46 protein-coding genes (1 of these 46 running past the window's edge) are annotated in these 57,671 nt (G+C 44.1%); 21 read left to right on the forward strand and 25 right to left on the reverse strand.

Annotated elements, in window-relative coordinates:
• Positions 1–88 precede the first annotated feature (88 nt).
• A complete protein-coding gene (gene rtcR / locus JMX95_RS09595; RefSeq protein ID WP_201560686.1) occupies positions 89–1,798 on the forward strand; it encodes an RNA repair transcriptional activator RtcR in 1,710 nt (569 codons plus the stop codon).
• A gap of 73 nt (positions 1,799–1,871) precedes the next feature.
• Here the strand turns inward: rtcR and JMX95_RS09600 are convergent, their stop codons facing one another.
• Positions 1,872–2,699: an IclR family transcriptional regulator gene (locus tag JMX95_RS09600; protein ID WP_201560687.1), complete on the reverse strand. Its 828-nt coding sequence runs from the start codon at positions 2,697–2,699 to the stop codon at positions 1,872–1,874.
• Positions 2,700–2,874: 175 nt separating this feature from the next.
• On the opposite strand from JMX95_RS09600, the gene JMX95_RS09605 reads away from it, so the two are divergent.
• From JMX95_RS09605 to JMX95_RS09615, 3 genes are all read left to right on the forward strand, one after another.
• Complete coding sequence (locus tag JMX95_RS09605) at positions 2,875–4,059, forward strand: acyl-CoA dehydrogenase (RefSeq protein WP_201560688.1); 1,185 nt, start codon at positions 2,875–2,877, stop codon at positions 4,057–4,059.
• A gap of 178 nt (positions 4,060–4,237) precedes the next feature.
• The gene (locus JMX95_RS09610) at positions 4,238–5,446 is read left to right on the forward strand and encodes a CaiB/BaiF CoA transferase family protein (RefSeq protein ID WP_201560689.1); all 1,209 of its coding nucleotides are present in this window, start codon (positions 4,238–4,240) and stop codon (positions 5,444–5,446) included.
• A gap of 55 nt (positions 5,447–5,501) precedes the next feature.
• Entirely contained in the window at positions 5,502–6,551 is a 1,050-nt protein-coding gene (locus tag JMX95_RS09615; protein WP_201560690.1) for a histone deacetylase family protein, read from the forward strand.
• A gap of 56 nt (positions 6,552–6,607) precedes the next feature.
• Here the strand turns inward: JMX95_RS09615 and JMX95_RS09620 are convergent, their stop codons facing one another.
• Positions 6,608–7,378, reverse strand: coding sequence for an IclR family transcriptional regulator (locus JMX95_RS09620; protein ID WP_201560691.1), 771 nt, complete (start codon positions 7,376–7,378; stop codon positions 6,608–6,610).
• A gap of 262 nt (positions 7,379–7,640) precedes the next feature.
• Between JMX95_RS09620 and JMX95_RS09625 the strand changes: the two genes are divergently transcribed.
• The 3 genes from JMX95_RS09625 to JMX95_RS09635 all read left to right on the forward strand — a co-directional run bounded on the left by JMX95_RS09625 (position 7,641) and on the right by JMX95_RS09635 (position 12,315).
• On the forward strand, positions 7,641–9,116 hold the full coding sequence (locus JMX95_RS09625; RefSeq protein ID WP_201560692.1) for an NAD-dependent succinate-semialdehyde dehydrogenase: 1,476 nt from the start codon (positions 7,641–7,643) through the stop codon (positions 9,114–9,116).
• Between the two features lie 183 nt (positions 9,117–9,299).
• Positions 9,300–10,562: a 4-aminobutyrate--2-oxoglutarate transaminase gene (gene gabT / locus JMX95_RS09630; RefSeq protein ID WP_201560693.1), complete on the forward strand. Its 1,263-nt coding sequence runs from the start codon at positions 9,300–9,302 to the stop codon at positions 10,560–10,562.
• 310 nt (positions 10,563–10,872) lie between these two features.
• On the forward strand, positions 10,873–12,315 hold the full coding sequence (locus JMX95_RS09635) for an APC family permease (RefSeq protein WP_045445480.1): 1,443 nt from the start codon (positions 10,873–10,875) through the stop codon (positions 12,313–12,315).
• A 97-nt stretch (positions 12,316–12,412) separates the two neighbouring features.
• Here JMX95_RS09635 and JMX95_RS09640 read toward each other — a convergent pair whose 3' ends face one another.
• The 6 genes from JMX95_RS09640 to JMX95_RS09665 all read right to left on the reverse strand — a co-directional run bounded on the left by JMX95_RS09640 (position 12,413) and on the right by JMX95_RS09665 (position 20,427).
• Positions 12,413–13,786 carry an NAD-dependent succinate-semialdehyde dehydrogenase gene (locus JMX95_RS09640; RefSeq protein WP_201560694.1) on the reverse strand — a complete coding sequence of 458 codons (1,374 nt, stop codon included), beginning with the start codon at positions 13,784–13,786 and terminating at the stop codon, positions 12,413–12,415.
• Positions 13,787–13,834: 48 nt separating this feature from the next.
• On the reverse strand, positions 13,835–14,971 hold the full coding sequence (aguA, locus tag JMX95_RS09645) for an agmatine deiminase (RefSeq protein WP_201560695.1): 1,137 nt from the start codon (positions 14,969–14,971) through the stop codon (positions 13,835–13,837).
• Positions 14,972–15,023: 52 nt separating this feature from the next.
• Positions 15,024–15,896, reverse strand: a complete 873-nt coding sequence (gene aguB / locus JMX95_RS09650) for an N-carbamoylputrescine amidase (protein ID WP_201560745.1) — start codon at positions 15,894–15,896, stop codon at positions 15,024–15,026.
• Between the two features lie 116 nt (positions 15,897–16,012).
• Complete coding sequence (locus JMX95_RS09655; protein ID WP_020443104.1) at positions 16,013–17,506, reverse strand: Na+/H+ antiporter NhaC family protein; 1,494 nt, start codon at positions 17,504–17,506, stop codon at positions 16,013–16,015.
• 202 nt (positions 17,507–17,708) lie between these two features.
• Complete coding sequence (locus JMX95_RS09660) at positions 17,709–19,082, reverse strand: NAD(P)/FAD-dependent oxidoreductase (protein WP_173936693.1); 1,374 nt, start codon at positions 19,080–19,082, stop codon at positions 17,709–17,711.
• Between the two features lies 1 nt (position 19,083).
• A complete protein-coding gene (locus JMX95_RS09665) occupies positions 19,084–20,427 on the reverse strand; it encodes a glutamine synthetase family protein (protein ID WP_193216872.1) in 1,344 nt (447 codons plus the stop codon).
• A 467-nt stretch (positions 20,428–20,894) separates the two neighbouring features.
• On the opposite strand from JMX95_RS09665, the gene JMX95_RS09670 reads away from it, so the two are divergent.
• On the forward strand, positions 20,895–21,635 hold the full coding sequence (locus JMX95_RS09670; protein WP_193216873.1) for a gamma-glutamyl-gamma-aminobutyrate hydrolase family protein: 741 nt from the start codon (positions 20,895–20,897) through the stop codon (positions 21,633–21,635).
• Entirely contained in the window at positions 21,610–22,368 is a 759-nt protein-coding gene (locus tag JMX95_RS09675) for a cupin domain-containing protein (protein WP_201560696.1), read from the forward strand. The genes JMX95_RS09670 and JMX95_RS09675 overlap by 26 nt, the downstream gene beginning before the upstream one ends.
• A 163-nt stretch (positions 22,369–22,531) precedes the next feature.
• Here the strand turns inward: JMX95_RS09675 and JMX95_RS09680 are convergent, their stop codons facing one another.
• From JMX95_RS09680 to carA, 8 genes are all read right to left on the reverse strand, one after another.
• Positions 22,532–23,881: a glycosyltransferase gene (locus tag JMX95_RS09680; RefSeq protein ID WP_193216875.1), complete on the reverse strand. Its 1,350-nt coding sequence runs from the start codon at positions 23,879–23,881 to the stop codon at positions 22,532–22,534.
• A gap of 149 nt (positions 23,882–24,030) precedes the next feature.
• Positions 24,031–24,903, reverse strand: a complete 873-nt coding sequence (locus tag JMX95_RS09685; protein WP_201560697.1) for a TIGR03915 family putative DNA repair protein — start codon at positions 24,901–24,903, stop codon at positions 24,031–24,033.
• A 57-nt stretch (positions 24,904–24,960) separates the two neighbouring features.
• Complete coding sequence (locus JMX95_RS09690; protein ID WP_201560698.1) at positions 24,961–26,229, reverse strand: putative DNA modification/repair radical SAM protein; 1,269 nt, start codon at positions 26,227–26,229, stop codon at positions 24,961–24,963.
• A gap of 124 nt (positions 26,230–26,353) precedes the next feature.
• Positions 26,354–26,968 (reverse strand): hypothetical protein, encoded by a 615-nt coding sequence (locus JMX95_RS09695; RefSeq protein WP_201560699.1) that lies wholly within the window; start codon positions 26,966–26,968, stop codon positions 26,354–26,356.
• A 184-nt stretch (positions 26,969–27,152) separates the two neighbouring features.
• A complete protein-coding gene (locus JMX95_RS09700) occupies positions 27,153–28,121 on the reverse strand; it encodes a hypothetical protein (RefSeq protein ID WP_227676036.1) in 969 nt (322 codons plus the stop codon).
• A 484-nt stretch (positions 28,122–28,605) separates the two neighbouring features.
• Entirely contained in the window at positions 28,606–29,082 is a 477-nt protein-coding gene (greA, locus tag JMX95_RS09705; RefSeq protein WP_045445504.1) for a transcription elongation factor GreA, read from the reverse strand.
• Positions 29,083–29,477: 395 nt separating this feature from the next.
• Complete coding sequence (gene carB / locus JMX95_RS09710; protein ID WP_060491405.1) at positions 29,478–32,747, reverse strand: carbamoyl-phosphate synthase large subunit; 3,270 nt, start codon at positions 32,745–32,747, stop codon at positions 29,478–29,480.
• Between the two features lie 206 nt (positions 32,748–32,953).
• Complete coding sequence (gene carA / locus JMX95_RS09715; protein ID WP_201560700.1) at positions 32,954–34,186, reverse strand: glutamine-hydrolyzing carbamoyl-phosphate synthase small subunit; 1,233 nt, start codon at positions 34,184–34,186, stop codon at positions 32,954–32,956.
• A gap of 437 nt (positions 34,187–34,623) precedes the next feature.
• Between carA and JMX95_RS09720 the strand changes: the two genes are divergently transcribed.
• Positions 34,624–35,160, forward strand: coding sequence for a gamma carbonic anhydrase family protein (locus JMX95_RS09720; protein ID WP_201560701.1), 537 nt, complete (start codon positions 34,624–34,626; stop codon positions 35,158–35,160).
• Positions 35,161–35,249: 89 nt separating this feature from the next.
• Here the strand turns inward: JMX95_RS09720 and JMX95_RS09725 are convergent, their stop codons facing one another.
• Entirely contained in the window at positions 35,250–35,756 is a 507-nt protein-coding gene (locus JMX95_RS09725) for a hypothetical protein (protein ID WP_201560702.1), read from the reverse strand.
• 210 nt (positions 35,757–35,966) lie between these two features.
• Here JMX95_RS09725 and JMX95_RS09730 point away from each other — a divergent pair, with 210 nt between their 5' ends.
• The 3 genes from JMX95_RS09730 to JMX95_RS09740 all read left to right on the forward strand — a co-directional run bounded on the left by JMX95_RS09730 (position 35,967) and on the right by JMX95_RS09740 (position 38,201).
• A complete protein-coding gene (locus JMX95_RS09730) occupies positions 35,967–36,668 on the forward strand; it encodes an HAD family hydrolase (protein WP_201560703.1) in 702 nt (233 codons plus the stop codon).
• Between the two features lie 116 nt (positions 36,669–36,784).
• Positions 36,785–37,880, forward strand: a protein-coding gene (prfB, locus tag JMX95_RS09735; RefSeq protein ID WP_157292386.1) for a peptide chain release factor 2 whose coding sequence is annotated in 2 segments (ribosomal slippage) — positions 36,785–36,856 and positions 36,858–37,880 — 1,095 coding nt in all. Because the reading frame shifts where the segments join, the coding sequence is not laid out codon by codon here.
• Between the two features lie 36 nt (positions 37,881–37,916).
• On the forward strand, positions 37,917–38,201 hold the full coding sequence (locus tag JMX95_RS09740) for a pyrimidine/purine nucleoside phosphorylase (protein ID WP_201560704.1): 285 nt from the start codon (positions 37,917–37,919) through the stop codon (positions 38,199–38,201).
• Between the two features lie 109 nt (positions 38,202–38,310).
• Here the strand turns inward: JMX95_RS09740 and JMX95_RS09745 are convergent, their stop codons facing one another.
• Entirely contained in the window at positions 38,311–38,763 is a 453-nt protein-coding gene (locus tag JMX95_RS09745; protein WP_201539875.1) for a GNAT family N-acetyltransferase, read from the reverse strand.
• 181 nt (positions 38,764–38,944) lie between these two features.
• Here JMX95_RS09745 and JMX95_RS09750 point away from each other — a divergent pair, with 181 nt between their 5' ends.
• The 8 genes from JMX95_RS09750 to JMX95_RS09785 all read left to right on the forward strand — a co-directional run bounded on the left by JMX95_RS09750 (position 38,945) and on the right by JMX95_RS09785 (position 51,822).
• A complete protein-coding gene (locus tag JMX95_RS09750; RefSeq protein WP_201560705.1) occupies positions 38,945–40,075 on the forward strand; it encodes a DNA topoisomerase IB in 1,131 nt (376 codons plus the stop codon).
• A 214-nt stretch (positions 40,076–40,289) separates the two neighbouring features.
• Positions 40,290–42,014, forward strand: a complete 1,725-nt coding sequence (locus JMX95_RS09755; RefSeq protein WP_201560706.1) for an AMP-binding protein — start codon at positions 40,290–40,292, stop codon at positions 42,012–42,014.
• Positions 42,015–42,101: 87 nt separating this feature from the next.
• Entirely contained in the window at positions 42,102–42,893 is a 792-nt protein-coding gene (locus tag JMX95_RS09760) for an SDR family NAD(P)-dependent oxidoreductase (RefSeq protein WP_201560707.1), read from the forward strand.
• Positions 42,894–43,036: 143 nt separating this feature from the next.
• Positions 43,037–43,627 carry a L,D-transpeptidase family protein gene (locus tag JMX95_RS09765; protein WP_201560708.1) on the forward strand — a complete coding sequence of 197 codons (591 nt, stop codon included), beginning with the start codon at positions 43,037–43,039 and terminating at the stop codon, positions 43,625–43,627.
• A gap of 433 nt (positions 43,628–44,060) precedes the next feature.
• Positions 44,061–46,658: an ATP-dependent chaperone ClpB gene (clpB, locus tag JMX95_RS09770; RefSeq protein WP_045445524.1), complete on the forward strand. Its 2,598-nt coding sequence runs from the start codon at positions 44,061–44,063 to the stop codon at positions 46,656–46,658.
• Between the two features lie 189 nt (positions 46,659–46,847).
• Complete coding sequence (locus tag JMX95_RS09775; RefSeq protein ID WP_201560709.1) at positions 46,848–48,101, forward strand: PQQ-dependent sugar dehydrogenase; 1,254 nt, start codon at positions 46,848–46,850, stop codon at positions 48,099–48,101.
• Positions 48,102–48,277: 176 nt separating this feature from the next.
• On the forward strand, positions 48,278–49,930 hold the full coding sequence (locus JMX95_RS09780) for a BCCT family transporter (RefSeq protein WP_201560710.1): 1,653 nt from the start codon (positions 48,278–48,280) through the stop codon (positions 49,928–49,930).
• Between the two features lie 236 nt (positions 49,931–50,166).
• Positions 50,167–51,822, forward strand: a complete 1,656-nt coding sequence (locus JMX95_RS09785) for a BCCT family transporter (RefSeq protein WP_201560711.1) — start codon at positions 50,167–50,169, stop codon at positions 51,820–51,822.
• Between the two features lie 123 nt (positions 51,823–51,945).
• Here the strand turns inward: JMX95_RS09785 and JMX95_RS09790 are convergent, their stop codons facing one another.
• From JMX95_RS09790 to nudC, 7 genes are all read right to left on the reverse strand, one after another.
• The gene (locus tag JMX95_RS09790) at positions 51,946–52,278 is read right to left on the reverse strand and encodes a hypothetical protein (protein WP_201560712.1); all 333 of its coding nucleotides are present in this window, start codon (positions 52,276–52,278) and stop codon (positions 51,946–51,948) included.
• 319 nt (positions 52,279–52,597) lie between these two features.
• Positions 52,598–52,969, reverse strand: coding sequence for a DUF3144 domain-containing protein (locus JMX95_RS09795; RefSeq protein WP_372815298.1), 372 nt, complete (start codon positions 52,967–52,969; stop codon positions 52,598–52,600).
• 72 nt (positions 52,970–53,041) lie between these two features.
• A complete protein-coding gene (gene metK / locus JMX95_RS09800) occupies positions 53,042–54,208 on the reverse strand; it encodes a methionine adenosyltransferase (protein WP_045451444.1) in 1,167 nt (388 codons plus the stop codon).
• A gap of 162 nt (positions 54,209–54,370) precedes the next feature.
• On the reverse strand, positions 54,371–54,967 hold the full coding sequence (locus JMX95_RS09805) for a DJ-1/PfpI family protein (protein WP_201560713.1): 597 nt from the start codon (positions 54,965–54,967) through the stop codon (positions 54,371–54,373).
• A gap of 325 nt (positions 54,968–55,292) precedes the next feature.
• Positions 55,293–55,988, reverse strand: a complete 696-nt coding sequence (gene nth / locus JMX95_RS09810; RefSeq protein ID WP_201560714.1) for an endonuclease III — start codon at positions 55,986–55,988, stop codon at positions 55,293–55,295.
• A gap of 111 nt (positions 55,989–56,099) precedes the next feature.
• A complete protein-coding gene (locus JMX95_RS09815) occupies positions 56,100–56,948 on the reverse strand; it encodes an RnfABCDGE type electron transport complex subunit B (RefSeq protein ID WP_201560715.1) in 849 nt (282 codons plus the stop codon).
• Between the two features lie 109 nt (positions 56,949–57,057).
• A protein-coding gene (nudC, locus tag JMX95_RS09820; protein WP_201560716.1) for an NAD(+) diphosphatase crosses the window boundary here: on the reverse strand, positions 57,058–57,671 show its 3' portion. 430 nt of this gene lie beyond the right edge of the window; 614 of the gene's 1,044 nt are visible here — the last part of the coding sequence; the start codon falls outside the window, past its right edge; the stop codon is at positions 57,058–57,060.

Below are 57,671 nucleotides of genomic sequence, written 5' to 3' on the forward strand. Positions count from 1 at the left end.
GTATTTATTCTATATATTAATATTTTTATCCTATAACGCTCATACTAAATTTTCGTACATGCACCAATATTTTGGATGATTGAACCTTATGTCTAACAAAACCGCCGTCATCGGCTTCCTCGGCACTACCTTAGACAATGGCTTTAATGATAAGCGTTGGCAACGTTGGCGACCAACCGTCAGTTTGGGGCTGCATGACGAGCTACTGGTCGATGAGCTGCATATCTTATATAGCAAGCGCGATAAGCGCCTGTTTAAAATAATTGTCGATGACGTGGCACAAATTAGTCCGAACACTACCGTTATTGGTCATCATGTGGCGCTGACTAGTCCGTGGGATTTTGCAGACGTTTATGCTGAGTTGTATGATTTTGCCGCAGGGTTCGATTTTCAGGATAGTACCGACTACTTACTGCATCTGACCACAGGTACGCATGTGGCGCAGATTTGCTGGTTCTTGTTGGTAGAGGCGGGCTTTATTCCCGCTGATTTGATTCAGACTTCCCCTTGCTCAAGACCTGACCAAGCTGATCCGCAAGGTCGCTATCAAGTGATTGATTTGGACGTCTCGCGCTATGATGGTTTGCGTGAACGTTTTGAGGCAGAAAAACAGCAACATTGGCAAACCTTGCAAGCCAACTTAGTCACCCAAAATGCCGCTTATCAAAAGCTCATCTCCGATATCGAAAAGGTCGCCACCCGCTCAACTGCACCCATATTATTGATGGGCGCAACAGGGGCGGGCAAGTCGCAACTGGCAGGCCAAATTTACGCGCTCAAAAAAGCCAAAGCCAGCAGTACGCAAGGCAAAAATACGCTTGATATATTCGTGGAAGTAAACTGCGCCACCCTGCGTGGTGACACCGCCATGAGTGTGTTATTTGGTCATGTCAAAGGTGCCTTTACGGGCGCTGCGACGAGTCGAGATGGGCTGCTAAAATCAGCTGATGGTGGATTGTTGTTCTTAGATGAAATCGGTGAGTTGGGGCTTGATGAGCAAGCGATGCTACTAACCGCACTGGAGGAACAGTGTTTTTATCCGCTTGGCAGTGATACGCCGATTAGTGTGTCGTTTCAGCTAATGGCAGGCACTAATAAAGATTTGCGACAAGCAGTCGCTAATGGTGAGTTTCGGGCAGATTTATTTGCGCGTCTCAATACATGGACGTTTTTTTTGCCATCACTCAAAGATAGGTTGGAGGATTTACCTGCCAATATCGATTATGAATTGGCGCGCTTGGGCAGCGAGCAGCAGCAGCACTATCGATTTACCCCAGAAGCAAGACAGCGTTATGAAGCTTTTGCAATGAGTGCGGATGCGACATGGCAAGGGAACTTTCGTGATTTGACCGCCAGTATGATTCGTTTGACTACACTTGCTGAGAGTAAAGTCATTCGCAATGATGACGTACAAGCGGAGATTGAACGCTTAACGCATCTTTGGGAATTGCCCGACATTTTAAATGGCTCTAATAGCTTAAATAACGGTAATGTTAGGACTAAAAATAGCCTAAGCAATAACAGCCCCGATACTAGTTTAAATAGTGACACCATTGAGCAGGGTAGCCATCATATTTTACTCCAATATCTCGATGAAGAGATTCTGACAACTATCGATCCGTTTGATGCGGTGCAATTGGCATATGTGATTGAAGTGTGTATCAGCCATAAAAACCAAGCGGCGGCTGGCCGCTATCTGTACGCCAACTCACGCGATAAGCTAAAAAGCCCAAACGATAGCGATAGATTGCGGAAGTATCTGCTGAAGTTTGGTTTGAAGTTTGATGAGCTAAAATAAAGCATCTTTCATAAGACAAAACCCATCACCTAAGCCATGATGCTTGTACTATAGATTTATCATTTGTTCTCTTTTAAACACCACTGCCAATCCGCTCCGCCAACGCCTGCAATTTTGGCACAATCATCGCTGCATATTCTTCTGATTCCCAGTTGGCACTTGGTACACTGGCATTGAGCGAATATGCATATTGTCCAGTCGCAACATCAAAAACTCCAACCGCTACTGCCAATATATCAGTAGAAAACTCCCCATCTGATATCGTATAGCCATGCACTGCATAATGCCCTGCAGCGCTGGCTAGGGCGGTTTGCGCATGGGTGTAATCTTCTGTAGATAAATGCTCTTGTAAATTATTATGAATCACCGCCTGTCTCGCTGGCGAGCTAGCCGCATAAAAAGCGCGTCCAATAGCAGTGCGAGCGACGGGCACAGCTGAGCCAACTTGCAAATTGACTGATAAGCGAGCAGGGCTACGACAACAAGCGTGATAGCGCATTTCTCCTTCAACCTCGGTTGCCAAGTTTACTGATACTTCATTCTTACTAGCGAACTGCCGTAGCAACGGCTCAGCTACCGCTACCATGTCGTGGCGACTCCATGCGGTAGCACTTAGACGTACAGCACTACTGCCTAGTTGATACTGTCCGTGCTCGGTCATGCGTAAAAATCCAAGCGTTATTAATGTGTGAATCAGGCGAGTGATGGTCGCTTTTGGTAGGGTAGTCATCTGACATAACTGTTGATGACTAAGCTGCTCATGATGCTCAAAGGCTGATAACAAAGTCAGTCCACGCCCCAATGCAGTCACGAATTGTCGGTCATTATCTTCTTTACTCTGCTCAAGGATGCTATTCATTCGAGTCAGTAATGGTAGAGCTGCTGATATATTTTTTGTCATTTTATGCTCATTTTTTTGGATAAAGGTTTACAGCAACCCGAAACTTTGTTTTAATGAATTTAAATTATGAAACTAAGTTTCGCACAGCGGAATTAGTAAGTCAATAAACTATTAAGTTAATTTATTCATTAATTACTAATCGTCGGTCAGGATGACTGATATCAAGGAGATCCACATGGCAACATCTAAGCGTCCAAGTTTCGATTGGGAAGATCCGTTTTTATTACGCGACCAGCTGACTGATGAAGAGCGCATGGTCACGGACAGCGCTCGTCAGTTTTTTCAAAAAGAGCTGATGCCTGGCATTATTGAGGCCAATCGTAACGAGAATTTTGACCGTAATCTCATGCGTCAAATGGGTGAAATGGGTCTGCTTGGTGTGACGATTGAAGGTTATGGTTGTGCCGGTTTATCTAGTGTTGCTTATGGTTTGATTGCTAAGGAAGTAGAAGCAGTCGATTCAGGTTATCGTTCGGCGATGAGTGTGCAATCAAGCTTGGTGATGCATCCTATCCATGCATACGGTACTGAAGAACAAAGAGAGAGATATCTGCCTAAGCTTGCGACTGGCGAATATGTCGGCTGTTTTGGTCTAACTGAGCCAGATTCGGGGTCAGATCCAGCCTCAATGTCGACTCGCGCACGAGCGGTTGACGGCGGTTATGAGCTGACGGGTAATAAGATGTGGATTACCAACAGTCCTATCGCTGATGTGTTTGTCGTTTGGGCAAAAGACGATGCTGGTGAAATTCGTGGTTTTATCTTAGATAAAGGTATGAAAGGCTTATCAGCGCCGAAGATTGAGGGTAAGTTTTCACTACGTGCTTCAGTTACCGGTGAGATTGTGATGGACAAGGTATTTGTCCCTGAAGCCAATGCTTTCCCAGATATCCGTGGTCTAAAAGGACCGTTTGGCTGCTTAAATAAAGCGCGTTACGGTATCGCTTGGGGTGCAATGGGCGCAGCTGAATTCTGCTGGAAAGCAGCACGCCAGTACACGCTAGATCGTAAGCAATTTGGTCGCCCACTTGCCGCAACGCAGCTGGTACAATTGAAGCTTGCCAATATGCAGACTGAGATTACCTTAGGTCTACAAGCGGCGCTACGTGTTGGTCGTCTGATGGATGAAGACAATGCTGCGCCTGAGATGATTTCACTCATTAAGCGTAATAATTGTGGTAAGGCGCTCGATATCGCGCGTATTGCTCGTGATATGCATGGCGGTAACGGTATTTCGGATGAGTTCCACATTATTCGTCATGTGATGAACTTAGAAGCGGTTAATACCTATGAAGGTACGCACGATATTCATGCGCTCATCTTAGGTCGTGCGCAGACAGGCATTCAAGCGTTTTATTAATTAATGCTGGTGAATAAGTGCTAGTCAGTTTTTAGGCTATCAACGTACGTTACTGTTTAGTTTTGTGATAAGCAATAGCGTACGTTCTTCAGTTGTTCTTCATGATTTAACTACTGAAAAATTACATCCTGAAGAACAATTTTATTGTCAAAAATACGCGATACAATAAGGGATTATTATGATGGATATGGCTAATACACCAGAGGGCGCATTGCATGGTATCAAGGTGCTTGATTTGTCGAGAGTGCTGGCTGGCCCTTCTTGTACTCAAGTACTTGCTGATCTTGGTGCCGAAGTCATCAAGGTTGAGCGTCCTCATATCGGTGATGAAACGCGTCATTGGGCACCGCCAGTATTCAGTGATGATACCTCCGCTTATTACGCCACCATCAACCGCAATAAAAAATCCCTCACTGTTGATATCACCACGCCAGCAGGGCAGACCATCATCAAGCAACTCATTGCTGATAGCGATATTGTCGTTGAAAACTTTAAAGTAGGCGGTTTAAAAAAATACGGCTTAGATTATGACAGTCTAAAACAAGACAATCCCCGCCTGATTTATGCGTCATTGACAGGGTTTGGTCAGACGGGGCCAGATGCCGCGCGCCCTGGTTACGACTATATTATTCAAGGGTTGTCAGGACTGATGAGTATCACTGGGCCAAGTGATGGCGAACCGCATAAGGTTGGCGTGGCAGTGGTTGATTTGTTTGCAGGCTTACAGCTGACCATTGGTATCCAAGCCGCTCTATTGGCGCGTCAACATACTGGACTTGGACAGCATGTCGATGTGGCATTACTTGATAGTGCGCTTGCCATGCTGGCTAATGTTGGTATGAATCATTTGGCATCAGGTGAAATCCCACCAAGACTGGGCAATCAGCATCCTAATATTGTGCCTTATCAAGTGTTTGCAGGTCAGGGGGAGGCGCACTTTATCTTAGCTTGCGGCAATGACAGTCAGTTTGCCAAACTTTGTGATGTGCTTGCAGTTGATTGGCATACCGATGAGCGCTTTAGGACCAATCCACAACGCGTTGCCAACCGCGAGCTGCTGTGTGATGAGCTGAGTAATAAATTTGCCGAGCAACCACGCACTTATTGGTTAGAGGTGTTGGATCAAGCAGGTATTCCATGCGGAGCGATTCATAATGTCGCTGAAGCATTGGCCATGCCGCAAGCACTGGCACGCGAGATGGTAATTGATTTTGCCAAACAAGGCAGCCCTGTTCGAGCACTTGGTAGTCCAATCAAACTATCTGCATCACCCGTCACTTATCGGTCACCGCCACCGAAGTTGAGCGAGCATACTAATAGTACGCTTGCTGATTTGGGCTATGACAGCGAGATGATAGCCAAGCTTAAAGCCGATGGGATTGTTTAGTTAGGCATCAAGAAAAGCGCCATTGGAAAAAATGTTGAACAAAGGAATGTTAAGCATGAAGATATATAGCCATGAAAATCTAAGTCTACATAGACCATTACCTTATTTCTCTTATGGAAAGATGCATGAGCCGTTAGAGATACCAGAGCGTATGGTTGAGTTCTTAAAAGCACCAGCAGCGTTAGGGTTAGAGGTGACGACAGCTACTGATGTCGGCATTGGGCCTATATTAGCGGTTCACGATTTTGGTTATGTGGCTTTTCTCAAGCATGGCTATGATGACTGGATGGCAATTGAAGAAGATCTAGGCGCGCAGGTACAGACGGGGATTTTTGTGCCGTATGACAATCCCGGTATCGGTATCATGGCAAAAGCAGCAAAGTATCAAGCGGATGATAGCGCGCCTATCAGCGAGCATTCTTGGACATCTATTTATTGGTCTGCGCAGACTGCACTCAATGCGGCTGAAGCATTGCTGAACGATGATTTGTCAGATACCGAGCGTGCCGAAAGTCATATACAGCTTTGCTTCTCACGGCCGCCTGGTCATCATGCTCGCAAAAGCGCCGCTGGCGGATTTTGCTATCTAAATAATGCAGCCATCATCGCTGAACATCTGCGGCAAAAATATGCAAAAATCGCCATCATAGACACCGACATGCACCACGGACAAGGTATTCAAGAGATATTTTATGATCGCAGCGATGTTCTTTATACCTCGGTTCACGGTGATCCGGTTAACTTCTATCCCGCAGTGACAGGGCATGCGTTTGAAAGGGGCACAGGCGTGGGTGAAGGCTATAACATTAACTTCCCGATGCCGCACGGCACCGATGAAGCTGGGTTTTTTGAGTATGTTGATAAATCTATCGAAGCGATGACGCTATTTGACCCTGATGTCATTGTGCATGTCTTAGGTTTTGATGTTTATGAGAACGACCCAGAAGCGAGATGTGCGGTGAGTACGAAAGGATTTAAAATATTGGCACAAAAGATGAAAGCGCTAAACAAACCACTGATTGTTTTAGTCGAGGGCGGTTATTACTTGCAAAAGCTCAATGACAATTTGCAAGCATTTTTATCAGGGCTTATTTCAGAAGATTAACAGTTATCACCAAAATAACTGAAAGAGTTTGAAGTAAGCAAGAAACTAGCAGCGTTTTAACTTGATTTATTATCGATAAAACCCAAACGCTGCTCAATTTGCTGCGCCAATTCAATCAATACTGCGCTGACCTCAGCACGCTTGGACTCATATTCGCCTTGCAAAAAGCTAACCGCCATACCCGCAACGGCATTGCCTGACGCATTGCGAATATAAGTACCCAAACAATACATCCCTTCGCGAAGTTGTCCATCATCGAGTGAGATGCGACTGTTTTGAATGGCGGTCAACTCGGTGGACAAATCGCTAAAGTTATCGACACCGTGTTGGGTAATAGGTGCGGGGAAACCAGTAGCGTAGATAGATTTTATACTGTCCATAGAGAATGTTGAGAGCATGGCCTTGCCCGTGGCAGAGAATACCGCTGGTACGCGAACACCAGCGCGAAAGGTAAAGCCAAGCGGGGCAGGCGCTTCATGACAGGCCAAAAATACCACTTCACCTAAATCAAGCTTAGATAAAGTAACTGTATGTTGAAGAAGAATTGGATACTGGACAATGAGGTCTTTAAATAACTGGATGACGCCTTGCTGCTGTTCATACTTACCTGCCCAATACATCAAATAAGAGCCTAAATGAAAGCGGCTATCGCTGTCTTTATAGATGACATGCTTAGCCAAAAGACTTTGCAAAATATTGTGGGTTGAGCTACGTGGTAGATTGAGCTCTTTAGCAATATGAGCTGCGGTTAAAGGCTGCGCACTATCAGTAATTAAATCTAAAATCTGAAAGGTTTTGTCCAAGGCAGGAACGGCAGTTGAGCTCATAAGGAACCTATAAAAGTCAGTAAAATTGGGAAAATATAAAAATAACGCGATAAATCATCATTAAAATGAGAATAGGGGTTGCAAATGGCTGGCTATCATTCTTATAATGATGTCTCATATATAGAATAGATGTTCAGTATATTGAACGCTTAACAAGTTATCAATAATTATTTAAATCATAACCTTCTATTGATTGTTATTCACTTATCGCTATAAATCTGCGAATCCTATTTGCAAACCTCAATTGACAAGGAGCGTCACAATGTCACAACTGTCACAGTCTACGCTACAGCTATCGAACCCAGATCTACTTAAACAGCAGTGTTTCATCAAAGATGGCTGGTATGCCGCTAGTGATGACTCGACTATTGATGTGAGCAATCCTTTCAACGGCGATATCATCGGTACGGTACCAAGCCTAACGACCGACGATGTGAACGACACGGTTACCGCCTCTCATGAAGCCCAGATCCTTTGGGCAGCCAAAACCCCGAAAGAGCGTGCTGAGCTACTACAAAAGTGGGCAGACCTCATCGATGCCAATAAAGAAGACTTGGCTATCATTATGACCGCTGAGCAAGGCAAACCTCTAAACGAGTCGCGCGGTGAAGTGGGCTATGCCAATAGCTTTATCCGCTGGTTTGCTGAAGAAGGCAAGCGTGTTTATGGCGATGTTATCCCTGCCAATCAGTCACAACTGCGCCATGTGGTACTCAAACAGCCCGTTGGCGTTTGCTCGGCGATCACGCCTTGGAATTTCCCAGCAGCGATGATTACCCGTAAAGCCGCGCCAGCATTGGCAGCAGGCTGCACGATGATTATTAAGCCTGCGACTGAAACGCCATTTTCTGCATTAGCACTGGCTGCCTTGGCTGAACAAGCAGGTATTCCAGCAGGCGTTATCCAAGTAGTGACGGGCAAATCATCAACCATCGGCGATATCCTAACGGGCGATGTACGCATTCATAAGCTTTCATTCACAGGCTCTACCGAAGTCGGTCGTACCTTGATGGCTCAATGTGCGACAACCATCAAAAAACTATCGTTAGAGCTGGGCGGTAATGCGCCATTTATCGTCTTTGATGACGCTGATCTGGAAAAAGCAGCTGAAGGCTTAATCGCCTCTAAATATCGTAACGCTGGTCAAACTTGTGTTTGTGCCAACCGTGTCTATGTGCAAGACAGCATTAAAGATGAATTCCTAGATGTGTTTGTGAAAAAAGTCGCTGAATTAAATGTCGGTAACGGCATGGATGAAGGCGTGGATATTGGTCCTTTGATTAATCAAAAGGCGCTAGAAAAAGTGCAAGCGCTACTTAAAGATGCTTTAGACAAAGGCGCGACGCTTATCGCTGGCGGCAGCACCAATGACGCCTCAGAGCTTACTTACAATCCAACGGTCATTACCGATATCAGTGCTGAGATGGATATCGCGCACGAAGAAATCTTTGGCCCTATTGCGACTATCTTTACCTTTAAAGATGAAGCAGACGTCATTCGTCAAGCCAACGACACGATTTATGGCTTAGCTGCCTATTTCTACAGTGGCAATTATGCACGTTCATGGCGCGTCACTGAAGGTCTTGAATACGGCATTATTGGTCATAATACTGGTCTGATTTCTACCGAGGTCGCCCCATTTGGCGGTGTCAAGCAGTCTGGCTTTGGCCGCGAAGGCTCAAAATACGGCATCGAAGAATATGTCGTGACTAAATACTGGTGCTCTGACGTCAGCTAATCGTTTAGCGACATGCGCTCTCTTTTAAGGTTTTAATTGTCACACCGTATCGAACGGGATTCAGCACCATGAATCCCCTCTATAGCTAGCAACTAGCAACTGTTAACTATTAGATAAACCATTCCTCAAAACCGCCATTCAATCACTGGCACTTATGTTAAAAATAAAGAAAAGGACATTCCCATGACGACTACCAATAAATCACTACTTGAGCGCCGTAAAGCTGTGTTACCAACAGGACTTGGCGTTGCCTATCCCATCTTTGCAGAAAAAGCCAAAAACTCAGAAGTTTGGGATGTTGAAGGCAATCGTTATATTGACTTCGTTGGTGGTATCTCAGTACTGAATACTGGTCACAGCCATCCAAAAATTACCCAGCGCGTGCATGAGCAACTCGACAAGTTTACCCATACTGCGGCGCAAATGATCAACTACGAATGCTATGTGGATCTTGCCGAAAAACTTTGTGAAAAAGCGCCTATCAGCGGTGAGAAAAAAGCCTTCTTTTTAACGACTGGTGCAGAAGCCGTCGAAAACTGTATCAAGATTGCTCGTGCGAAAACTGGTCGTCCAGGTATCATCTCTTTCGTTGGTGGTTGGCATGGTCGTACTTTAATGTGCATGAGTTTGACAGGTAAAGTGCTGCCGTACAAAAAGAACTTTGGTCCAATGCCAGGCCCTGTATTCCATGCGCTATTCCCAGCTGAAGAGTTGAATGTCACAGAAGCACAAGCGCTGCATAGCCTTGACATGATTTTCCAAGCGGATATCGATCCTAGCGAAGTGGCGGCGATGATTATCGAGCCAGTACAAGGCGAGGGTGGTTTCCATCAAGTAACCCCATCATTTGCCAAATCTCTACGCGATATCTGTGACGAGCATGGCATTGTCTTGATTTTTGATGAAGTGCAATGTGGTTTTGCCCGTACGGGTACGTTGTTTGCCACCGAGCAGTTGGGCGTTGAGCCAGATCTAATGACCAGTGCTAAGAGCTTGGCAGGTGGTTATCCTATCTCTGCCGTTATCGGTCGCGCTGATATCATGGATGCGCCGCAAGTCGGCGGTTTGGGCGGTACATACTCTGGTAATCCACTGGCTTGTGTGGCTGCACTCGCTGTCATGGAAGTCATCGAAGAAGAGAACCTACTTGAGCGCAGTATTGAGATTGGCGACAAAATCGAAGCCTTCTTAAAGGGTTTAAACTTAAGCAGTATCGGTCATATTCGCCATAAAGGCGCGATGCTAGCGTTTGAACTAATCGATAGTGATGGCAAGCCTGATGTGGAAGCGACTACTAATTTGAAAGCCAAAGCGTTTGAGCAAGGTTTATTATTAGCGTCTTGCGGTATGTATGGCAATGCCATTCGCGTGATGGTGCCATTGACGGTGGAAGATGAAGTGCTCCAAGAAGGTCTAGATATTATCAAAGGTATCCTAACCGCTTAATAAGTATTCAGTATTTATTTATAGTGAAATACATCACTTTTAATCAAGCCTCGATCTTGGTTAGAAGGTTATCTTTAATAGCACAGCAAGATTGCCCATATGGCACTCGCTTTGAGTACATTTTTTACAACGGCGCCTTGCAAGTCAAGACGCCGTTGCTGTTTGTACTATTTGAATAGTAAACAAGTAGTGCCGAACAGCTTGGATCAAAAGGTATATATGATAATTATGATGGGTACTATCCCACTAAACAAAAAATAGTGTGACCGTCAAGGGTTAACACGGATGACACACAGACAAGGAGCAGGTTATGTCTGAATTAAAGAAATCGTTAGGGACGCTAGATATTATCGCCTTAGCATTCGGTGCTATGGTTGGTTGGGGCTGGGTAGTCTTGGCTGGTGGTTGGATTTTATCTGCCGGGACGTGGGGCGCAATGCTAGCGTTCTTGATAGGCGGTTTGGCAGTGATACTGATTGGTGTGACTTATGCCGAGCTTGCCGCATCGATGCCGATTACGGGCGGCGAGCATACCTATACGCATAGAGCACTGGGGGTAAATGTCTCCTTTATCTGCTCATGGAGTATTCTATTTGGGTATTTTTCGGTGGTCGCGTTTGAGGCGGTTGCCTTGCCAACAGTCGTAGAGTATTTCATCCCCAATTACAATCAGGGATATCTCTGGACCATCGCTGGTTGGGATGTTTATGCCACTTGGGTTGGTGTCGGGATGCTGGGTTCAGTTATCGTCACTTGGCTAAATATTCGCGGTATGGAAGTCAGTGCGTGGTTCCAAAAGACGGCCGTATTGGGCATCTTATTTGTGGGTACGTTGCTGTTCATTGGCGCAGTCATGTTTAATCCTGAAGGCTCAAACTCAGTACAAGCGCCTGCATTCATCGGTGGTATTGGCGGTATGATGGCCGTTATTGTCATGGTGCCGTTTATGTTTGTCGGCTTTGACGTTATTCCGCAAGCGGCAGAAGAAATTGATTTGACTCGTCCTAATATTGGTAAATTTTTGATTTTATCGATTGTCGTTGCGGTAATGTGGTATGTGGGTATCGCTTGGAGTGTTGGCACGACCTTGCCACTCTTACAAGCCGAAAACTCAACGCTCGCCACTGCGGATGCGATGACCAATGCTTGGCATGGCAAGTGGGCAGGTATTTTATTAGTCATTGGCGGTGTGCTGGGTATTTTATCAAGCTGGAACGCCTTTTTGATTGGTGGTAGCCGCCTACTTTATGCCATGTCAAAAGCACGTATGTTGCCCGCATTTTTGAGCAAGCTGCATCCAAAGTATAAGACACCGTCGAATGCCATTTTATTGATCGGTGGTTTGGCGACTCTAGCACCCTTGTTTGGTCGTAAAATGCTGGTGTGGATCGTAGATGCTGGTGGCTTTGGTATCGTTATTGCTTATACCTGTGTCGCTATCTCATTCTTAGTACTTCGCTACCGCGAGCCTGATATGGTACGCCCATTTAGAATACCAGCAGGTAAGCTCGTTGGCATGGTCACGATTGCGCTAAGTTTTGGAATACTCATGCTGTATATGCCAGGTATGCCATCCGCACTAACCCCTATCGAGTGGTGGATTTTCTTTGGCTGGACAGTCTTAGGTATTGCGTTATATGGCTATGCAAGGGTGAAATATCCAGGTATTAGCGAGTCAATTATGGCAGAAGAGTTACGTGAATTAAAAATCGTCAATCAATTATGGTTAAAAGACAATCCACCTAAGCAATAGTTTTTTCGATGGGTTATTTTTTAATAACATCAACTTTCAAAAAAAAGCCTAACAGTCACTGTTAGGCTTTTTATTGTTCTAAAAATGACTCTATCGATTACGACTTATCACGAATCAGTTTATAATTTAAAAACTCAGTGATACCAAGAGTGCCAAGTTCGCGACCAAATCCTGAGCGTTTAACGCCGCCAAACGGGGTATTGGCTTCGCTACCAGAAGGCGCATTGATAGTGACCATACCGACTTCTAATTTGTCAGCAATCTCAGCGGCTAGCGCAGCATCTTGCGTTTGGATAGAAGCGCCAAGTCCGAAAGGCACATCATTAGCTATCTTGATGGCATGATCGATATCACAAGCTTTGTAGACGACCGCCACAGGACCAAATAGCTCCTCACGATAAACATCCATAGACTCAGTTACATCTGTCAATACCGCAGGCTTAAACCACGCACCCGGCTTGTCTTTGACCATGCCGCCTTCGACCAATACGGTCGCGCCTGCTTGAATGGCGCTATCGAGCTGTTCTTGCAAGTTAACTGCGGCTGCCTTTGAAGACATTGGACCAATGAAAGTATCTTCATTAAGTGGATCAGCGAGTGTCATGTTACTGACGGCATTAGTAAACCCTTCAACGAATTTATCATACACAGATTCGACAACGATAAGGCGTTTGGCAGCATTACAGGCTTGTCCTGTATTGCCAAAACGACCAGAAATAGCCCCTTTTATAGCTTGTCTGATATCCGCATCAGCTGCAACGATAAAGGCGTCTGAACCGCCAAGCTCTAGCACGACTTTTTTCAGCGCGCCGCCTGCTATTTTAGCAACTGCTTGCCCAGCTCGCTCAGAGCCTGTTAGCGAAACGCCTTGTACGCGGCTGTCTTCGATGATAGTCGCTGCTTGCTCATTGGTAGCAAACACATTGTTATAGACACCCTCTGGTAAGCCAGCATCTTTTAGGATATCAGCGATGGCTTCTGCAGTCTTAGGACATTGCGGTGCATGCTTTAGAATAACGGTATTGCCCGCCATAAAGTTTGGCGCGACAAAACGTGCCACTTGATAGTGCGGGTAGTTCCACGGCATGATACCTAACAGAGCGCCCACAGGACGTTTTTCTACTGAAGCTGACCCTGAGTCAACATCAATGGTACTAGGTGCTAGTAGCTGCTCAGCGTTGTCTGCATAATAGCGATAGATATCGGTAACTAGACCGATTTCACCTTTTGCTTGTGCAACGGGCTTGCCCATCTCATTGGCAACGATGCGAGCCAGCTCATCTTGACGTTCAAGATAGATATCGGCAATTTTATGAAGTATGGCACTGCGCTCATCCAATGAAACCTGACGCCAATCTTGATAAGCGGTATCGGCTTGTGCAATAGCGTTCTGGATGTCCTGCTCAGTTGCCGTAGGGTAGGTGGCTTCTACTTCGCCAGTGGCTGGGTTATTAACTTGATAATCGCTCATAGCTATGTCCTTTTTTAAAATATTATTGGGTTCAAAATCCATTTGGGTCTATATTTTTATGCGCGTGCTTTTAATTGATGATTTTGGCTGCTGCTGAGTAATACAGTGAATATTACCACCGCCAAAGACAATCTCCTTTGTGCGTACTCCCACTACCTGATGCTGAGGAAATACTTTTTCAAGCTGCTCGATGGCTAATGAATCATTTTCATCATCATATTGCGGTACGATGATAGCCTCATTACAAATTAAAAAATTGGCATACGAGGCGATACAAACATCACCTGTCTGACGCGCCTTGGCATCATCAGACTGCTCAATATCATAGTTCTCAGGTAAAGTAACAGTTTGCTTGGTACAGCAAAGCTTATGGACTTTTAAACGTCTGCCTTTTGCATCAGTCATATTTGAGAGCTGCTCATAGGCCTTTTGCGTTGCCTCATAAAACGGATGCTTAGGGTCGTCAGTAAACAAGCAAACCACTTCACCAGGGCGCGCAAAGCAGGCGATATCATCAATATGACCAGTGGTTTCGTCAGGATCGATACCGTCATCAATCCACAGCACTTTTTGTACATTGAGATAGGCTTTTAACTTGTCTTCAATTTGATCTTCGGTTAAGTGCGGGTTACGCCCTGGGCTTAGTAGACACATGCGCGTGGTCAGAACGGTGCCTTCACCATCGACATGAAACGCGCCGCCTTCCATGACAAAGTCATCCGTTCGATAACGTTTGATATCTAGATGGTCACATAAGCGTTCAGCCAGCTTATCATCGTCATCCCACGGCGAGTAGAGACCATCATAGTCGCCGCCCCATGCATTGAATGTCCAATCACAAGCGCGTAGCTCGCCTTTATCATTGATTAAAAATGTCGGGACAGTATCACGTGCCCAAGCATCATTGCTGGGCATGGATATGACGTCGATATCAGCAGGTAGACTATTACGGCATGATTGATAATCATCAGGATTGACCAGTATGCCAACTTCACAAAATCTGTTAATTGCCAGTGCAACATCAGCATAAGATTTCTGAGCAGGAGCGGCTTGCTGTCGCCAGTTATCAGCACGGTAAGGCCACACCATCCATATTTTTTGTATCGGCTCAAATTCTGCTGGCATGTAAAAGCCGTCTTGTTGTGGTGTTGAGCCCGTGATTAATCGGTTCGGTAATAATGACATATAGAGCACCTTATTTGACGATAGCGCGAGTGAGCTTGCTTGTTAACAAACTTTATCCATGAGTCAGCAACGTGCCATACATCGATGGACGACGATCACGGAAAACGCCCCATTGCTGACGTTCGATAGCCAGTTGATCTAAGTCAAAAGTCGTACTAAGTATCTCTTCTTTATCTTTAGATGCTTCTTGGATGATCTCACCGCGACCATCCGTGATAAACGAGCCACCATAAAACTGCATGGTACTGTCGTTGCTATTTTGGCTGATGGTTTCAGTGCCAATACGATTGGCTGCTACGACTGGCATGAGATTAGCGGCAGCATGACCCTGCATACAGCGTTGCCAATGACCTTTTGAGTCGATGTCCAATGCTGGCTCATCACCAATAGCAGTCGGATAAAACAGTATTTCTGCGCCCATCAATGCCATGCTACGAGCGCATTCAGGGAACCATTGATCCCAGCAAATACCGACACCGATTTTGGCATACTTGGTTTGCCAAACCTTGAATCCAGTATCGCCGGGGGTAAAGTAGAATTTTTCGGCATAAGGAATGCCATCTGGTATATGCGTTTTACGATAAGTGCCAAGTATCTCGCCATCGGCATCAATCACGGTCACGCTATTAAAAAAGGTATTGCCTGATTTTTCATAAAAGCTAATCGGCAATACTACCTCTAAGTCTTTAGCCAACTGTTTGAAGTGATTGATGGCCGCATTATCCTCAACTGTGGTCGCAAGGGTAAAGTAATCAAAGTCATGAACTTGGCAGAAGTAAGGCGTTTCAAACAACTCTTGTAGCAAAATGATATTGGCACCAGCGTTGGCGGCTTTGGTGACCAACTCAGTCGCAGTGGCAATATTTTGTTGTATATCCCAACCACATGCCATTTGAGTCGTAGCAACGGTAACATTTCGCATGATTAAATCCTTATCGTATTTATTAGTGAGTACCATATAAAAGGCTTGTTTTTATTGACTAACGAATAATCTCTCATTGCCCGTTAGTCAATGATTACAATAATAGCGTTAAGGTTGGCTTAAGCCATCATATAACCCAATCCTAAGAAGGTGACGACGGATAAACCCGCACCGAGCATGGCATAGGGGAACTGGGTAAAAGCGTGCTGCATGGGGGAGCAGCCAGCGCCTTGCGCGGCAAGTAGCGATGAATCACTAAAGAAACAAGCATGGCTACCAAATGATGATGCTGATAACAATGCGCCAATCATAAGAGGAGTGCTAACGCCTAGTGCAATAGAGATTGGAAAGACAATCGGCATGGCAAGGACATACAGCCCCCAGCTTGATGATGTGGCAAAAGTTAAGAAAGCCATGACGGCAAAGATGACGGCAGGGAAAATAATAATCGTCATATAAGGCGTGATAGCTTCAATCACATATGAGGTCATGCCAAGCTCATCATTGATGGCTTTTAAGAAAAAACCGCCGATGACAGTTGAGAGCGGATAAAGCATGACTTTAAAGCCTTTAAAGATGGCTTCAACTTGCGTCTCAAAACTTAAAATGCCTTGCATCCAATAGACAACGACGGTCACAAAACAGGTCAATAATGCACCGCGTAAGAGATCGATTTCGAAGTAGACCGTCGAGACAATTAACAAAATCATTGGGAAAGCAAAGTTTGCGATATTGGCTTTGAACGACAGCTTACGCTTGGCTTGGACGTTTGAGATCAGTTGCTCTTCGACAAAGGCTTCAGGAACAGGATTACCCGCTTTGGCGCGTGCCTCGGCTTTTTTCATCGGACCCCAGTCACCCAAAATGCCATAGGCGACCAAGAATACAATCAAAAGTGCAAACCAAGCATATGCCATATAAGGAATCGCGCTGATATAAAGCCCAATACCTTCGCCATCGCCAGCCACACCGTTTTCTTCTAAAAGACCGGCAAAGTAGACCGCCCAAGTAGAAATAGGCACGATAATACACATAGGGGCGGCAGTTGAATCGACGATATAAGCAAGCTTCTCACGAGAAACATTATAGACATCAGTGAGTTTTTTGACGGAGGTTGATACGGCTAGACAGTTTAAATAATCATCAATGAAGACCACGACGCCCAAAGCAAAGGTGGCCAATAATGACTGACGGCGCGACTTAATGATTTTTTGTAGCCATTCACTAAAGCCATCTAGACACCCACTAATCTCAAGCAGTTGAATGAGACCGCCCATCAGACCGCAGACAAGAACAATCCAAATAATGGTCTCATTCCCTAGCACCATCGACATGTTGTCTGCAAAAGGGGAGACCAAATCAAAAGGATTGAGCATCACGAGCCCAGCGACACAGCCTGCGATCATGGATTCAAATGGTCGCCTAGAGACAATGGCAGTGACTAATACTAGTAATGTTGGTAGTAAAGATAAGGCGCCCCAAGATTGGTCTGGGGCACGGCTGGTAGATAGCCAAGCAAAAGCCAGATAGATAACGACGGCTACTATGACGGTGAGAAATACTCGCTTATTATGATACTGTCCTTCGACCGCATCATTGAGCTTCATGTTCATATTTACGCTCCCTGTAAAACCTCATTGTTTTTTAAACAAGCTCTATTCTATGGTTGACGCGTGACAGACAGTAGGACAGTAGCGAATCAACTGTCTATCGCGCCCTATCACAACAATCCGTTGCTATGATAGGTCACTGTAACGACCGCTTTTAAAATAAAAACATTCTATTCAATGTTTATTATTCAAAGTTTTTATGCGCTTACATGCCAGTGGTATCTTTTAGCGCATACCACCATGAGCCCATGACAGAGTAAGGGACTCGCAGCGCTCGACCACCTGGGAATGGAATCCAAGGAATTTGTGCAAAAGCATCGAACTCTTTGGGTTTACCATTGATGGCATCGGCTAATATTTGTCCAAATAGATGCGAGCCTGTCACGCCATGACCACTATAACCATGGGCGAAATATACTCGCTCATGTAGTTTGCCCATTTGTGGTACGCGAGAAAAAGACAACGCAAAGTTCCCACTCCACGCATAGTCAATTTTGACATCACGTAACTCTGGAAAAATCTTAGTCATGTTTGGTCTAATTTTAGCTGTGATGTCGGCGGGGTCTTGACCACCGTAGACTGTACCGCCGCCGAATAACATGCGCTTGTCTGCTGAGAGGCGATAGTAATCCAAAATGTAGCGGACATCTTCGACACAAACATCGGTTGGCAGTAACTGGTCTGCTAAATCACCCAGCGGCTCGGTGGCGATAATTTGCGTCGATACCGGCATGACACGGTCAGTCAGTTTAGGGATAACTTTATTGAGATAGGCATTGCCGCATAGCACCGCTTGCTTACAAGTCACGGTGCCAAACTCGGTGATGACTTTGATAGAGTCATCGGAATACTCAATATCAACCACTAAGGTGTTTTCGTAAATGGTGCCGCCGCCTTGCTCAATGGCCGCTGCTTCACCTAGAGCAAGATTCAATGGATGGAAGTGTCCACCGGAATGATCGATGACTCCGCCCACATAGGCATCTGATTTTATATGCTCTTGGATACCGCGCTTATCGAGCATCTCTCTATCATGCATACCATGGCTCTCCCACAGTGAATGTGTTTCTTGCAAGTCTTTTAGCTGTCCATTATTCAATGCCGCAAAAATGTTTTTTTCTTTAAGATCACAGCTGATATCGTAGTCTCTAATAAAACGACGAATGATTTTGCCACCACGGGTCACAAGCTGACCAACGAAATCTGCATTTTCTTGACCATAAGACTTTTTGATTTTTTGTAGGCTGGCATTTAGACCATTGACGATCTGACCGCCATTACGCCCTGATGCGCCCCAACCAATTTGCGCGCCTTCCAGTACCACGACTTCATGATCGGTTTCGATAAGGTGTAGCGCTGTTGATAAACCGCTATAACCGCCGCCGACCACACATATTTCCACTTGGATGTCATTTTTTAGCGTTGGTCTATCCGGCTTAGGATTACGACTGGCCGCATAATAGCTATCAGGGTATTGACCTTTATCTGAATAATGCGGGATATTGCGCGTGTTATTCGAGGATAGGTTTTGGTTCGTTGCTGCATTGCTATTTGAGTTGCTATTTGAGTTATTTGACATATCAAACATCCTGTAAATAGGTGAGGTATTCAAGGTTGGTCACTTGCTGAGCAAAGCGTTTGGCTTCTTGCTTTTTGACCGCGATCAACAGCTCAATCATCTCGCTTGGGAACAGCGAATCAATCACATCACTGCTTTCAAATTTGCGGATGGCGGACAGCCAGTCAAGTGGCAAGGTCTTAAGTTCGGCTTCGTCATAAGTAATGCTATTAATGGGTTCTGGCGCTTCCAGCTTGTTTTCGATGCCATACAGCATACCTGCCAGTACCGCACTACAGACCAGATAAGGATTGGCGTCAGCGCCAGAGACACGGTGCTCGATACGGCGCGCTTTTGAGTCGCCACCGGGGATACGTACTGCCGCCGTGCGGTTTTCATAACCCCATGACACATTGTTTGGCGCTAGTGTACCGGGTGTAAAGCGGCGATAAGAATTCACATGTGGGGCAAATAACAATGTGCAATCCGACATAGTCTTTAACAATCCAGCGACTGCATGGCGCAAGATATCTGAGCCTTCATCTGACCCATCATCAAAGACATTATTGCCGTCTTTATCTAATAAGCTGCAATGCACATGAAAACCATTCCCCGACTGTAGACCAAAAGGTTTTGCCATGAATGTCGCGGTGAGTTTACGGCGAGCAGCGACGGCTTTGACGACCTGTTTGAACAAAATCGCATCGTCAGCGGCTTTTAGTGGATCGTCTACGTGTAATAAATTAATCTCAAACTGACCACAGCCATTCTCCGCCAAAGCGGCATCTGCTGGGATATCGAGCTTTTTGCACTGTGCATAAACTTCGTCTAAAAATTCATCGAATTGTAATAGATCATTAATACTTAAAATTGAGGTTTTATTCAGTCTTAGCCCACTTTTTGGGCGGATAGGTGGTCTTGGCGTTTCGCCTTCAGTATAGTCAACCAAGTAAAACTCCAGCTCAGTGGCCATCACTGGAGTCAAACCAAGCGCTTTGAATTTTTTGCTAATGTAATCCAAAACGTGTCTGGCATCACCGTAATAAGGTTCGTTATTTTCTGTATAAAGCCAAACGGGCAATAGCGATGAAGGCGCACTGGTGTTGAGAAGTGGATAGGCGGCACGACCCGTAGGACGGGCAATGGCATCTATATCGCCATTACATTGAGAAGACTCGATGACATCAGCACCCCAAATATCAACGCCTAAGATAGATAAAGGCAATCGTATCGCACCGTTTTCTGCTTTTTCCATTTGATTGAAAGGGATGCGCTTACCACGAAGTAAGCCATTAATATCACCTGCCGCAACATAAACGTATTCTGTGTTGTTTGCAGATTTGACCATTCCATTGGTTGTCGTCATGTCTATTCTTCCTATGAATTTTTAGAATTACTGGGATTATTGTCAATATGGATACTGCTGGCGCATCGTCTTTTAGTGATATTTCTAACCAATGCTTGGTAAAACAGCGATTGATTACCTCTTATTTAAACAGTCTTTATGTGTCTCTTTATGTTTCTCAAAACAGATTTTATTAATAATATGGATTCTTTAGATTTCGCTGTTCTTAGCCCTTAACATCGAGATATAAACGTCAACCCTTGTTTAATGTCTCGCTGATGACTTCCAATATATGTGTGAAAAATATAGTTGTCAATTTTTATTTAAAATTATCTTAAATTAATGCATTTATTCGATTTTATTATTAATATCGGCAATATTGAAATTTATAGTTTACATTTTATGGGGTGCTGTGTTAAATTTTAGCTAAATAAAGGATTGAGCAATATAGACGATGAGGTCTATTTGTTATAACTAGGGAAGACGGTATGAAAAATTCTAGACCTATTATTGCTATTGTTTCTTGTCATAAGATGGTTGATGGGCAGCCAGCACAAGCGGTGTATCAAAAATATATCGATGCCGTGAATTTTTATGGTGGCAATCCCATACTGCTGCCAAATACTGCTGCCGATAGCGAAAACTTTGAGGCGCTACTGAATATCGCAGATGGGATTTTGTTAACGGGCAGTTATAGTAACGTGGCACCAACGCGTTATGGCGCGACGCATATCGAAGCGAAACAAGACTTGGGTCGAGATGAGCTTAGCTTTAAATTGTTGGATTATGCAGACAAGAGTGGGACTCCGCTATTGGCGGTTTGCCGAGGTTTGCAAGAGATGAATGTGCATTTTGGTGGCACGCTACATCCTGATTGGCGGGAAGTGGAGGGGTTTTATGAGCCACATTTAGAGGACAATACTCAGCCACTTGAAGTGCAGTATCAGCCAGTTCATGACGTGATTATTCAAGCAAATGGCAGGCTTGCCGCCTTTGGTGAAAAATGGCACGTTAACTCGCTACATAAACAAGCAATCCATAAAGTAGGCGCGCGTTTATTGGTTGAGGCTCTAGCGCCTGATGGTTTGGTCGAAGCCATCAGCTTGTTGCAACATCCATTTATGATTGGTGTACAATGGCATCCTGAGTTAAATTATGCACAAGACGACTTGTCCAAATTTCTATTCACGGAATTCATTCACTATGCCAGCAAACCCCAAACTGAATAGCACTACTGAAGGCAATGTAGACAATGCTAGCACTGACATTGATATTAATAACAGCATTGACGCTGATGTTGCCAGCGATAAAGCGGCTGATATCGATACAGATGACGACATCAGTGGTGATGATGAAGATGAGCTGACAGACTCTGAGAAAGCGATGTCAGCCGAAAATGACGAGTCGCCAGAAGAGGATATCGGTAAAAAGATCAATCAGCTGCGCCTCGCAAAAGGCTACTCGCAACGTAAGCTTGCGAAATTGTCGGGATTAACCAATACTTCTATCAGCTCCATTGAGCGCAATAAAGTCAGCCCAGCAGTGAATACGCTAAAGGCAATTTTGGCGGTATTGGGTTCTGATTTGACCACGTTTTTTAGTGATGAATGGAAGGAACCAAAGGCGAGAGTCGTGGTAACGCCAAAGGATTTGTTGGAGCTGAGCGAACCGAGTAGCAGAGTGTCGCTAAGACAGGTATATAACTGTAGCACTACCAAGAATTTGGGTTTTTTGATTGAGGTGTATCAACCGAACAGCTCAACGGAAGAAAAAATCGCCCACGAAGGTGAAGAGATTGGCACCGTTATTGAAGGCAAGATTCTTATCCGTATCGATGAGACGACGTATCTATTAAACCAAGGTGATAGCTACGTGATTGATACCATTCGCCCGCATACTTTTATCAACCCTACTGATGGCGTGACTCGCATTGTTAGTGCGCACACCCCGACGACTTATTAGGGGAGCATTTTAATAGCCATTTAAGTTGATGTTTAAATAACCATAGTGATTTTCCGCGCGGCTTCTAAAAATAGAAGCCGCGTTTTTTTGTATGAAATAAGTCATTGTGAAAACACGCCCTAGCAGGCTGTTAGATATTAGCCTAAGTAATAAAGTGGTAGGCTTACAGGTCTTTATGATCTTGAAGCGTTTCTGAGTCAGTAAGCGGATTTGAGGGACTTATCGCTTTAGGTTTTTCTTTGATAAGCTTTACTTTAATTTGTTTATCAACTGGTTCTAGCGCGATATAAGCAGACTCAGGCTTCTTACTAGTGGGTTTAGAGAATTTTTTTAGCGTCTTGTTAATTCTTTCGACAGCAGCGGCATCGCTTGCAGCTTGTTCCTCTGCGAGCGAGTCGTCGTATAAACCTTGGTAGACAGCGAGGGTTTCTTCAATCATCTCACGCATGGTGAATTTATTGGTCATTTCAGGGCGTGTGATGCTTTCTAATTGATTTCTCACGGCTTTGCATAGCGCATTGGCATTGTATTTTTTGACCAGCCCTTGAGGATATAGCGGTTGTAAAATCTCACTAAATGCGGCCTGATCCCAACCAATAACGGGTGTGCCTAAATGAATCGCTTGTAAGGCGTTGATGCCGATTGATTCAGGTTCATTCGCAAGCGCCATCACGATATTGGCGGCTGAGAGCCATTCACGCATGTCATTACGTTTGCTACCTACATAAGTAATTCGATCAGCCAACCCTAATGTATTGGTGCGTTGGCGGAAATCTTCATGCGCGACGTCACCATCTCTATAATCATCATCCATGATAATGACGTGGATGTTAGGGAACTGTTCTTGCAAGTTGCCCAAAATATCAATCAGCCATTCCTGACCATATTCGTTACCAATAATGGTTGGAAATACCAGCCACTTTTTATGCTCAAGCTCAGGATATTCAGCAAAAGTATGCCGTAACCAATAAACAGACGGATTATGACGATAAGGATAGCGGCGCGTATCGATACCACGGTAGATGCGTTTGATGACTTTGGGGTCGGCATCTTCTCGGCGCAGGCCTTTTTTTAGATAATTGGTCACACTATCGGAGACGGTAATGATGGTATCGACATCAAGTAGGGCTTGAGAGTACTTATTGATCGGATAAAAACCATACATGGTTGACACTAGCTTTGGTATCCGTTTGACACGGGCGCGGCGCAATGCCAAATGCAGTATCCATGCAGGTGTGCGTGAGTGCACATGGATCACGTCAGGATCGTACTCTTCAATTAAACGCCGCAGCGCCGTGACTTGTAGTAACGACAGCCAAGACTTTTTATTCATATGCAGCTGATGGTAGTTATTACCATCACGCTTGAGGCGTTTGACCAGATCATTATCTTCATCGGCGCTAGAGACGATGATGGAGGTATGGCCATTTTTGACCAATGCGCGTCCAAGATGAAAAATACCGCGCTCGGATTCATCATGCTTTAAAGACGATAATAAGCGCATAACTTTCATAATGGCATTGGTGACCAGTTGATAATAACAAGTGGCTATTGTCAGTTAAAAGCTGCCAAAACTCAACCATCAAGATAAAAAGATAAGGTTATATGGTCGAGTTTTTAAGAGAGAGACGCATAAAGGCTTGAATCGAAGGATAAGAGTCATTAACGACGTTTCTGTAAATGCTCAGCATTGGGCAGTACTTGTTTTTCGCTTAAGTATTTCCAATAGCGCTGCGGCAAGTATTGCTTATGCAAACGTGGGTTTTTACGCTCTTTGATGTTGACGTTGGTAAAGTAACCTTGCCAAAATTTTTGATAGCGCTGCTCATCCTCGCTATGAATACTGGCAGGATTGCGCAGCACGGTATCATCTAAATCAGTGATGGTTTGCAGGGCAGCGGGGCGTTTAGGCGTGCTTTGGCTCTTGTCATAATAAATGCCATAGCCACGGGATAAATCATAAATCGCCCAGTGTTGGTCTTGGTAGCGCTGACGAAAATGCTCGCCAATCAAAGGCAAGACATTAAAATCCGGCTCCACTCGCGCAAAATAGATATCGTCAGTGGTATGCTCAAAACGTACAAAGGCTTCCATACGATGTTTCTCACGACCGACCGATTTGACGGTTTGCACCAGCTCTAAGACATTGAGATTACCTAAGTCTTCCATAATATGGCGGCTAGGGTAGTCAATGGCATATTTGACCGCTTGAAATAAAATCGTACCAATATCATCCTTCTCTGATAAAAATCCCCAAAGTAAATTGCGCATGCCTGAACGACCTAAGCGCTTATTCAGCTTTATCAGTACACGTTCGGCATTGTCTTCATCGGTAGTAACGCTAGTCGCTTGTGCGATTAATGAAGGTACATAGCAATCTTGAGCGATTAACTGTAGAGAATCATCGTTTTGCAGTTTATTGGCATAGACATAAAATACCGCACTCAGCCAACCCTCAAAACTGGGCTCATAAAGCACAATGTTGGGCGTTAAGTGACCGACAGTATAGTCGTGGCTTTGCAGCAGTTGTGACATCTACACTCCTATTTATAATAGTAATTATTGAAACAATGCTAATTACAACAGTGCTATTTAAAACAGCGCTAGTTGACCGTTGCGTTGATCTTTATATTTGGTCTGCGTCTGTGCCAATACATATTGCCGGAAGTTATCACGCGTTAAATGCGCTAAATGTTCGTTCTTACCTGTCGTCGCGATAAAGTATTTAGCGCGATTGACCGCCGCGCCCATCTTTTTCAGATGATAAAGCGTCAACTGATTAAACTTGCGCGCCTTTACTATTTTTTTAGCCGTCTTAGTACCAATGCCCGGGATACGCACAATCATCTCATAGCTTGCGGTTTGAATATTGACCGGAAAATGCTCACGGTGGCGGATTGCCCACGCCAGCTTTGGATCGCAGTCTAAATCTAAAAATGGCGAGTCAGGTTCAACGATTTCATGCGCGCCAAAGCCATAAAAACGCATCAGCCAATCTGCTTGATACAGACGGTTTTCACGTATCATCGGCACAGGCGTTCCAATCGCTGGCAAGCGACTGTCGGACAACATCGGTACATAGCCAGAGTAGTAGACACGCTTAAGCTCGTATTGTTTGTAAAAATGACTCGACAGCTGAATCACTTGCAAGTCAGTCTCGTTACTCGCGCCAACAATCATCTGACTAGTCTGACCTGCTGGCACAAACTTAGGCGCTTTTTTATGGGTTTTACGACTTTCTTTGATAGTAATGATTTCAGTTTTAACGGTTTCCATCGGTGCTTTTAATTCATCATGTGATTTTTCTGGGGCGAGCAGTGCCAGTCCAGATATCGTTGGAATCTCAATATTGACGCTGAGACGGTCGGCATACAACCCAGCTTCTAACAGTAATTCTTTGGACGCGCCGGGAATAGTTTTGAGATGAATATAGCCATTAAAACGCTCACGAGTACGTAATGTCTTCGCGACCTCGACCAGTCGCTCCATCGTATAGTCCCCACTTTTAAAAATACCTGAGCTGAGAAACAGCCCTTCGATATAATTACGACGATAAAATTGCATGGTCAAATCGACGACTTCCTCGACACTAAAAGCGGCGCGCGGGGTGTCATTACTTTTACGTGAGGTGCAATACGCGCAATCATAAATGCAGTGATTGGTTAGCAGGATTTTAAGTAAGCTGACGCAGCGACCATCTTCGGTATAGCTGTGACAAATACCAGTTGCAGAAGCATCGCCAAGCCCACCGCCTTGGTTTCTGCGCGTACCAGCGGAGGATGAGCAAGAAACATCATATTTAGCAGCATCCGCTAAAATATTGAGCTTGCCTTGTAGCCGTTCATAATTGATGGTGGCCATAATAGGAGATTACCAATTCATTTATAGGCTATTATTTTAGCAAATAGGCTTGTAAGTCACTGGAATTATTGAAGAAATATTGATTTCATGCGACAACTGTTGTCGTGCTATTTATGAAATTTTTTTAATTATGAGAGCAGGGATTAGGCAACGTTTGAACCACTTTTTCTGAGAAGTATTCTTTGACAATGAGACGTCCTTTTTTATCAAACTCGACGTTGTACTTGGGGTAAGCTGCAAAAGCGTCAGGGTCATAGGTTGAAGGAAAATCGATTTCTTTATCTGAAAAAAATCGGCTAGCCGTCCATAATTGTTTATCATTATTATATCCAACGCTACACCGACTGTTTAGGTCAAAGGTGAAATAACGGCCAAAGTATTGCTCCTTGCCGCCACGACCAAATAGCATGTTAGCACCGCACGGATTGCCACAGCCGATATAGACATGATAAGTATCTTTATCGATTTTTTTGAGCGAAGTATGGTTCCAGCTGTAATGACCTATTCCATCCATAAGCACGGTTTCTATTACTTCGCCATTATTTAACGTTTCGCTTTTAAGGATATAACCATCATCGCAAAATTCATTATCGTTCTTAGTTATATATGCAGTACAAATTTTCGACATATAAAAGCTAGCGTCAAATTCTGGTTCGGCAGCCTCAGCCCAAGATATAGAACTCAAAATACAGCCATAAATGATAAAAGCCAATGAATAGAGAGGAGTAAATTCATACATGGAAATAATGGCCGGATATTTGTTTTGAGTTAATAGCACTATAGCAAAAGATTGGTTGTTAAGGAATAAGGTACACTCATCAAAAAGGTCTTGCTGACTAAGAAATTAGCCGGCAAGACCTTTTATTAATTTTAAGATTTATTAAATAACAATATTTTCAAATCTAAACTTTAAAATCTAATTTTTACTGAACCTTTGCACGTATAACAACCGTTTGCGGTGCGTTAGCAGGAAGATCTACCAAGTTCCATTTGAGTCCAGAGTAATTTTCTGTGATGACTACAGTGTTGCCAACTTGTTGGATAGTCTGATAACTGTCGCCGCCTGTTGTCGCAAGCGTTGGTAGTGGGCTATTCAATGATACCAATTGCACGCCATTTGGCAGTGACACCATGGCATTGATGTCAGTGACGGGTTGTGCCGTGGTATTGGTATAAGTGGTGTGGTATTCGATGATGTCGCCAGGTGCGATATGGTTCGCAGGTACAGCTACTTCGCGACCATCTTTGTTTTTTAATATTTTCATCACTTTGGTTTGTGCATTCACCACGTCAGGCGTACTAAAGGTCGGAGTCAGTTGCAGAGCATCTAAAGACGTAGATACTATTTGCGTCGTTGCAGGTTGGTTGGTCACTATGGTTGTCGTTGGCGTATTGATGACTGGCAATTGGGTAGCCGTCGTCACAGGCAATACTTGTGTCACGCTAGTCGTCGGCACAGCTATGACATCAACCTTGCTTGTTTGATTGGTCATCTGGTTAGTCACAGGTACGGTCGTAACCGTGGTGCTGCCTTGGGTAACGACCGTATTGCTCGCACCATTACTGGCGACTTGGCGAACCTTATAGCGTGGAACGTTAGTTACTTGAGTCACCGCATAAGGCATGCCGTCTTGCATAGTGATGCCGTGTGGTGTCGCTGTAATGGTCGCGGTTTTACCGTCAGAATACTGCTCAACGACGGTAGTGCTACTACCAGCAGACGAAGTGATGGCGATTTCAGGCGCAGCATGTGCGGTAGATACCGTCAATAAAGTGCCTGCTAAGATTGTTGGAATAGCAGTGCTTATCACACTTTTTTTGACGAGGCTATGCTGGGTAAACGCCCTCTTATTTATAGTCAGTAACGCTGGCATATCGATGTGTATGGTCATAATAGATTCCTTTAAAATAACAGTAAATAAAGCCGCTAATGTAGTAGCAGAAAGCAAAGCGTAAAAAATAACGCTTAGAAAACAACACCTAGAAAAGAAAAACCCCCGTCAAATGAGCATGTAAACCATGTCAAATAACGAGGGTAAAGATACTAATGATAGCCAACGTTCGCTATCCCTCCATCATTATTTTAGTCAGTTGCTAAGCACTGATGTCTAATGCTTAGAATAAGACACTTGTAATAGGCACAAGGCTCAGCATCTATACTCGAGCAATTATGCGCTAAAACAAACAGACTAAAAAAGCAGCGTTGTGTAACTTCTGCTCTATTCATAATGAGGTTGTGTACTACTTTCTACGCTCATTTGCTAGGCGAATTGCCAGCTGATTCGCGTTAAAATACTTCTGTTATCAAAACCTTTTTATTTATCAAAGAATTGCTATCAAAGGCTTTCTATCCAGATATTTATCAAATCAGGAAAATTAATCGTAAATCACTTTCATGATTTCGTATTCGACCACGCCTTTTGGCGTTTCAATACGTGCTTCATCGCCTTCAGACTTACCAATCAAACCACGTGCGATCGGTGAATTGACTGAGATTTTACCCGCTTTAAAGTCTGCTTCGTCATCACCAACGATTTTGTATTGTTTTTCTTCTCCGGTGTCCATGTTTTCGATAACGACGCTCACGCCGAATATCACACGACCATCTTTTGGTAATGTTGCAGGATCAATCACTTGCGCGCCGCCAAGTTTGGCTTCGATATCACGGATACGCGCTTCACAAAAACCTTGCTGCTCACGAGCAGCATGATATTCAGCATTTTCTTTCAAATCGCCATGTTCACGGGCTTCAGCGATAGAAGCAGTGATGCGTGGACGGTCGATACTTTTTAACTGTTTTAATTCGGCTTCTAGAGCCGCATGTCCTTGCGGAGTCATGGGATAACGTTGCATGTTTTTTCCTTAAACCAATAACACCACACCATCTCCTACTCTTAGTGAATAGTGAGATGGTGTCAGTGTTGTTGCAATGAATATGTGAAGATATAAAAAGAATGAGGTTTAGACTGCGTAACAACTAAACACGCGCTTATCTGTGAGCATGGATACACTGACAAACAAGACACTTTAACCTTACGTAATAAAAAGCATAGTCGCAGTTTAGCCACTATGCTTTTTAGGTCTATCTTTTTAAAACTTTATTTTTTTAAAGTACTGCTTTTTTAAGCCGTACGTTTTTTTAAAGCCCTATTGTTATATGAAAATCGATAACAAGTTTTGCATCCGCTGTTAAACAAGCGTTGCCATTATGCTTAATCTACTGAAATTATGCTGCTAAGTCAATAGAGCTAAGCAATAGTCTTTGCTTGTTCGTGCAAATCTTGTAGCTTATAGACCTCAAACGGTAGGTCAATGGCATAAGATTTACAAACCGCGTCTGCCGCCCCTAAAGTCGTCACATAAAATACTTTACCTTGCAGGGCGCTACGGCGGATAGAGAATGAATCCTCTTGTGCCTGTTTGCCTTCAGTGGTATTGATAATAAGGTCGATTTTACCATTTTTCAAGGCATCGACGATGTGCGGGCGACCTTCGGTAACTTTATTGATTTGCTTGCACTCAATACCGGCGTCGCTCAATATTTTTTGCGTACCAGTGGTTGATACAATGTTAAAACCAAAGTCGACAAGCTGGCGAGCGATAGGGGCGATTTGTGCTTTGTCACTATCACGTACTGAGATAAAGACAGTTTTGGTTTCGCCTTCGGTCGGTAGACCTGGCAGACGCTCATTACTACCGATAATGGCTTTATAAAATGCTTCGCCAAATGTTTTACCGACGCCCATCACTTCACCGGTTGATTTCATCTCAGGGCTCAAGATTGGATCAACTCCAGGGAATTTAGCAAACGGGAATACTGCTTCTTTGACCGCGAAAAATGCTGGAACAATTTCAGTGGTAAAGCCTTGGTCTTTCAATGAGGTGCCAGCCATACAGCGCGCCGCGATTTGCGCTAAAGAAGTACCAATACATTTAGAGACAAACGGCACGGTACGGGCAGCGCGAGGGTTCACTTCTAAGATATAAATCGTTTCACCTTTTACGGCAAACTGTACGTTCATTAAGCCGACAACACCAAGCTCTTTTGCCATGGCGACCGTTTGCGCGCGCATCACATCGCACAGCTCATCAGACAATGAGTAAGGTGGCAATGAACAGGCTGAGTCACCAGAGTGCACGCCTGCTTGTTCGATATGCTGCATGATACCGCCAATCACGACGTCTGTACCGTCGCTAACGCAGTCGACATCGACTTCGATCGCATCGTCTAAGAAGCGGTCTAATAGTACGGGCGCTTCGTTTGATGCTTGTACCGCGGTACGCAAGTAGTGTCTTAATTCATCTTCGTTATAGACAATTTCCATCGCGCGACCACCAAGTACATATGATGGGCGTACAACTAGAGGATAGCCAACGTCTTTTGCCTTGACCAAACCATCTTCTAAGCTAGTCGCTAAAGCATTGGTTGGTTGGATAAGATTCAGCTGTTGAATCATATGTTGGAAACGTTCGCGGTCTTCAGCGCGGTCAATTGCATCTGGGCTAGTACCGATGATTTTAACGCCAGCAGCTTCAAGAGCACGGGCTAGTTTCAATGGCGTTTGACCACCAAACTGCACAATCACACCATCAGGATTTTCGATACGGACGATTTCTAACACGTCCTCTAACGTGATTGGTTCAAAATACAGACGGTCAGAAGTGTCATAATCGGTTGAAACTGTTTCTGGATTACAGTTGACCATGATAGTCTCATAGCCGTCTTCGCGCATAGCAAGGGCTGCGTGGACACAGCAATAGTCAAACTCGATACCTTGACCGATACGGTTAGGACCGCCACCGATAACCATGATTTTCTTGTTATTCGTTGGGTTGGCTTCACATTCGCTATCGTAGGTTGAGTACATATAGGCGGTACTGGTGGCAAATTCTGCGGCACAGGTATCGACGCGCTTATAGACTGGATAGACGTTTAAGTCCCAACGTTTTTTACGTAGTTGCTTTTGTGAGACACCAAGGAGTTTTGCTAAACGCAAATCTGATAAACCTTTACGCTTAAAGCTACGTAAGTTCTTTTCAGTTAAGCCACCGAAGCCTAACGCTTTAACTTGTGCTTCAGTTTTCACGATATCTTCGATTTGTACCAAGAACCATGGATCGATTTTGGTTAAGTTGAATACTTCATCGACGCTCATGCCAATACGGAAAGCATCGGCAATATAATAAATACGTTCAGGCGTTGGAATAGTTAAGCGATTGGTAATCTCGCTTCGTGCTTTTTCAATGCTTAGATTACCGTCTTTGATAGCAGCAAAGTCAATTTGCTCATCAAAACCATCATTGCCAGTTTCCATACCGCGTAAGGCTTTTTGCATCGACTCTTGGAAGTTACGACCAATCGCCATGACTTCACCAACCGATTTCATTTGGGTTGATAAAACACTATCTGCTTGTGGGAATTTTTCAAAGTTAAAACGTGGAATTTTTGTGACCACATAATCAAGCGCAGGCTCAAAGCTGGCTGGCGTTTTGCCACCTGTAATGTCATTTTGCAATTCATCTAGCGTGTAACCAATGGCTAATTTCGCCGCGATTTTAGCAATCGGGAAACCAGTGGCTTTTGACGCCAATGCTGATGAGCGTGACACACGTGGATTCATCTCGATGACGACCATACGACCAGTATCAGGGTTAATACCGAACTGAACGTTTGAGCCGCCGGTTTCTACACCAATCTCACGCAATACTGCCAATGAGGCATTACGCATGATTTGGTATTCTTTGTCGGTCAAAGTCTGCGCTGGGGCAACCGTGATGGAGTCGCCCGTATGCACGCCCATTGGGTCAAAGTTTTCGATGGCACAGATGATGATGCAGTTGTCGTTTTTGTCACGAACCACTTCCATCTCGTATTCTTTCCAACCGATTAATGATTCATCGATTAGCAATTGATGGTTTGGTGATAAGTCGAAGCCGCGCTCACAGATTTCAATAAACTCATCGCGGTTATAAGCGATACCGCCACCTGAACCACCCATGGTGAACGACGGACGAATAATACACGGATAGCCCATTTTTTCTTGGGTCGCAAATGCTTCTTCCATGGTCTCAGCGGTTTCAGCGCGTGGACATTCAAGACCGATACGCTTCATTGCTTTATCGAACAAGTTGCGATCTTCTGCCATCTCGATAGAGTCTTTGGTCGCGCCAATCAATTCGCAGTTGTACTTGGTCAAGACGCCGTGTTTGTCTAATTCTAAGGCACAGTTCAGCGCCGTCTGACCACCCATGGTTGGCAAGATTGCGTCAGGGCGTTCTTTGGCAATGATTTGCTCAACGGTCTGCCAAGTAATTGGCTCAATATAAGTCGCGTCCGCCATGGTAGGGTCAGTCATGATAGTCGCAGGGTTTGAGTTGACCAAGATGACGCGGTAGCCTTCTTCTTTTAGCGCTTTACAGGCCTGTGCGCCCGAATAATCAAACTCACATGCTTGACCGATGACGATAGGACCTGCGCCTATGATAAGAATGCTTTTTATGTCGATACGTTTTGGCATAGTTAGGGCTACCTTCGTTAGTATGATATTTTAATTGATTTATATTCGGCTAAAATCGTATTTGAACAGTGCTATATTTTAATAAAGCAACACTTTAATAAAACGATATTTTGCGTGGCTCAGCTTAAACCATCATGCGTGATCTAAGCTGTATAACGAATACTTACTGTGTGCTAATGACTGATACTTAAAAGCTGATTAACTGCTTAAGCTTTAGCCTTTGCCATCATATCTGCAAACTTATCAAACAGTGGCGCGCAGTCATGCGGACCTGGGCTGGCTTCTGGATGACCTTGGAAGCTAAAGACTGGCTTGTTGGTCAGCTCGATACCTTGGTTGGTACCATCGAATAATGAGCGATGGGTAGATTTAACGTTATCAGGCAGCGTGTCTTCATCAACCGCAAAACCATGGTTCTGACTGGTAATCATAACCGTGCCAGTTGCTAAGTCTTGAACTGGATGGTTGGCGCCGTGATGACCGGTTTTCATTTTAATGGTGTTTGCGCCGCTAGCTAGACCAATCAACTGATGACCTAAGCAGATGCCAAAGGTTGGCACATCAGTTTTTTCAATGATATGACGTACGGCATCGATAGCATAGTCGCAGGCTGCAGGGTCGCCAGGACCGTTTGATAAAAAGATACCATCTGGGTTCATCGCCAGCACATCTGCGATAGGCGTTTGTGCAGGAACGACGGTTACATGACAGCCGCGGTCAACCAGCATACGCAGGATATTGGTTTTGCTACCGAAATCATAAGCGACGACATTGTATTTAGAATCGATATGCGTACCCAACTGCTTGAAAAATCCGCCTGTACCGCTATCATGACTGCCAATGGCATCACGGTTAAGTAGGGTATCTGATAAATCCCACGTACCTGCTGTCCATTCGAAGCGCTCTTTCGTGCAGCATTCTTTTGCCAAGTCCATGCCTTCGATACCAGCAAACTCTTGTGCCAATTTGATGGCTTGTTGCTCGTCAGCAGCGCTGATTGTCTCGCCGTCTGAGGCGGTCATAATACAGCCATTTTGTGCGCCTTTATCACGTAGTAGACGAGTCAATTGACGGGTATCAATCTCAGCGATTGCAACGGTATCGTTACGTGATAAATAATCGCTTAATGATTCTGAGTTACGGAAGTTTGAGGTGACCATTGTAGCATCACGGATGATGAGACCATCTGCCCATACTTGATGACCATTGCCAGACTCAGTGTCCTCGCTATTGGTACCGGTATTGCCAATGTGCGGATAGGTTAGGGTGACCAGCTGGCGCGCATAACTTGGGTCGGTTAGGATTTCTTGGTACCCTGTCATGGCTGTATTAAACACCACCTCACCGACACGATGACCGAGACTGCCGATACTCACACCGCGAAAAATCGTACCGTCTGCTAATGCCAAAATTGCTTGTATTTCTGCCGATGAATTCAAGGTTTGCCTCCGCTGTTATTAGTGAGTGCCATGATTTTCATGATTAAATGTTAGATTAGAAATGGTTTTTTTGTATCGCAAAAATTGCTATTGATGGATACTAAAAAACACCTAAACCCAAAATTTTTCCACAAAAAAGCGAGAAGACATTATTGATGGAAACTACAAAACCCACTAGATAGTGAATAGGTAACTTGCATCATGTCCGCTCGCTTAGGCACAGATTTTGCGCATTATATACAATCTGCTCGCAGATAGCCAGCCGATTTTTAGATTGAAAGTATGCCTTTAATTATTAGCCGTTAATAGCGCTGGATTTTCCCTTTTGGCTTTGCCACAATGGACAGCAAATCAAGATATCTGGTTTTCATGATTCGCTTTCATGACTAATTTTCATGATTGACCTATTTCATTACTATATATAACAAGGAGCCGTTATGATTTATCAATATTTAGACAAGGTGCCCAAATTCGCGGTACCTTTTAATGGTTGGGTCGCAGACTCAGCACGAGTGATAGGTGATGTCTATTTGGGTCATCAAGCTAACGTGTGGTTTGGGGCAGTGATTCGCGGTGACAATGAACGCATTCATATCGGCGATTATAGTAATGTGCAAGAAAACAGCGTCATTCATACTGATGCAGGTATTGAGGTCAAAATCGGCAACTATGTCACCATTGGTCATTTAGCGATGCTGCACGGCTGCGAAGTCGGTGACAATAGCTTAATTGGTATTGGGGCAGTGGTATTGAATAATGCCAAGATTGGTAAAAATTGCATTATTGGTGCTAAGGCGTTGGTCACTGAAGGCAAAGAGATTCCAGACAACTCACTTGTCATGGGTGCGCCTGCGAAGGTGGTCAAAACCTTAACGGACGAGCAAGCAGCGATGTTGAAATTATCAGCAATGCACTATGCGGAGCGTTGTCAAAAATTTAAAACGGGCTTAACAGAAGTAGCCATGCCTGATTAAGCAGAAATTTATAAAGAATCCTTGAATTGTCTGATATTGATCTATTGTTTCTAAATAAATCAGGCAAACGTTTTTTACATAGAGAAGCTTTATAACATCAGCATCATGACCAGCCAAATGATGGCAAAAATGATAATACCAATAATCAGTCCGCGAAAAATATCGTGGCGTATAGAGTAGTCATTAAGGTAAGCGTTATGATTGGCTGTTTCGTTGATGTTGAGCGCATTGACGCTCTCAGCGCCGGCATTTTTACCAACGATAAAACCCATGATTGCGCCCACGACCAACATAAATGGGGTGAATAACCAAAAAACGTCGCCATTACCTATACCAGCTATTGAGCGAATAACCACGATAGCAAGATCGATCAGTAAACCGCCAACGCCGTACATCACACCATTTAAGAGCGCATACAGTATACGGTCGAAAGGTGATTGATAGCTTTTACCCAGCTGACTTTGTCTGATTTCTTTGATTGAACGGGCAGGGCGACGCGTTTTACTTGGCAAAACAGTTTTGACATCAGGCGCTTCCATGCGATTCTCTATTTTTATGATGAAGTAAGCAAAAAAGATACTAGGGCGTGTCACCATTTTTAGCCCATTTAGGCGCTTTCGTTCAGATTGAGGACACACCCTAACCACAAGTTATATAAATAAAGTTACCATAATTTTGTTTGGTAAACAGTAGCATTCACGAAAAATTATTGAGAAATTTTTCATATAAATATCTATCTCCAAAGCGGAAGTTATTAAAAACCAGTTGTATTTCTATCTTTCAACAAACAATAATAAGGTCTCATTATGCAGGCAACACAAGCACAAATTTTTCCAAAAGAGCTGGCACTTTTTGATTTAGATCATACTTTGCTCGACGTCGATAGCGACTATTTATGGGGCGAGTATATCGTCAAACACGACCTCGTCGATGAAGCGCAATACCGCACGGCCAATCAAAAGTTTTACCAAGACTATATCGAAGGTACGCTTGATGCGACGGAATATAATGAATTTGTGGCGCAGTTTTTGAGTAGCTTGCCGATGGATAGATTGCATGAGCTACGAGAAGACTATATTAAAAGTGAAATTGAGCCGCACATACGCCCAAAAGCGATGGAAGTGCTCTGTCAGCATGTTGAAAAAGGTCATGAGGTGGTGATTATTTCTGCGACCAATGATTTTGTAGTATCAGCCATTGCCAAGCGTTTTGGTATCGAAGGTGCCAATGTGCTATCAACGCCGCTTGAGATAAAAAATGAGCGCTATACGGGTAAACTTACCGACAAACCAAACTTTAAAGAAGGTAAAATTTACCATCTGAATAAATGGCTAGAGAAGCAGCAATCAGCGGGCACGACTTTTGATAAAACTTATGCCTATTCAGATTCCAAAAATGACATTCCATTGCTTGAGTGGGCGGATGTGGCTATTTGTGTGTCACCCGACGATGCGCTACATGCTCATGCGTTGTCGCATCGCTGGGCAGTGGAGGATTGGTCGATTTAGGCTGTTTAACGTTATTTAATATAAAGCCAGTCATAATTAGCCAACTATTTATCGTCAATCTCATTTAAAATAGCGCCATATCAGTGAGATATTTATTTAAAAAGACAGGAAACCTTATGGAAATCAATCCGTATCAAGAACGAATCAAAGATTTATCAGAGCGTGGGCAGGACTTGCGGAGGTATCTTTGACTTCGATGGTAAGCAAGAACGCTTAGAAGAAGTCAATTTAGAGTTAGAAAACCCCGAGCTATGGAATGATCCAGAGCGTGCGACTAAAATTAATAAAGAAAAAAGCCAGCTTGATGGCGTCATCGATGTTGTGGTGTCGCTTGAGAGCACATTGGAAGATGCGTCTGCCATGCTGGAGCTGGCGGTAGAAGCAGAGGACGAGTCTTTGCTGGCGGATGTGCAAGCAGAGCTCGACAATGCGGAGAAACGCGTCGCGGATTTAGAATTCCGTCGCATGTTTAGTGGTGAGATGGATCCTAATAACTGCTACTTAGATATCCAGTCGGGTAGTGGCGGCACCGAAGCGCAAGATTGGGCGGAGATGCTGTTGCGTATGTATACCCGCTGGGCGGAATCGCATGGCTTCAAAGTTGAGGTCATTGAGGTATCTTCTGGTAGCGTGGCTGGTATTAAATCAGCAACGATTGAGATTAAAGGGGATTACGCTTTTGGTTGGTTACGTACCGAAATCGGCGTGCATCGCTTAGTCCGTAAATCACCATTTGATAGCAATAACGGTCGTCATACCTCGTTTGCTGCCGTTTTTGTGTCGCCTGAAATTGATGATAATATCGAGATTGATATCAATCCAGCAGATTTGCGTATTGATACTTATCGTTCATCTGGCGCAGGTGGTCAGCATGTGAACACGACCGATTCTGCGGTACGTATCACCCACGAGCCAAGTGGCGTGGTGGTCACTTGTCAGAACGAGCGTAGCCAGCATGGGAACAAAGCGACGGCGATGAAGTTGCTGCGTGCTAAGCTTTATGAGCTTGAAATGCAAAAACGGATGGAATCTCAGCAAGCGGTCGAGGATGGCAAGTCAGACGTCGGTTGGGGCAGTCAAATTCGCTCTTATGTGCTCGATGATTCACGTATCAAAGACTTGCGTACTGGCGTTGAAACCTTTAATACTGGTGCGGTACTCGATGGCGACCTCGATCAGTTTATCGAAGCGAGTCTAAAAGCAGGATTATAAAATAAAATAGTAACTAATATTTAATTAAGGAAAATTATGCCAAGCGTTAACAGTTATTTTGATAATAAAGTCACTTCTATTGCCTTTCAAACGGCAACTAAGCCTGCAACAGTTGGCGTGATGGAAATTGGCGAGTACGAATTTGGCACCAGCGAATTTGAAACCATGAGCGTGGTCAGTGGTGCATTGACGGTCAAATTGCCAGAAAGTGATGAGTGGCAAACCTTTAATGCAGGTGAGCACTTTACCGTTGAAGCCAATCAGAAGTTTCAAGTAAAAGTAGCAGTAGAAACGGCTTATTTATGTGTTTATGGTAAATAAGCATTTTTAGAGTAGTAGTCAACAGATTAACGCCAAGTGTTTAACGCTTGGCGTTTTTTTTATGGTTGCATTTTGAGATAAATTTGAGTCATAAAGCATTGGACAACCATTATAAGTTTTTACGATATTGCACCATATCTGTTTGAGTGGCGATTGCGTCATAGAGTTTGCGCGCCGTGGTGTTGCCCTCTTGTGTCGTCCAATACACACGGTTGCAGTTTTTACTACGAGCGAACTCATATACCTTTTCAATTAGTGCGCGTCCCACGCCTTGCCCGCGCACAGACTCACTAACATAAAGATCCTCTAAGTAACAGCATTCAGTGATATTCCAAGTATTGGGGTGTAGCACCACATGGGTGATACCTACTAACTTGTCGTCCTGCCAAGCACCAAACCCATAAATCGGCACGTTGCTATCGAGCAAACTGTGCCACGTGTTTTGGATGGTACTTGATGGCAAACTGGTCTCATAAAATTTTAGATAGTTTTGCCACAAAGGTAACCAAAATTCGTAATCGTCTTTAGATAATGCTGCTATCTTTATAGAAGTATTTTTCATTGTGTTTTATTCAAATTAAAATGTGATTGTTGTCAAATTATGGCTTAAAAGCTCATTATTTAGAACCCTTTTAAGCATGTTTTTTTACACATCGATTACACTTTGCTCGTGGCAAATAAACAGCAAAAACCATCGCAATTCATTATGCTAAAACGACTATTTTATCAATCGAGTATCTATTATGGCGACGCTAAATGACCAAACAACCACGCATGACATACGCCATGATTATGAAAAACTCGCTCGCCTTGCTAATCTGCGCTATGTCAGTGATGATGAGCTTGGGTTTACGCGTAGGCGTTGGGGGCGCGGGTTTACTTATAAAGATGCCACAGGCAAAACGGTCAAAGACAAAGCCTTGCGACAGCGTTTTAATGCGCTAGTGATACCACCGATGTGGTCAGAGGTTTGGATATGCCAAGATGATAAAGGGCACTTGCAATCGACAGGGCGCGATGACAAAGCACGAAAACAGTATCTGTATCACCCTGAGTGGGATCGTGTACGTGACCAAGCCAAGTTCGATGCCATGATAGGCTTCGCTAGAGCATTGCCGAATCTACGTGCGCAAGTCGAAAAAGACTTGAAAGCTAAATCATTATCCCGTGAAAATGTCTTATCAGCAGTGGTCAAACTATTAGAAACGACATTGATTCGTATCGGTAACAGCCGCTATGCCAAGCTCAATAAGAGCTATGGTTTGAGTACTTTACGCAGTAAGCATGTGAGCGAAACTGATAATGGACTGGCGTTTGATTTCGTCGGTAAAAGTGCCAAAGAGCATCATATTGAATTGCAAGATGAGCGTTTGATTGAGATTGTACAGGCATGTTCTGATTTACCTGGTTATCAGATTTTTAAATATTTAGATGACGATGGTCACAAGCAAGTCGTCGACAGTAGCGATATCAACGACTATCTACGCACGCATACTAGCGGTCATGGTCGTGACAATGAGATGTATAGCGGTAATTTATATAGCGCAAAGGACTTTCGTACTTGGATGGCCAGTGTCCTTGCCGCCAGTTACCTGCATGATGAGCTACAGAGCGCTCAGGGCAAAGCAATATTAGCCAGTGAACCTGATAGTAAAGAACGCCAGCAACTGGTGACTGATATGGTAAAAAGTGTCGCTGATGAGCTGGGCAATACCCCTGCTGTCTGCCGAACATCTTATATTAATCCCATTATTATAGAGCGCTTTTTGGCGGGGCAGTTCTTTGAACCTTATAAACAAGCGCGCCGTGGACGTACTAAACAGCATCAAAGTTATGAAGAAAAGGCGCTGCTGGGATTTTTAAGTGGCTGCTGAGTGCTTTGAAATAAAGTTCCATCAAGATTTTGTGATTGAATTATAAAAATGATACGTTATGTATTGAAATAAATATTAAAATGCGTTACTAATAGAGTCTATGCACATTGATATGTGCGAACAAGCAGAAAGAACTGTTGCTAGGATATGCCTGTTTTTCTGCTGACAATTCTCTTATTTCGCCCGTTACCTGCTATTGCTAAAGGATTAGCTTATGAACACCTCTTCTTCAGACCCATCAGTTGTAAATACCACTTCAAATCATACTGCACACCCGCCAATGAGCTACAGCGATTACTATCATGATTTTGATATGAACGCGCTATTGACAGAAATATTTGGCGAGCATTTAGACGATCGCTTGAATGCTTATATGGCGTGCTGTGGTCGTCATGTGCGTGATGGTCGCGGTGATAATATTGCACTGGTGCATGAAGATACGTCGGGCAATGTAACGCGCATGAGCTTTGCTGAGCTTGATAAGGCAAGTGCACAAGTCGCCAATTTATTGTTGTCTTATGGCGTACAAGTTGGTGACCAAGTGGCAACCATGCTACCTCGCACTCCTGAGCTGCTCACCATTGTACTCGCGACTTGGCGAATCGGTGCGGTTTATCAACCGTTATTTACCGCCTTTGGCTATGATTCGATTAAGTATCGGATGGACAAAGCCAATACCAAAGTGGTTTTTACCAATCAAGAAAATCGTGGCAAGTTTGACGACTTGGCCAAACAAACCAAAATGGTGCTGGTTGGTAGCAAAGTAGATGCGCAAAGCTGGGGTGATGATAACTACGCTGAAAAGGTCGCAACGCAGTCGCAAACGGTAGACGCGGTTTCATTAGATACTGATGCACCCTTTCTGCAAATGTTTACCTCAGGTACGGTTGGCAAATCAAAAGGCGTTAGTGTGCCGCTAAGTGCGCTCTCAGCGTTCTATCTCTACATGCGCTATGCGATTGACTTGCGAGCGGATGATAATTACTGGAACATGGCTGATCCAGGCTGGGCATACGGTCTTTATTATGCGATTACAGGACCTTTGTTATTAGGCGTCACCACGTATTTTAATGAAGCTGGCTTTGATGCACAAAATACTCGCGATTTTATGGTACGTCATAAGATTAGTAATTTAGCGTCCTCACCGACAGCGTTTCGGATGATGAAATCGAGTGGCGTCTTTGAAGCTGCTCACAATGACAATAATAACGATAGTGAGGCTAAATTATCACTGCGCTGTGCCAATTCAGCAGGCGAAACCTTAAATACCGAAGTGGTCAACTGGGTTGAGACCTACTTAAGCTGCAAGGTTTGTGATCAGTACGGACAGACCGAGACAGGAATGACTTGCTGTGAGCACCATGCATTGGCACATGACTGTCCAGTAGGCTCGATGGGCATGGCGCTACCGGGGCACACATTGGTGGTGTTAGATGATGATATGAATATATTACCTGATGGCGAACAAGGACAGCTTGCCGTAGTGGTCAGTCAATCGTCCGCGTTTTATTTCCGCGGTTATAGCTGGAACGAAAAAGACGCCTTCGCTGATGATTACTATTTAACAGGCGACGTGGTTGAGCGTCATAGTGATGGCAGCTATTGGTTTTCAGGGCGTGATGACGATATTATCATTACCGCAGGTTACCGCGTTGGACCAACCGATGTCGAAAACACCGTGCTGGAGCATGAGGCAGTCGCAGAGTCAGCGGCAGTTGGAGTGCCAGACGAAGTGCGTGGTCATACCATTAAGTCGTATGTGGTGCTAAAAGACGGTATCGAAGGCACAGACGAGATTGCCAAAGAGATTCAAGACTTGGTACGCAGGCGTCTATCAACTCACGCTTATCCACGTGAGGTTGAGTTTGTGAAAGAGTTGCCAAAAACCCCAAGTGGTAAAATTCAGCGCTTTTTGCTGCGCAGTTTATCTGCGGCTTAATAAAGCAATGCATTTATATCGTCAGGTTAAGATAAAAATCGATAACTGATAAAAATAACAGTATAAATATTAATTAAAGGAAAAATTATGCAAATTGAACAACACAGCTTTTTGGTCACGGGCGGTGCGTCAGGTCTGGGAGAGGCCGTGGTTCGCGCTATTGTCAATCAAGGCGGTAACGTCGTCATCGCAGATCTTAATGAATCAGCAGGGCAAGCACTGGTAGACGAGCTAGGCGATAACGTTCGCTTTACACGCTGTGATGTGACCAGTAGTGATGAGGTGCAAGCGGCTGTAGATAAGGCTGAAAAAGAATTTGGCGGCTTACAAGGATCTATCAACTGTGCGGGCATCGCCGTTGTACAAAAGCTGCTGGACCGTGATAATAACCCAGCAGATCTCGATGCTTTTAGTCGCGGCGTCAATATTAATCTTGTCGGTTCCTTTAATGTCGCGCGTCTGGTCGCAGCCAGTATTGCAAAGCGTGTAGCAAATGCCAATAACGCAGACGGCTCCATAGAGAAGAACGCTGATAATGGCGTCATTATTAATACGGCTTCTATCGCGGCTTTTGATGGGCAAGTAGGGCAAGCCAGTTATTCGTCGTCTAAAGCGGGGGTCGTCGGTCTGACCTTGCCGCTAGCACGTGAGCTGGCACGTCACGGTATTCGCGTCATGACTATCGCGCCGGGCGTCTTTGCCACACCGATGATGGAGACCATTCCTGAAAAAGCGCGCGAACAACTAGAGGCGGGCGTACCTTATCCTAAGCGTCTGGGCAATCCCAATGAGTTTGCCAAGTTGGTCATGCATATCATTGATAATGCCTATCTCAATGGAGAAGTCATTCGCTTAGATGGCGCGATTCGTATGGTGTAATGGTATTAACGAAGTTTTTATGTCCAAAAGATCCTAATGTTATCCATGAAATTTTCACAAAAACTGGCATGGTGCTTTGGTAAGTTAATAGCGTGGTATGTTGCCATTTCACTCTCTAACGCTAAACGGAGTTATTAAAGCCTATGTCATTGTTTTCTCTACATTTCAGCAAAAAGCCGCGTCGATTGTTTGTCGTGATAGGACTGGGACTGACCACCATTATGAGCACCAGTGCGATAGGGTATGTCAAAACAGCCTCCTCGGATGCAAAAAGTACAGGCAATAATGGTCAGCCTATTTCTAGTACGGTGGTTATCGATAAAGTTTTTGTCGATAAATCCGACCGTATTTTGCAGCTGTTGAGTGGTGATAAAGTCATTAAGTCCTATCGTATTGCGCTAGGAGATAGTCCGGTTGGTCATAAACAGCAGCAAGGCGATGAGCGCACACCAGTGGGGGCGTACATATTAGATTATAAGAATGAGAACTCTATTGCCCATCGCTCCATCCATATAAGCTACCCCAATGCTGCTGACAAAGCTCGGGCACGATCACGCGGTGTCCATCCTGGTGGCGATATTATGATTCATGGGCAGATGAACGGCTTCGGTCACCTAGCGTGGATTAACCAACAACGTGATTGGACCGATGGTTGCATTGCGGTCACTGATAATGAGATGGATGAGATTATGGCGGCAGTTAAGGTTGGTACATCGATAGAAATTGTAGAATGAGTGTTATGTTAATGCTGACTATCGTGTAGTAAATTTCTAGCAGCTACAGCGCATTAGAATCTCTGCTATAGCTGTCTCTTGCTTGCCTTTCATTGTTGAGCAAGCCTCTCTTTTAGTTGTTTTTTATTTATCCTCTTGAAATACTCTCTTAGTGTGCCTATTGATAGCTTGTGATAATATCATTGCTATAGGTAAGGTTTTTACCTATATAAAATCTTACTATTTTTCAGTATTTACTAATAAGTCATAGATATTGATTGACAACTTGCACAAGTAGGTTGAAATCTTGTATGTTATACCCTATATATATAACAACTAACGGTGATTGAAATACGATAAAATTGACGATAAGCGCTATGTTTTAAATGCGGCGCGTTCGGTATTTTATGTTGCATTCACTGACTGATAATACTAATTATAAAAGGACACAATTATGAGGTTCGAAAAATTTACCCAGAAATTGCAATCAGCCATTCAAGAAGCACAGAGCCTAGCATTGGGGCGTGACCATACAGGTATTGACCCTGTGCATCTGCTTGCAGTATTGCTACAGGATGAGTCTAATTTATCTATCTGCCAACAAGCAGGCGCGTCTATCCCTGCGCTAAAGAATGGTGTGGCAAAGGCGCTCGACAATCAAGCGACGATTAGCGAGCCGACAGGCGATGTGAATTTAAACCCAAATTCGGTTAAAATTTTGAACTTGGCAGACCGTCAAGCGCAGAAAGAAGGCGATGATTTTATCGCTACTGAATGGGTGATGTTGGCGCTCGCTGAGCAAGGCGAAACCAAAAAGATATTTGAGAGTGCGGGCGTAACAGCGAGTAAATTAAAAACAGTCATTGAGCAATTGCGAGGTGATGATACCGTGAATAATCAAAATGCTGAAGATCAGCGTGATGCGCTGAATAAATATACGATTAACTTAACTGAGCAGGCGGAACTTGGTAAGCTTGACCCTGTGATTGGTCGCGATGAAGAGATTCGTCGTACCATTCAAGTACTGTCGCGTCGTACCAAAAATAACCCAGTACTGATTGGTGAGCCAGGTGTTGGTAAAACGGCTATCATTGAAGGTTTGGCACAAAAAATCATCAATGGTGACGTACCAGAAGGACTACGCCGCAAAGAAGTGTTGTCGTTAGATTTGGGCTCATTGATTGCGGGTGCAAAATTCCGTGGTGAGTTTGAAGAGCGACTCAAAGCGGTGCTCAGCGACTTATCAAAGCAAGAAGGCAATGTCATCTTATTTATCGATGAGTTGCATACTTTAGTAGGTGCTGGTAAAGCCGATGGTGCGATGGATGCTGGTAATATGCTAAAGCCTGCGCTTGCGCGTGGTGAGCTACACTGTGTCGGTGCGACAACTCTTGATGAGTATCGCCAGTATATCGAAAAAGATGCGGCTCTTGAGCGTCGTTTTCAAAAGGTACTGGTCGATGAGCCAACGGTCGAAGACACCATTGCGATTTTGCGTGGTCTAAAAGAGCGTTATGAGCTGCATCACGGTGTTGATATCCAAGACAGCGCGATTATTGCTGCTGCGCGGATGAGCCATCGTTATATTACCGATCGCAAGCTACCAGATAAAGCGATTGATTTGATTGATGAAGCGGCAAGTCGTTTACGTATGGAGATGGACAGCAAGCCTGAAGCCTTAGGTAAGCTTGATAGTCGCTTGATTCAGTTGAAAATGCAGCGCGAAGTGCTCAAAAATGAAGAAGACGCTGGTGCGCAAGCCGAGCGTAAAGTGCTTGATGCACAAATTGAAGAGCTAGAAAAAGAGTACGCTGACCTTAATGAGATTTGGCAAGCAGAAAAAGCATTGGTCAAAGGCAGTCAGCAGCTAAAAGATGAGCTGGATAAAGCGCGTATCGCCTATGACAAAGCCAGTCGTGAAGGTGATTACGAGACCATGAGTAAGCTGCAGTATGAAACGATTCCGCAGCTTGAGCGCCGCATTACTGAGTCTGACTTGGCAGAACAAAAAGAGCAGACAGGCGAAGGTAGTGGTGTAAAACTGCTACGTAACAAAGTCACGGATAATGAAATTGCCGAAGTCGTAGCGGCGGCAACAGGTATTCCTGTGAGCAAAATGATGCAAGGCGAGCGTGACAAGATGATAGCGATGGAAGAAAAGCTCCATGAACGTGTCATCGGTCAAGATGAAGCAGTCGAAGCGGTAGCCAATGCGGTACGCCGTAGCCGTGCTGGTTTGTCTGATCCGAATCGCCCTTCAGGTTCGTTCTTATTCTTAGGACCAACGGGTGTCGGTAAGACTGAGTTGACCAAGTCACTGGCGAACTTCTTATTCGACTCTGAAGATGCGATTGTTCGTATCGACATGAGTGAGTATATGGAGAAGCACAGTGTCAGTCGTTTGGTGGGTGCGCCTCCAGGTTATGTGGGCTACGAAGAAGGTGGCGCATTAACGGAAGCTGTACGCCGTAAGCCTTATAGTGTGATTTTGTTTGATGAAGTTGAAAAAGCGCACCCTGATGTGTTCAATATCTTGCTACAAGTATTGGACGATGGTCGCTTAACGGACTCACAGGGTCGCGTGGTGGACTTCAAAAACACGGTCATCATTATGACCAGTAACTTGGGTTCGCACAAAATCCAAGAGATGGTCGGTGAAAGTTACGAAGACATCAAAGCTGAGGTGATGGAATCAGTTGGGCAGCATTTCCGCCCAGAGTTTGTCAACCGTATCGACGAGATTGTGGTATTCCATCCGCTCGGTATGTCGCAGATGTCAGGTATTGCTGCGATTCAGTTGGATCGCTTGCGCCAGCGTTTGCATGAGCGTGAGATGGATATTGAGTTATCAGCTGATGCGATGAACAAACTGGTTGCGATTGGTTATGATCCTGTCTATGGCGCACGCCCACTCAAACGTGCTATTCAGCAGGAAATTGAAAACCCATTGTCATTGAAGCTATTGGCTGGTGATTTTGGCGCAGGAGATATCATCAAAGTCGATGTCGGCGCAGATGATAAGTTGGTGTTTGAGAAACGTAGCATGAATTAATATCTAACCCTAACTGACCGTGGTTTAAAACCAACCTCTTACTTGCCTATTTTTTCTACAGGCAGGTAAGGGGTTTTTTTGTGCGCTATTATTATTTACGATTTGAGTGCTTTGACTATGTTATAAATAAACTAAGCACTAAAAACTAAGCAATAGGAATAAGACGTCAACAGTTACGGAGACGACAAAATGACGATCATCAGTATGCAGCACCTAAGCACGCCATTAATATTACCGATAATGATCAGCGCACTGCTTTTTAGTGCTCCTGCTTGCTCCAATCAAACTGCCGTCGATACCCACGAAGACCTGACAGACTATAGAGAAGGACAAGCCTCTGCTAGTGAGTCGCTAGCAAGTACCGAAAAACCCGCCTTTATCACCAAGAAAATTGCTACGTTTGATGAGCCTTGGGCAATGACAGCATTACCTACCGTTAATAATGAACCCCCTAAATTACTTGTCACCCAAAAGACAGGCGAGTTATTCATTGTTGATACGGCAACAGGTGCCAAGACAACCATCAGTGGTATACCGAAAGTGGCTTATGGTGGGCAAGGTGGTCTTGGCGATATCGTTCTTGCACCAGATTTTGCTACTTCTAATCATGTCTATATGAGCTACGTTGAAGCAGGGAATGACACTGATAATAATAAGTTTGGTGCTAAAGTTATCAAAGCGACATTGATAGGATTGGATACAGCCACGCCACATTTGCAGGATTTTACGCCCATTTGGGAGCAAACACCGAAAGTAAAAGGGCAGGGGCATTATAGTCATCGCTTGCTGTTCTCGCCTGACGGAAAATATTTATATATCAGTTCAGGCGAGCGCCAAGAAAAAACGCCAGCACAGGATATGAGCGTCAATTTGGGCAAAATTATTAGGTTAAATCTTGATGGCTCAGTGCCAGCAGATAACCCTTTTGTAGATAATAGCAATGACATTGCCGCGCAGTTTTGGACAATCGGTCATCGTAATGTATTGGGTATGGCTTTCGATGAAAAAGGTAGGCTTTGGGCGCATGAGATGGGACCACGGGGCGGTGATGAGTTCAATCTCATTGAAAAAGGTTATAACTACGGTTGGCCAATCGTATCAAATGGGCGTAACTATACAGGCACGGATATTCCTGACCATGAGACGCGCCCTGAGTTTACGCCGCCTAAAATTAGTTGGACGCCAGTGATATCACCGTCTTCGATGAGTATTTATAATGCTGGACAATATAATGATTTCCCAGCGTGGCAAGGTAATGCGCTCATTAGTGGCTTATCCTCTAAAGCGCTGATAGTCGTCGATTTTGATGAAAATAGCCGCGCGACTGAGCGCTATCGTTATGATATGGGCGAGCGTATTCGTAGTGTGTTAAATGTAGATGGACAAGTTTGGGTGTTAGAAGACGGCGATAATAGTGGATTATTACAATTGACTCCACAGTAGTGATTAATAGCTATTGCTCTTCAACTTTCCAAGCGTTTTCACTATTGTAGGTTAGGCTACTAAATGGTTTTGCTCTATTTCTGTCAATAAGAAAAACGTAAATAGCTAATTAGATTTGATAGTTGAGAGGTATCTTGTTAAGGTATTCTTCCTAAAAAACTAAGGCTAACAAACAAATGGATCATGTAAAAGTTGGCAGGTTAGGCCCTTTTCCACGGGTAAGTAAACCTGTGTTTATTATTTCAGCGCTACTTATTATTGGATTTATTATCTTTGGTGCTTTCTTTACTGAAACCGCTGGTGTGTTATTTAGCTTTTTGCAGAACTTTATTACGGATAAGTTCGGCTGGTTATTTATTATTTTAGTAAATTTAGCATTGTTACTTTGTATTTATCTCGCGATGAGCCGTTATGGCGATATTCGTCTAGGCGCACAAACTGAGACGCCACAGTACAGTTTGTTCTCATGGATCGGGATGTTGTTCTCTGCTGGTATTGGTATAGGATTGGTGTATTGGGGGACAGCTGAGCCCTTGTATCACTTTATGGCACCACCACTCGGAGAAGCGGAAACGATAGAAGCCGCCAAGCAAGCCATAAATTTTACATTCTTGCATTGGGGCTTACATGCATGGGCGCTGTACGCGATTGTTGCATTGTCTTTGGCTTATTTTCACTTTCGCCGTGGCTTGCCTTTATCGATTCGCTCAACGCTTTATCCTCTATTGGGCAAAAAAATCTATGGCTCGTGGGGACATGCCGTTGATATCTTAGCGGTATTTGGTACGATGTTTGGGGTGGTAACGTCGCTTGGTCTTGGCGTTATGCAGATTAATTCAGGACTTGAGCGACTATTTGGTGTTCCTAATAATCTAACGATACAGATCGGTCTGATTGTTTTCGTTACTATTTTAGCTGCTTTTTCCGTCATGATGGGCCTAGACAAAGGTATTAAGCGCTTGAGCGATATTAATATCGGACTGACGGCAATCTTACTCGGGTTTATGGTCATCTTAGGGCCGACGCTTTTTATCTTTGATAGCTATCTTGAAAATGTTGGCAACTATCTTTCGGTAGTTGTACCGCTAGGTCTGTGGGGTGAATCGTATGAAGGTCAAGAAAATTGGCAGTCATCATGGACGATATTTTATTGGGCATGGTGGGTAAGTTGGGCGCCGTTCGTTGGCGTATTTATCGCGCGTATCAGTCGTGGTCGTACTATTCGTGAGTTTATATTGGGTGTTTTATTGATTCCCATGCTGATTTTGTTCTTTTGGTTCACCACTTTCGGTGGCGTTGCTATCCATATGGAGCTCTTAGCTGCTATTGATCCCGCTATGGCCAGCCCAGGATTGGTAGAAGCCGTGCAAACGGATTTTGGTAGTGCAATTTTTAAATTGGTTGAATTTTATCCATTGGCACAACCAGTCACCTTAATGATTGTCGTTATGATTGTCCTTTGGTTTGTGACTTCATCCGATTCAGCAAGCTTTGTGATTGATATGTTGACCGCAGGTGGTGATACCAACCCACCAAAAATCCAGCGTTTATTCTGGGCAAGTACGGAAGGTATCATTGCTGCTGTTTTGCTTGCTGCTGGTGGACTAAGTGCATTACAAGCAGCGGCTATCGTTGCAGGATTACCCTTTGTTTTAGTAGTATTTGCGATGATGTATGCGTTACTTCGTGGCTTAAGCCGAGATCGTTTGATACTGTATCGCGCTCAGCAGCATTTTATTACCGAAGAATCCGCAGATCATAATTCAGCCAATGAGTTTGCTGATGAGCACTTGTTAAAAGGACCACCTAAAATTGTAAAAGGTGATTAGCAGATTATATATATCAGCTTTAATACTGTTTTTATGAAATGAATCAGGCAGTTAGCTTCTTCTTTTTTTACGTAAAAACACAATATAACAATTGTGATTTGAAATCCTAAGATGCATCGTTATCTTAGGATTTTTTTATTTGTTGACCAATAGCAAGGTTATAAAGTGTCTGATTCGATTTGATAGTTGTGCAGTATCTTGTTAAGGTGAGCCCCTTCAAAAATTGAGATGACTAAATGGATCATGTAAAAGTTGGCCGCTTAGGCCCTTTTCCACGGGTAAGTAAACCTGTGTTTTTAACTTCAGCATTATTAATTCTTGTGTTCATTATTTTTGGTGCTCTTTTTAATGAGCAAGCAGAATTGTTGTTTGGTCATGCAAAAGCATTCGTGTCTTTGCGTTTTGGCTGGTTCTTTATTGTGGTGGTCAACTTAACGTTGGTGATGAGTATTTACATGATATTTAGTCGTTATGGCGATATCAGGCTTGGTCATCAAAATGAAAAACCAGAATACAATCTAGTCTCTTGGATCGGCATGCTATTTTCCGCGGGTATCGGTATTGGCCTGCTTTACTGGGGTACGGCTGAACCCTTGTATCATTTTATGGCGCCGCCGCTAGGAGAAGCTGAAACAGTGGCTGCCGCCAAGCAAGCGATGAATATCTCGTTCTTGCATTATGGTTTACATGTGTGGGCGCTCTATGGCATGGTCGCGTTGTCATTGGCTTATTTCCATTACCGAGTGGGCTTACCGCTGGCCATCCGTTCGACACTATATCCTATATTGGGCAAAAAGATTTATGGTGGCTGGGGTCATACGGTCGATACACTAGCGGTATTTGGTACGATGTTTGGAGTAGTGACCACTTTAGGTCTTGGGGTATTGCAAATTAACTCAGGTCTTGAGACCTTATTTGGCATACCCAATAATATTACAGTGCAAATTATTTTGATTGCCTTAATCACTATGTTGGCAGGTCTGTCTCTATTTATGGGGCTAGATAAAGGGATTAAGCGCTTAAGTGATACCAATATATTATTTACTGTGATATTGCTCAGCTTTGTGATTATTTTAGGACCGACCCAGTTTATCTTTAATAGCTTTGTAGAAAATATTGGCAATTATTTACATCAAATTGTGCCATTAGGTCTTTGGACAGAATCGTATGATGGTCAAGAAAACTGGCAGGCATCATGGACGATTTTCTATTGGGCATGGTGGATAAGCTGGTCGCCTTTCGTTGGTGTGTTCGTGGCTCGTATCTCTCGTGGTCGAACCATTCGTGAGTTTATCTTAGGGGTGTTATTAATTCCTATCACCATCTTGTTCTTATGGTTCACCGCTTTCGGTGGTTCAGCCGTTAATATGGAATTAATGGCAGCCGCTGATCCCAACCTCATTAGTCCTGGCCTGATTGAGGCTGTCCAAGCAGATACTGGCAGTGCCATCTTTAAGCTGATGGAATCTTATCCATTTACGTCAGCTTTGAACTTGCTTATCGTAGTGATGATTGTGCTTTGGTTTGTCACGTCATCGGATTCGGCCAGTTTTGTCATTGATATGTTGACCTCAGGTGGCGATGCCAATCCACCGAAAATTCAGCGCCTATTTTGGGCAGGTACAGAGGGTGTTATCGCTGCCGTACTATTAGCAGCAGGTGGCTTGAGTGCGCTACAAGCGGCTTCAATTGTGTCAGGTTTCCCTTTTGCGATTGTGATAGTCGTTATGATGTACTCATTATTACGCGGCTTGAGTCGAGATCGTTTGATACTGTATCGCAACCAGCAATGGTTTGTCACCGAAGAGTCAGCAGAGCATAATTCAGCCAATGAATTTCGTGATGAAGATTTGCTGACAGGCCCACCTGATCTTGAAAAACCTGAAGATTAAATTTTATTAATCTGAAAAATAATAAAAAAGCACCCGCCTATGATTAAGCGGGTGCTTTTTTATATGATTTAATTGTCTTTTTTAGTTTGATATAAAGTATTTACACAAAGTTATAAAGCAAGGTTATGAGCACTGTCCTTTAACATAACCTACTGCTGCCGTTGTGCCACATGCCGAACATGAGTTGCCCGCAGTGCGATAACTAAATCCTGAGCTGGTTTTTACTTTGACACACACAGGATCGTATTGCGCGGTGCACATCGTTTGCTCAGGGTTGTAAGGTGGGCACTTAATGAAAGGGTTATCGCTGTTCTGTTGGCTGTGCCCAGTGGTATGAATAGGGGCGGTGTCAGGCGTATCGATGCTTTGGATGTTATTACAGCCAGCTAAGGCAAGAGTGACTGATAACCCTAATAACGACAGGCATGATCGCCATGATTTGAATAAGTGGTTCATAATCATATGTCCTTATAAATAGTGTTCGGTAAGTCCCTGTTATCGATAGCTGGTTGCAACCATGTGATGAACAAGGTGGTTTTAATTGATAGTAGCCTATTTATCAGCAGTCATCTACCAAATCATGATTAATAAAAAACCCAAGCCTATGATTAAGCTTGGGTTTGAGCATCACTATAGTCATTCCACTATAAAAATATTACTGCGTTAACCTCGCTCGAGGTATTAAATATACATCTACACTCGGTTGCCTTGTACTACTTTTAAATTGAACTGACTATATTAGCCGTTTTATAAGTGCCAGCTAAAGGCGATAGAGCTATTTGGCTGCTTTGTCATCTTGATTAAGCTGAACATATTTATCAAAGTTCTGCGCATAATCAGTCAGGTTGTCACTCAGCATTTGGCGATACTGTTTGACATAAAATTCAACGATATCATCTTTTTCTTTGGCAAAGTCATCGCCTTTGACAAAGCCGATAGAGGCGACAGATGCGCTATAACGTGCTGCGGCATAAAGTAGTGATGCACCTACTTGTCCTGAATGCGCTTCAGAACCCAACTGACTGTTTGCGATACCAATAATGGCATCAGCACGTTGGTAAAATGCTTGCATTTCAGGGGTAATCTCAATGTTAGCGTCAACATTGCTTTCTTGAATGTTACTGTCTTGCATATTGTCTTGAGACATAAGCGACTCCTAATAAGTATCGGTAATGTTAAATTTATAAAGAGGGTTTGTAGGTGGTGCAAAGTTATATTTTTACAAACCAGCGTCTGCTTTTAAGATCTCAGCTTTGTCTGTTTTTTCCCACGTAAAAGCAGTTTCAGAGCCAGGACGACCAAAATGACCAAAAGTCGCCGTTTGCTGATACATTGGCTGCAATAAGTTTAGCATACGGGTAATGCCATAAGGGCGCAGGTCAAAATGGGTGCGAATCAGACGGATGATTTCATCATTGCTGATTTTATTCGTACCAAAGGTATTGACAGAGATAGAGGTTGGTTCAGCGACACCAATGGCATAACTAACCTGTATTTCACAGCGCTCAGCAAGTCCTGCCGCAACGATGTTCTTAGCCACATAACGCACGGCGTACGCAGCACTGCGATCTACTTTTGATGGATCTTTACCACTGAATGCACCGCCGCCATGACGCGCCATACCGCCATACGTATCAACAATAATTTTACGACCTGTCAATCCAGCATCACCTACAGGCCCGCCAATCACAAACTTACCCGTTGGGTTAATATGATAGCGCGTGCCAGCATGCAATAATTCAGCAGGCAATACTTGTTTGATGATAGATTCCATTATGGCTTCTTGCAGATCTTTTTGCGAGATACTTGGATCGTGTTGCGTTGATAGCACTACGGCATCAATGGCAACAGGCTTGCTACCATCATATCTTAAGGTCACTTGTGCTTTGGCATCTGGACGTAACCACGGCAACTCGCCTGCGCGGCGCAGCTCAGATTGGCGTTCCATCAAGCGATGAGCAAATTCGATAGGGGCTGGCATCAAGACATCAGTTTCGTTACTGGCATAGCCAAACATAAGACCTTGGTCACCTGCGCCTTGCTCTTCAGGGTCGCTACGATCGACACCTTGAGCGATTTCAGGAGATTGTTTGCCGAGCATGTTGATGACCGCGCATGTTTCGCCATCAAAGCCTAAGTCTGAGTGGTGGTAACCAATACCGTTTACAGTATCACGCACGATACGCTCAACATCGATATTTGCCGTCGTGGTGACTTCACCTGCTAGTATCACAGCACCTGTTTTAACCAAGGTTTCGCATGCCACGCGTGCATGCAAATCTTCACGTAAGATGGCGTCAAGGATGGCATCTGATATTTGGTCAGCCATTTTATCAGGATGACCTTCGCTCACAGATTCTGAGGTAAATAAGTTGTATTCACGCATAATGGGATCGCTTAATTGCAGGGACTGTATTCTACGAACTCAGTCATTATTAAATGTATATAAAAATAAAAGGCGAAAACGAATAAAAAAATTAGCACATTTTACCGTGTATCGAGGTAAAACTCTAGCGATGGATAATACTAAGAAGTAACTAGGCATGGATTAACCATGGTAAAAGTCATCAATTTCGCTATTTTCTTGCCAGCGATATTCAGTATAGTGAGCGATCTGGCGCGCTGTATGGATGTCATGTCTATCGGCGATAAAGCCAAGCGCCATGTCCATACCTGCACTGACACCTGAGGACGTATAAAATTTGCCATCAACAACCCAGCGTGCTTGCTCGGCCCAATGGACTTTGTCAGATTGCGCTATCACCCATTGCCATGACAGTTTATTAGACGTTGCGCGCTTGTCATCTAAGACGCCTGCCTTAGCCAACAATGCGCTACCCGTACAAATGCTAAGTACCCAATCAGCATGGTCAACCAAGGTTGTTAACGTCTGCAAAAATGGTCGGTGATTGATTTGCTGGCGAGTACCCATGCCGCCAACCATCAACAAGATATCAGTCTGATGCGCTAACTCGCTAACAGCGACTGTCTGCATCGCAACGCCATGCTTACTATGAATAATGCCGCCGTTTAAGGAGGCAAATTGCAGACGATAATGCTCAGGTAAGCAGCCAAACATCTCGATAGGTCCAAATAGATCCAAAGTCTCAAAATCATCGAATAATAGCGCGGTCAGTGTCTGCATCTGGCTTCCTAATTTTTAAATAATGTTTACACAAGTAAGTGGGCGTCTACTGCTTTTTTAACCACGCTATTCATGTTTTATTCATATAAAGTAGATCAATTAAACCTTTTATAACTAGGGCGTGTCCTCATTTTAAAAATGGTGATAAAAATGAGATAAATTGCCGTCAAACAAGGAAAGTAGCGCACATAATATCGAGATATTAAGAAGCTATTTGACGATGTTTGGCAAAATTTAGCTATTTTTAGCCCATTTAGAAAGTAATCGATTGAATTGAGGACACGCCCTAGAGCAGTTATCGTTCTAAAAGCGATCGTTCTAAAAATTATAGCTCCAAAAACTTGGCTTTGTCTTTAAACATACATTCGTCATAAACAGGACACGCCCCGCATTTGGGTGTACGAGCTTGGCAGGTATAGCGCCCGTGTAAGATAAGATAATGATGTGCATCCACGATGAAGTCATCTGGGATACGCTCGACCAACTTATTTTCAACGATCAAGACGTTCTTGCCAGTAGCCAGCCCCGTACGATTACCTACCCGAAAGATATGAGTGTCGACCGCCATGGTTGGCTGACCAAAAGCGGTATTTAACACCACATTAGCGGTTTTACGACCAACACCAGCGAGAGACTCTAAGTCTTTGCGGTTATCAGGGACGGTGCTATTAAATTTCTCAATCAAATCTCTACAAGTTTTGATGACATTTTTGGCTTTGGCATTATATAAGCCAATATTTTTGATATAAGATTTTAGACCGTCTTCACCCAATGCCAAGATTGCTTCAGGTGTATTTGCTACGGGATATAATTGCTTGGTGGCAATATTGACGCTCACATCCGTCGCCTGCGCAGACAAGATGACCGCGATCAGCAGCTCAAAATTACTCTTATAATTCAATTCCGTAACTGGTTCATCAATCGTCGCTGCCAGCTTTTCAAAAAATGGACGCACGTCACGATTGGGCATTCGTCTCGATGGCGGGGTATCGGCAGTTTTATGTTTGACGGTTTTACTCATAGTATTCTTACTATTTTTTGACTATTGATAGTTAATAACTGATACAAGATATCGGGATAAATTTATTTTAGCGATGTTGGGTAGACTGTCTAACAAATGATAATTATGCTATTAAAGCTGACTTAACTCCACTTGCAATGCGTCAAGCTCTACTTGTTTGCTCTCATTTGGACGGACACTTAGCTGCTTTTCTAACTTTTTAATTTTACTACGTAGCTTCGCTGCGGCAATGGTGTTTTTTGCCTGCGCTTCGCTAATATTCAACAATTGACTAGCGGCATTGTTCAGTTTTGCTTCAACCATGCTGACCACAGGTCTACTATTGCTACTATCAGCCAGCTGTTCGGTGACGCGTCTTAAATGAGTATGATAGCGCTGTCTTAAATCTTCTTGCTCTGTGGTACGTTCAGAGCTAGACAGCTCCCGTTCAACAGTGACCAAATCGATGCAGTCGACTGGACAAGGAGCGATGCAAAGCTCGCAGCCGGTGCATAAATCCGTAAAGATAGTATGCATGTGCTTACCAGTACCCACAATAGCATCGACTGGGCAGGCAGGTATACATTTGGTGCAGCCGATACAATCATCTTCACGGATCACTGCACGTACCTCAGTCGGACGTTCAGAGGTCGCATCTATTGGCCACTGAGAAGGCGCAGCGCTAAGTATCGCTTCATGACTGTCTATATTAATAATTTGAGCAATGGCCTTGGTAACGGGTTGACCACCGGGTACACATTTATTGTATGGCTCATTGTCAAGCACGATAGCGGCGGCATAGGGCAAGCAGCCGTCTGGGTGCTCGCAAAGTCCACATTGTGTTTGCGGTAGACAAGCATCAATATATGAGATTTTCGCTTGTATGTCCGCAGGTAAGCGCTCTATATCCAAAGTGTCGAACAAGATTGGCAAATTGGTGAGACGGATGTGGGTGCTATTTTTACTAGTGGTGCTTTGCATATGCTTTAAAACCTTAATATCAGTGCTAAGTGCTAAGTGTGCTCTGAGCGCTGACATTAGAATAATAGGATAATAACGATATTGATAAATGCTGCATTGATATTATAAATTAAAGCAAAATACCTTGCTCATTGGCAATTTGTGCGATCAGCTCGTAAGCAATGCTACCTTTTGAGGGTATTTTGGGCAAATTTGATAGATCAAAAAAATCGGCGTGCGACAGCTCATCTTCTTGGATAACAATTTCGCCAGCTGCGTAAGAAGCACGAAAGCCTAGCATTAAATTAGACGGAAATGGCCATGGCTGACTGCTGACGTAACGAATATCTGATAGGCTGATATTCACCTCTTCTGCCACTTCACGCACTACCGCGTGTTCTAGGCTTTCACCCACTTCTACAAAGCCTGCAATCAAACCGTATAGTAACGGTTGTGGCGACTGTAATAAATGAGGTGCTGTTTTTTGCTGTCCATAACGATGATGATGGGCTAGCAAAATCTGCATTTCACCAGTTTGCGGATTCGGTCGAGTGATAGCCGTAATGACACAGGGTTGTACACGTGGGTATTGGCGCAATCGGCACACTGGACAGACCATCGCACGCTCATCTCGTTTGGCATGAATGGTTGGGGCAGCACAGCGACTACAAAACTGTGTATCTGTTTGCCAGCGCAATAACTGTATCGCTTGGCTAAGCTGATCGGACAAAGCCACTGGCAACT

This window comes from Psychrobacter sp. NC44 (assembly GCF_904846655.1).
In the GTDB taxonomy this organism is placed as follows: domain Bacteria; phylum Pseudomonadota; class Gammaproteobacteria; order Pseudomonadales; family Moraxellaceae; genus Psychrobacter.

Coding starts and splice junctions, on each gene's coding strand:
- JMX95_RS09675 (WP_201560696.1), top strand. CDS start 21,610: ATGCCAGCAAACCCCAAACTGAATAGCACTACTGAAGGCAATGTAGAC.
- JMX95_RS09680 (WP_193216875.1), bottom strand. CDS start 23,881: ATGAAAGTTATGCGCTTATTATCGTCTTTAAAGCATGATGAATCCGAG.
- JMX95_RS09720 (WP_201560701.1), top strand. CDS start 34,624: ATGATTTATCAATATTTAGACAAGGTGCCCAAATTCGCGGTACCTTTT.
- JMX95_RS09750 (WP_201560705.1), top strand. CDS start 38,945: ATGGCGACGCTAAATGACCAAACAACCACGCATGACATACGCCATGAT.
- JMX95_RS09610 (WP_201560689.1), top strand. CDS start 4,238: ATGATGGATATGGCTAATACACCAGAGGGCGCATTGCATGGTATCAAG.
- JMX95_RS09765 (WP_201560708.1), top strand. CDS start 43,037: ATGTCATTGTTTTCTCTACATTTCAGCAAAAAGCCGCGTCGATTGTTT.
- JMX95_RS09815 (WP_201560715.1), bottom strand. CDS start 56,948: ATGCAAAGCACCACTAGTAAAAATAGCACCCACATCCGTCTCACCAAT.
- JMX95_RS09670 (WP_193216873.1), top strand. CDS start 20,895: ATGAAAAATTCTAGACCTATTATTGCTATTGTTTCTTGTCATAAGATG.
- nth (WP_201560714.1), bottom strand. CDS start 55,988: ATGAGTAAAACCGTCAAACATAAAACTGCCGATACCCCGCCATCGAGA.
- JMX95_RS09695 (WP_201560699.1), bottom strand. CDS start 26,968: ATGTATGAATTTACTCCTCTCTATTCATTGGCTTTTATCATTTATGGC.
- carB (WP_060491405.1), bottom strand. CDS start 32,747: ATGCCAAAACGTATCGACATAAAAAGCATTCTTATCATAGGCGCAGGT.
- JMX95_RS09665 (WP_193216872.1), bottom strand. CDS start 20,427: ATGACGACAACCAATGGAATGGTCAAATCTGCAAACAACACAGAATAC.
- JMX95_RS09805 (WP_201560713.1), bottom strand. CDS start 54,967: ATGCAGACACTGACCGCGCTATTATTCGATGATTTTGAGACTTTGGAT.
- JMX95_RS09605 (WP_201560688.1), top strand. CDS start 2,875: ATGGCAACATCTAAGCGTCCAAGTTTCGATTGGGAAGATCCGTTTTTA.
- JMX95_RS09760 (WP_201560707.1), top strand. CDS start 42,102: ATGCAAATTGAACAACACAGCTTTTTGGTCACGGGCGGTGCGTCAGGT.
- JMX95_RS09775 (WP_201560709.1), top strand. CDS start 46,848: ATGACGATCATCAGTATGCAGCACCTAAGCACGCCATTAATATTACCG.
- JMX95_RS09655 (WP_020443104.1), bottom strand. CDS start 17,506: ATGAACATGAAGCTCAATGATGCGGTCGAAGGACAGTATCATAATAAG.
- JMX95_RS09725 (WP_201560702.1), bottom strand. CDS start 35,756: ATGGTGACACGCCCTAGTATCTTTTTTGCTTACTTCATCATAAAAATA.
- JMX95_RS09745 (WP_201539875.1), bottom strand. CDS start 38,763: ATGAAAAATACTTCTATAAAGATAGCAGCATTATCTAAAGACGATTAC.
- JMX95_RS09600 (WP_201560687.1), bottom strand. CDS start 2,699: ATGACAAAAAATATATCAGCAGCTCTACCATTACTGACTCGAATGAAT.
- JMX95_RS09730 (WP_201560703.1), top strand. CDS start 35,967: ATGCAGGCAACACAAGCACAAATTTTTCCAAAAGAGCTGGCACTTTTT.
- JMX95_RS09785 (WP_201560711.1), top strand. CDS start 50,167: ATGGATCATGTAAAAGTTGGCCGCTTAGGCCCTTTTCCACGGGTAAGT.
- clpB (WP_045445524.1), top strand. CDS start 44,061: ATGAGGTTCGAAAAATTTACCCAGAAATTGCAATCAGCCATTCAAGAA.
- JMX95_RS09625 (WP_201560692.1), top strand. CDS start 7,641: ATGTCACAACTGTCACAGTCTACGCTACAGCTATCGAACCCAGATCTA.
- aguA (WP_201560695.1), bottom strand. CDS start 14,971: ATGTCATTATTACCGAACCGATTAATCACGGGCTCAACACCACAACAA.
- JMX95_RS09620 (WP_201560691.1), bottom strand. CDS start 7,378: ATGAGCTCAACTGCCGTTCCTGCCTTGGACAAAACCTTTCAGATTTTA.
- JMX95_RS09795 (WP_372815298.1), bottom strand. CDS start 52,969: ATGTCTCAAGACAATATGCAAGACAGTAACATTCAAGAAAGCAATGTT.
- JMX95_RS09635 (WP_045445480.1), top strand. CDS start 10,873: ATGTCTGAATTAAAGAAATCGTTAGGGACGCTAGATATTATCGCCTTA.
- metK (WP_045451444.1), bottom strand. CDS start 54,208: ATGCGTGAATACAACTTATTTACCTCAGAATCTGTGAGCGAAGGTCAT.
- JMX95_RS09615 (WP_201560690.1), top strand. CDS start 5,502: ATGAAGATATATAGCCATGAAAATCTAAGTCTACATAGACCATTACCT.
- JMX95_RS09685 (WP_201560697.1), bottom strand. CDS start 24,903: ATGTCACAACTGCTGCAAAGCCACGACTATACTGTCGGTCACTTAACG.
- gabT (WP_201560693.1), top strand. CDS start 9,300: ATGACGACTACCAATAAATCACTACTTGAGCGCCGTAAAGCTGTGTTA.
- JMX95_RS09700 (WP_227676036.1), bottom strand. CDS start 28,121: ATGACCATACACATCGATATGCCAGCGTTACTGACTATAAATAAGAGG.
- JMX95_RS09640 (WP_201560694.1), bottom strand. CDS start 13,786: ATGAGCGATTATCAAGTTAATAACCCAGCCACTGGCGAAGTAGAAGCC.
- JMX95_RS09690 (WP_201560698.1), bottom strand. CDS start 26,229: ATGGCCACCATCAATTATGAACGGCTACAAGGCAAGCTCAATATTTTA.
- rtcR (WP_201560686.1), top strand. CDS start 89: ATGTCTAACAAAACCGCCGTCATCGGCTTCCTCGGCACTACCTTAGAC.
- JMX95_RS09780 (WP_201560710.1), top strand. CDS start 48,278: ATGGATCATGTAAAAGTTGGCAGGTTAGGCCCTTTTCCACGGGTAAGT.
- JMX95_RS09660 (WP_173936693.1), bottom strand. CDS start 19,082: ATGTCAAATAACTCAAATAGCAACTCAAATAGCAATGCAGCAACGAAC.
- JMX95_RS09740 (WP_201560704.1), top strand. CDS start 37,917: ATGCCAAGCGTTAACAGTTATTTTGATAATAAAGTCACTTCTATTGCC.
- JMX95_RS09755 (WP_201560706.1), top strand. CDS start 40,290: ATGAACACCTCTTCTTCAGACCCATCAGTTGTAAATACCACTTCAAAT.
- greA (WP_045445504.1), bottom strand. CDS start 29,082: ATGCAACGTTATCCCATGACTCCGCAAGGACATGCGGCTCTAGAAGCC.
- JMX95_RS09790 (WP_201560712.1), bottom strand. CDS start 52,278: ATGAACCACTTATTCAAATCATGGCGATCATGCCTGTCGTTATTAGGG.